We start from the raw sequence: 56,877 nt of genomic DNA, 5'->3' as shown, positions 1-56,877 counted from the left end.
ACGGACGCGGCCTGGCGCTGGTCGAGGCGCACGCTGACCTCTGGGGAACAGTCCTCCTGGGCGGTCGTTCCCTTCGATCGAAGGCTGTCTGGTTCTCGTTCCGTACGGATACGCAAGGCACTTCGCGACAGTCGCAATGAACAAGTGCCGTTGATCGCTGCCCTCACCTCCGTACCGGCCCCGCCGTGTCCAGTGCCGCTCCCGTCTGGTCCGCCAGGGTCACCGCGACCAGGCGGGCCTGGAGCGGCGGTACCGCGCCCGGGCCGGGGGTGAGCATGAAGCGGCCCAGGTAGTGGCCGTTGCCGTAGGCGCGCAGTTCGATCTCGCCCGCCGGCCAGCCGGCGGTGTCGACGTCCCACGCCCGCCTGCCCACGCTCACACTGCCGTCGGCGCACAGGCGCGGCGGCTGCCCGAGCAGGGTGCCGTACTCGAAGCGGCAGGCGGTGAGGCCCAGCAGCTCGGTGAGTTCACCGCGGACGTGGCCGACCACGGTCTCCGTCGAGCCCGCCGACTTCGCCAGGTCGGCCGTGCGGTGGATGCGGGACAGATGGGCCTCGTCCGTCACCGTGACGACCTCCAACCGTCGTGCGCGGGCGGCCAGTTGGGAGACGATCACGCCCACCGCCAGCAGCAGCACCGCCGTCGCCACATCACCCGACGCGGTGATGTCGAACGTCTCGTACGGCGGCGTCAGGAAGAAGTCGAACCAGGCCGCCGCCGACAACGCCGCGACCACGCCCGCCGTACGGCTGCCCAGCGCGGACACCGCGACCACGGCCACGACGAGCACGAGGGCGGCGTTCGCGTGCGGCAGGCTGGTACGGAACGGGACGAGGGCCAGGGACACCAGGAGCGGTGCGGTCAGGCCGGCCGTCAGGGCCCAGCGGTCCCGTGGCGCCCAGGCCGACGGCGCCGTCACATGCGGCCTCCATGCGCCGATCACAGCACTCATCACGCGCCTCCTACGCTCTGTGCACGCTCTCTTCGGTCGGTGCGGCACCCATCGTGTGTGCCGCGAACGGCAGTGAGACGACCATCGTCAGACCGCCGCCCGGGGTGTCCTCCGGGCTGAGGGTGCCGCTCATCGCCTCGGTCAGGCCGCGGGCGAGAGCCAGGCCGAGGCCGAGGCCGGTGGTGTTGTCGGTGTCGCCGAGCCGTTGGAAGGGTTCGAAGAGGCGGTCGCGGCCGTCGGCCGGGAGGCCGGGGCCCCGGTCCACCACCCGCAGTTCCACCCGGCCCGCCAGCGCGCTCGCGGTGACCAGCACCTTGCGGCCGGGCGGGGTGTGGCGGGCGGCGTTGCCGACCAGGTTGGCGATCACCCGCTCCAGCAGCGGCGGGTCGGCCAGCACCGCCGGGATCGCCTCGACGTCGGCCACCTCGACGTCCGGCACGTCCGCCAGTGCCATGGGCAGCACCTCCTCCAGGGAGGTGGCCCGCAGGTTCAGGGTGAGGGCGCCCGCCTCCAGGCGGCTGAGGTCGAGCAGGTTCTCCACCAGGCGGTTCAGCTTGGCCATCGACTCGTCGGCGGTGGACAGGAGTTCCTCGCGGTCCTCCGCCGTGAAGGTCACGTCGCGGCTGCGCAGCGAGGTGACGGCGGCCCAGCCGGCGGCGAGCGGGGTGCGCAGGTCGTGGCCGACGGCCCGCAGCAGCGCCGTACGCAGCCGGTCGGCGGCCTTCACCGGCTCCACCTCGGCCGCCGCCTGCGCCAGCCGGGCCCGCTCCACCGCCGAGCCCACGTGCGCGGCGAACGCCGCCAGCACCCGCCGCTCGGAGGAGGAGAGGGTACGGCCGTGCAGGGCGAGCCAGGCGCCGGGTCCGGCCGGCACCGCCGTCAACCCGGGTGCCGCGTCCGGGGGTTCGTCGACCAGGTCCGCCGAGTCCATGCCGAAGGTCTCGCGGGTGCGCTCCAGCAGGGCCGGGATGGTCGCCTCGCCGCGCACGATGCTGCCGGCCAGGGACGACATGGTCTCCGCCTCGGCCGTGGCCCGGGCGGAGCGGCGGGACAGCCGCAGGGAGCGGTCCACGACCGCGGCGACGGTGGCCGCCACGACCGCGAACACCGTCAGCGCCACCAGGGCGTTCGGATCGTCCAGCGTGAAGGCGCCGATCGGCGGGATGAACCAGTAGTTGAGCAGCAGGGACGCCGTGATCGAGGCGATCACCGCCGAGGTGACGCCGCCTATGCAGGCCACCCCGACCACCGTCAGCAGGAACAGCAGGGCCTCGGACGTCAGGTTCAGCGTCCCCCGGAGCTGGGCGAGCAGGGCCGTGATCAGGACCGGCAGCACCAGTCCGGCCACCGGGCCCGCGATCAGCCGGGCCGTCGAGAGCGTGCGGCGGCGCGACGGCAGCAGCGTGCCGAGGCCGGCCCGTTCGTGGGTGACGCGGTGCACGTCGATGTCCCCGGACAGCTCGGTGACCGTCTCGCCGGTGCCGGGTCCGGTCAGGAAGCGGGCCAGCCGGCCGCGCCTGCTGGTGCCGAGCACGAGCTGGGTGGCGTTCTCGGCCCGCGCGAACTCCACCAGGGCGGTGGCCACGTCGTCGCCGACGACCGAGTGGTAGCTGCCGCCCAGGTCCTCCACGAGCCGGCGCTGCCGGGCCAGGGAGGCGTGCGAGACCCCGCCGGCCGCGAGGCCGTCGCTGCGGGCCACGTGCACGGCGAGCAGGTCCCCGCCGGCCGACCGGTCCGCGATCCGCGCGGCCCGCCGGACCAGCGTGTCGCCCTCGGGCCCGCCGGTCAGCGCGACCACCACCCGCTCCCGGGTCTCCCACACCCGACCGATGCCGTGCTGCGTGCGGTACTCCTGCAGCGCCTCGTCGACCCGGTCGGCCGTCCACAGCAGCGCCAGCTGGCGCAGGGCCGTGAGATTGCCCGGCCGGAAGTAGTTGGCGAGGGCCGCGTCGATCTTCTCCGGGGCGTAGATGTTGCCGTGCGCCATGCGTCGGCGCAGCCCCTCGGGCGGCATGTCCACCAGCTCGATCTGCCAGGCCCGCCGCACCACCTCGTCCGGCACGGTCTCGTGCTGCGGCACCCCGGTGATCTTCTCGACCACGTCGTTCAGGGACTCCAGATGCTGGATGTTCAGCGCGGTGATCACGTCGACCCCGGAGTCGAGCAGAGCCTCGATGTCCTGCCAGCGCTTGGGGTTGCGGCCGGCGCCCGGGATGTTGCTGTGCGCGAACTCGTCCACGATCGCCACCTGCGGCCGCCGCCGGAGCACCGCGGCCAGGTCCATCTCCTCGAACTGCCCGCCCCGGTAGGAACAGGACGCCCGGGGCACGGCCTCCAGGCCGTCGAGCATGGCCTCGGTCTGCGGGCGCGCGTGGCACTCCGCGAACCCGATCACCACGTCCGCCCCGCGCGCGGCGCGGCGCCGTCCCTCGTCGAGCATGCGGTAGGTCTTGCCGACTCCCGGGGCCGCCCCGAGGTAGACCTTCAGCCGTCCGGGCCGTACGTCACTCATCGCCGCCGACGCGCTCCGCTCACTGATCCGACTGGTTCGACCGATTCGAAGGTTCTTCGTCCAAGGAAGCCGCGTCGCGGGTCGGCCCGCGCGCTCGTTAGCGCTTCCTTGGCGGGTGTCCCGGGGACCTTGACACTGTCTTGATGGGGCCCGGCCCGATAGGGTGAGGCCAGGTGTGCCGGGAAGTCTGGTCGGCCGGGGGCCGGAGCGGCTTCCGCAATCCCCTTCCGCATCCCCGGGGGACGGCATGCGCAGCGTCGGTACGGTTCTCGCCCTCGTGGTCCTCGCCACACTGGTCGCCACCTTCGCGCGCCGGTGGCGCATCCCCGCGCCCTCGCTGCTGGTGGTCGCCGGTCTCGCCGTGGCCCTGCTGCCGGGCACCCCGCAGATCGCGATCAGCCCCCGGATCATCGGCCTCGTCGTGCTGCCCCCGCTGCTGTACGCAAGCGCCGAGGACATGCCCTGGCGGGAGCTGCGCGCGGTGTGGAAGCCGGTCGGGATCCTCGCCATAGGGCTGGTCCTCGCCTCGGCGGCGGCCGTCGGCGCCGTCGCCGCGTACGTGACCCCGCTGTCCTGGCAGATGGCGTTCGTGCTGGGCGCGGTGCTGGCCAGCACCGACCCGGTGGCCGTCACCGCGCTGGGCCGCCGGCTCGCGCTGCCGCCGCGGGTGCAGGTCCTCGTGCAGGCGGAGAGCCTGTTCAACGACGCGACCTCGCTGGTGCTGGTCCGGGTGGCGGCGGGCATCGCCGTCGCCTCGGCCGCCGCCGACTGGGGCTCGGCGGGCGGCGAGTTCTTCGTGCTCGCGGGCGGCGGCACGGTGATCGGCGCGGCGGTGGCCGGTGTGATCACGCTGATCCGGCGGCGCACCGAGGACCCGGTCCTGGAAACGGTGATCGCGCTGGTCACCCCGTACGCCGCCTATCTCCTGGCCGAGGTCGCGCACACCTCCGGCGTGACGTCGTGCGTGGTCGCGGGCGTGGTCCTCGGCGGCCGCGGCGACCGCCTCACCAACGCCCGGATCAGGCTCCAGCTGCACGCCGTCTACGGCACGGTGGTGTTCCTGCTGGAGAGCGTGGTGTTCAGCCTGATAGGGCTGGCGCTGCCCGCGCAGGTGCGGGCGCTGGCCCACGGCGACCGGGCCTGGCCGCTGTACGCCCTCGCGGTCGCCGCCACCCTGATCGCCGTACGGCTGCTGTGGCTCGCGCCGCTGTCGGCGGTCGTGCAGCGCAAGGGCGGGATCAGCCGCATGAACTGGCGGATCCCGGTGGTGCTGACGTGGGCCGGCACCCGGGGCGTGATGCCGCTGGCCGCCGCGCTGTCCGTCCCGGTGGCCATGAAGGACGGTGCGCCGCTCGACGGCCGGCCGCTGGTCCTGGTCCTGACCACGTCGGTCGTGGTCGTGACCCTGGTCGTGCAGGGCTTCACCCTGGCCCCGGTCGTGCGCGCCTCCGGCATCGCCCTGGAGCCCGCCCACACCGCCCGCGAGGAGGCCAGGGCCCGCTCCCACCTGGCCCACGCCGGCCTGGCCCGGCTGGAGGAGCTGGCCGAGCTGGAGGTCGTCCCCGACGTCGTCCTGGACCGCCTGCGCCGCGGGCTCGCCGCGCGGCTCGAAGACGCCCGGGACCGGCTGGCCGAGAGCGACGGCACGGACGGCTCCGCCATCGAATCGGCCGACCTGGTCTACCGCCAGCTGCGGCGCGACCTGATAGCGGTGGAGACGACGGAACTGCAGCGGCTGTACGACGAGCACCGGATCAGCGACACGACGCGGCGGCGGCTGCAGCGGGCACTGGACCTGGAGGAGGCCCGGCTGACGGACGCGTAGGGCGCCGCGAGGGGGGCCGGTTCGTCGGGTGCGGGTACGTCGTGGTCGTTCGCGCAGTTCCCCGCGCCCCTGGGGGTTGCAGTCGCCCACGAACGCAGCCCCGAAACCGGCCCGACCGTCCGCGAACCCCCTCGCTGGCCCGGTCCGGGGCTGCGCTCGTCGCCGATCAGTCTGCGACCGGATCCGGCCGGCCTTGGCCATCGTTGACGGTCCCCTGACGGCTGCTCGGCGTTGTTTGACGGCGCGTTGACGGGGTCGGCGGCGAGGCCGTATGGGTGCCGCAAATTCCCTGCTGAGCAGGGCGGATCGGGTGGCGGGGGCGACTAGATTCGCTGCCCCTGTCACCCCCCTCCAGAAGGCACGAAGGTGTCCATGCTTCCCGCCGCCCCCGAGCAGGCCCCATCGGCACACCCCGAGCACGGAGGCCGGACGAGACCGGCGCGCGGGGCGCGGCGCCGGGCCCCGAGCGGGCTGTTCGAACCGGCCCAGCTCGTCCGCTCCTTCCCCGAGGCCCTGCACAAACTGCATCCCCGGGTCCTGGTGAAGAACCCGGTGCTCTTCGTCGTCTCCGTCGGCGCGGCCCTCACCACGCTGTCGGCGCTGCTGCACCCGGACGTCTTCACCTGGGTCATCAGCCTCTGGCTGTGGCTGACGGTCGTCTTCGCGAACCTCGCCGAGGCCGTCGCCGAGGGCCGCGGCAAGGCGCAGGCCCAGGCGCTGCGCCGGGCCCGCACGGACACGGTGGCGCTGCGGCTGGAGCACTGGAGCTACGGCATGAACCTCGCCACCGCCCGCACCGAGGCCGTCGCCGCCACCGACCTCAAGCCCCTGGACGTCGTACTCGTGGAGGCGGGCGAGCTGATCCCGGCCGACGGCGATGTCATCGACGGGGCCGCGGCCGTGGACGAGTCGGCGGTGACCGGCGAGTCCGCGCCGGTGATCCGGGAGGCGGGCGGCGACCGCAGCGGGGTCACGGGCGGTACGACGGTGCTGTCCGACCGGCTCCTGGTGCGGGTCAGCGCCCGCCCCGGGCACAGCTTCCTCGACCGGATGATCGCGCTGGTCGAGGGCGCCGCCCGGCAGAAGACCCCGAACGAGATAGCCCTCAACATCCTGCTGGCCTCGCTCACGATCATCTTCGTGCTGGTCGTCGTCGCCCTCCAGCCGATGGGTGACTACGCGGGCGCCGCCCAGTCCACCACCGTGCTGGTCGCCCTCCTCGTCACCCTCATCCCGACCACCATCGGCGCCCTGCTCTCCGCGATCGGCATCGCCGGCATGGACCGCCTGGTGCAGCGCAACGTGCTCGCCATGTCGGGCCGTGCGGTCGAGGCCGCCGGCGACGTGAACACCCTGCTGCTCGACAAGACCGGCACCATCACCCTCGGCAACCGCGAGGCCGCCGCCTTCATCCCGATGCCCGGTGTCCGGGAACAGCACCTCGCGGAGGCGGCCCAGCTGTCGTCGCTGGCCGACGAGACCCCGGAGGGCCGCTCGGTCGTCGTCCTCGCCAAGAACCGGCACGGCCTGCGCACGCCGGACCAGGACGCGCTGGCGAACGCGCACTGGGTCGCGTTCAGCGCGCAGACCCGGATGAGCGGGGTCGACCTGTGCTGGCCGGACGGCGCGGTGTGCGCCGTCCGCAAGGGCGCCGCCGGGCAGATCGTCGACTGGGTGCGCAGGTACGGCGGCCAGGTGCCGCCCGAGGCCCTGCGGTACTCCGACGCGGTGGCCGCCGGCGGCGGTACGCCCCTGCTGGTGGCCGTGCACGACTGGGACGGGCCGCGGGTGCTCGGCCTGATCCACCTCAAGGACGTCGTCAAGGACGGCATCCGCGAGCGCTTCGCCGAACTGCGCCGCATGGGCATCCGCACGGTGATGATCACCGGCGACAACCCGCTGACCGCCCGCGCCATCGCCCAGGAGGCGGGCGTGGACGACTACCTGGCCGAGGCCACCCCCGAGGACAAGCTCGCGCTGATCAGGCGCGAGCAGGAGGGCGGCAAGCTCGTCGCGATGACCGGTGACGGCACCAACGACGCCCCGGCCCTCGCCCAGGCGGACGTCGGCGTGGCGATGAACACCGGCACGTCGGCCGCCAAGGAGGCCGGCAACATGGTCGACCTCGACTCCAACCCGACCAAGCTCATCGAGATCGTCGAGATCGGCAAGCAACTCCTCATCACCCGCGGCGCGTTGACGACCTTCTCCATCACGAACGACGTGGCCAAGTACTTCGCCATCATCCCGGCGATGTTCGCGGGCACGTACCCGGGCCTGGGGTCCCTGAACGTGATGGGCCTGCACAGCCCGACCTCCGCGATCACCTCCGCGATCATCTTCAACGCGCTGATCATCATCGCGCTGATCCCGCTGGCCCTGCGCGGCGTGCGCTACACCCCCGCCTCCGCCCACGACCTGCTGCGCCGCAACCTGCTCGTCTACGGCCTCGGCGGACTCGTCCTGCCCTTCCTCGGCATCAAGCTCATCGACCTGGCCGTCTCCCAGGTGCCCGGCCTCGGCTGACCCGCGTCCGCCCGCCCGGCTGCCCCGTCAAGGACTCGTACGCGCACGTCAAGGCCCCGTCAGAGAAGGCGTTTCCGGCTTGCCCGGCCCGTGCGGCACGGCTTCCATGGAGGGCGTGAACAGCGCCTGGCCCCTGTCCGGCCGGCCGCCGGGTCCCGTTCGGCCGGCGCGTCGTACGCCGCGCTGAACGGAAGCGCCCGCGCCCGGCCGGCAGCGCGTCCCGCCGACGCCCGCCGTGCCGACGCCGCGTCCGCCGACGCCGCTTTCCGTGCCCCGAGGGGCGCCGTGACCGGCTCCGGCGCCCCTCGCTCCGTTTCACCGGGGGCGGGCGGCTTCACCGGGGGCGGGCGGCGCGTAAGGATCCCGTCAGGATCCGTCCCGCCCCCGTCAGGGGAACGTCAGCAGCGGTCGCCGGACCGCGCGGCCGTGCCTAGCGTCGGCGGTATGCGACGCAGCACAGCGGCCCGGACCGCCGGCGACCGCCACTGGCGTGGCAGCGCCCGGCTCGCGGTCGGCTGCGCCCTTCTCTTCGGCGCGCTCGCCTTCCTGGTCGACTGGGACGCCGGGACCCTGACCGGGGCGCGCGCCCTGCTCTGGACCGCCCTCGCGGCAGCGGTGGGCGTGGTGCTGCTGCCGCAGCGGGTGAGCGCGGGCCCCGGCTGGCTCGCGGTGCGCACCCCCTGGCGGCGGCACGTCGTCCGCACCGACGCGCTCACGGCCGTACGGCAGTACGACGGCGTCTCCTCCCACCTGGTCCTGCGGGACGTCCACGGCCACCGGCTGGAACTGGACCCCCGGATCCTCGCGGCGAACCCGCTGCTCTGGCACGAACTCGACACCGGCGTGCGCCGCTCCCTGGAGCGCGGCACGCTGCGTCAGGGAGCGGACGTCCTGGACCGGCTCGGGCACCGCATCGACGGCGAGGCTGCCGAGGGCGTGCTCCGCGCGTCGGGCCTGTCCTGACCCTCCCGGTCCGGCCCCCGTAGGCTTTCCTGGTAGCACGTGGGGAGCACCCTGCAGGAATGCCGTAGAGCCGTGAGAGAGGTCCCGTTGAGCTTCTGGTCGATCTATCAGCACGGTTTCGCGCGGGTCGCCGCCTGCACCGGCCACACCGTCATCGCCGACGCGCCCGCCAACGCCGCCTCCGTCCTGCGTCACGCGCGCCGGTGCGACGAGGAGGGTGTGGCCGTCGCCGTGTTCCCCGAGATGTGCCTGTCCGGGTACGCGATCGAGGACCTGCTGCTCCAGGACGCCCTGCTGGACGAGGTCGAGTCGGCGCTCGCCACGGTCGTCGCCGGGTCGGCCGAGCTACTGCCGGTGCTGGTGGTCGGCGCCCCACTGCGCCACCGCGGCCGGGTCTACAACTGCGCGGTGCTGGTCCACCGGGGCCGGATCCTCGGTGTCGTACCGAAGTCGTACCCGCCGAACTACCGCGAGTTCTACGAGCGCCGCCAGATCGCTGCGGGCGACGACGAGCGTGGCGGAACGATCCGCCTGGCCGGCGCCGACCTCCCCTTCGGCGTGGACCTGCTCTTCGCGGCCGACGACGTCCCGGGACTCGTCCTGCACACGGAGATCTGCGAGGACATGTGGGTGCCGGTGCCGCCGAGCGCCGAGGCGGCGCTGGCCGGCGCGACCGTGCTGCTCAACCTCTCCGGCAGCCCGATCACCGTCGGCCGCGCCGAGGACCGCAAGCTGCTGTGCCGCTCGGCCTCCGAGCGCTGCCACGCCGCGTACGTCTACGCGGCCGCCGGTCTCGGCGAGTCCACCACGGACCTGTCCTGGGACGGCCAGACCCTGATCTACGAGAACGGGGTGCTGCTGGCCGAGACCGAGCGGTTCCCGGCGGGCGAGCAGTACGCCGTCGCCGACGTCGACCTCGACCTGCTGCGCCAGGAGCGGCAGCGCACGGGCACCTTCGACGACAACCGCCGCACCCACGCCGCCCGCACCGCCGACTTCCGCACGGTGTCCTTCGAGCTCGCCCCGCCCGCCACCGCCGACCTGGGCCTGCGCCGCCGCCTGGAGCGCTTCCCGTTCGTGCCCGCCGACGCCGAGCGGCTCGCCCTGGACTGCTACGAGGCCTACAACATCCAGGTCGCGGGCCTCCAGCAGCGCCTCGCCGCGATCGGCGGGCCCAAGGTCGTCATCGGCGTCTCCGGCGGCCTGGACTCCACGCACGCGCTGATCGTCGCCGCCCGCGCGATGGACCGCGCCGGGCGGCCGCGCAGCGACATCCTGGCCTTCACCCTGCCCGGCTTCGCCACCAGCGACCACACCAGGGACAACGCCCACAAGCTGATGCGCGCCCTCGGCGTCACGGCGTCCGAGCTGGACATCTCGCCCACCGCACGGCTGATGCTGAAGGAGATGGGCCACCCCTTCGGCGCCGGCGAGCCGGTCTACGACGTCACCTTCGAGAACGTCCAGGCGGGCCTGCGCACCGACTACCTGTTCCGGCTGGCCAACCAGCGCGGCGGCATCGTCCTCGGCACCGGCGACCTCTCCGAGCTGGCGCTCGGCTGGTGCACGTACGGCGTCGGCGACCAGATGAGCCACTACAACGTCAACTCCGGCGTGCCCAAGACCCTGATCCAGCACCTCATCCGGTGGGTGATCAGCAGCGGCCAGTTCGACGACGAGACCGGCAAGATCCTCGCCGCGATCCTGGACACCGAGATCAGCCCCGAGCTGGTGCCGGGCGAGGAGCTGCAGTCCACCGAGTCGAAGATCGGCCCGTACGCCCTGCACGACTTCACCCTCTGGCACGTGCTGCGCTACGGCTTCCGTCCCTCGAAGATCGCCTTCCTGGCCTGGCACGCCTGGCACGACCAGGAGGCCGGCGCCTGGCCGCCCGGCTTCCCCGAGGCCGAGCGCCGCGCCTACGACCTCCCCGAGATCCACCGCTGGCTGGAGGTCTTCGTCCGCCGCTTCTTCGGCTTCTCCCAGTTCAAACGCTCCGCCATGCCGAACGGCCCGAAGGTCTCGGCCGGCGGCGCCCTCTCCCCGCGCGGCGACTGGCGCGCCCCGTCGGACGGCAACGCCCAGGCGTGGCTGCGGGACCTGGCACGCTTCGACCTGACGGGGGCGTAGGCGCCTCGCGCGCGTTCAGTTGTTCCACGTCTCGTCGTACGGGTCGTGCGGCACCGGCACCGGCTGCGCCGAGCTGACCTTCAGGAACGGGATCGGCCCGTTGTTGACCGGGTCCCGGCTCAGCCGGGGGCTGTAGGAGCCGGTCACCTCCAGCCAGGCGTCCGGCCGCAGCACCGGGGGCAACGTGCCGGTCAGCCCGATCTTGACCGGCTGGGCGTCCGCCGCACAGCAGTTGAGCGCCATCCGCACCAGATACGGCTGCCCCGAACCGTCCAGCGCGAGGAACCCGGTGACCTGGACCGTCCGCCCGCCCAGGGAACGGCCGTCGCCGTAGGCCGCGCGGGAGGCGTAGTCGACCACGGACATCTGCGCGGGCCCGCTGCCGCCGGGCAGCGGCCCGAGGCCGTACGGCTTCTGGAGCGCCGTCCCCGAGCGCAGCGCGCTGTACGAGCCGAGGGCGGGCGGCGCGATGAGGATGAGCGCGAGGAGAGGCAGCAACAGGAGCCAGGAGACCCGGGGTTCGGGGTGAGCATGGCCCTCGGGGTGTTCGCCGGTGTGCCCGTGCGGACGACGCCTCCTGCGCTCGTACCAGACCGTCGCCAGCGCCCCCACGATCAGCACCGCACCGGAGGCCAGCAGCAGCGGCTGCAGCCCCGCCTTGACGTACCGCAGATACAGACCGGTGCCGCCCGCGTGCAGCAGCGCGGCGCCGAGCAGGAACATGACGGCGGCCTGGGACTGGCGGTTCACAGCAGCACCACCCCGGTCACCACGGCACCCGCGACGGCCATCGCGAAGGTGGCGGGCGCGAAGCGCAGGGCGAAGCCGCGGCCGAAGGTGCCGGCCTGCATCGCGAACAGCTTGAGGTCGATCATCGGCCCCACCACGAGGAACACCAGCTTGGCCGTCAGGGAGAACTGGGTGAGGGAGGCCGCGACGAACGCGTCCGCCTCCGAGCAGATGGACAGCAGTACGGCGAGGACGGCGAGCGCGAGGATCGCGACCAGCGGGTTGGCGGCCGCCGTGCGCAGCCACTGTGCCGGGGCCACCGCCTTCAGGGTCGCGGCGGCCATCGCGCCGAGCACCAGGAACCCGCCCGCGTGCACGGTGTCGTGCCGGACCGAGTTCCAGAACGCCTCCCCCTTGGTCGCGCCCTCGTGCGCGCCGTGGGCCGGCGGGCGCAGCCAGTCGGTGCGGCCCAGCCGCTGCCACAGCCAGCCCATCACGCACGCCACCAGCAGACTCGCGGCGAACCGGCCGAGGACCATCTCGGGGTTGCGGGGAAAGGCCACGGCGGTGGCGGTCAGCACGATCGGGTTGATGGCCGGGGCGGAGAGCAGGAACGCGAGGGCGGCGGCCGGGGTGACACCCCGGCGCACCAGCGCGCCCGCCACCGGCACCGACGCGCACTCGCAGCCCGGCAGGATCGCGCCCGCGACCCCGGCCACCGGGACGGCGAGGGCGGGGCGGCGCGGCAGGGCGCGCGCAAAGAAGGACGGCGGGACGAACACCGCGAGCGCCGCCGAGAGCAGCACGCCGAGCACCAGGAAGGGCAGCGCCTGCATGGTCACCGCGACGAACACCGTCATCCAGCTCTGCATCAGCGGGGTGCCGAGGAGTCCGCGGATCGGGGACTGGGCGAGCACGGCGAGGAGCAGGGTCAGGACCAGTACCAGCGGGGAGCTGAGCCGGCGGCCCTCCTGACCCGACGGTGCGTCAACAGGGCCTGCCTCCGCACCGGGTGGGGCGTCTTCGGTGATGGCCACGTGCGGTTACCTCCGGCTGGTGTGCTCCCTCCCCCTCGGTACGCGCATGCTTGCGCAGGTGTTCACACCGTTGCTGGAACCACTCTTCTTCTTGGGGCACTCTTTTCCCTCGTGGTGAGCGTTCCGTATCAAGGAGGGCCGAGGGCCCCGCGTGCGCACATGGTGGTGTGCGGTGACGACGGTCTCGCGCACCGGCTGGCCGCCGAGTTGCGCGGGGTCTACGGCGAGCAGGTCACCCTGGTCGTGCCGCCGGACGAGCGCACCGCCCGCCCGCCGGTGGTGGGCCGGGCCCGGTCGGCGTCGGCGGCGCTGTTCGACCGCGTGGTGAGCGCGACGGTGGGCCGGGCGGGTGCCGCAGCCGGGGTCACGGCGCCGCCCGCCGCGAGCGCCTCCGGCGGTGCGGACGGGCAGGACGGGCAGGACGGGCCCCGGGTGCTGGAGGCCGTCGGGCTCAGCGAGGCGGTGCTCGCCGAGGCCGGGGTGGAGCGGGCCGCCGCGCTCGCCCTCGTCTTCGACGACGACGAGACCAACATCCGCGCCGCCCTGACCGCCCGCCGGCTCAACCCGCGGCTGCGCCTCGTCCTGCGGCTCTACAACCGCCGGCTGGGCCAGCACATCGAGGAACTCCTCGACCAGGCGGCCGCGTTGGCCACGGGCGACGGCGGGAACGAGAGCGGCACGGACGCCTCCACGACCGTGCTGTCGGACGCCGACACCGCCGCGCCCGCGCTCGCCGCGACCGCCGTCACGGGCACCAGCAAGGTCGTCCAGACCGAGGGCCTGCTGCTGCGGGCCGTGGAACGCCCGCTGTCCGCGGACGGGCGGCCCGCCGGCTCCGGGCTCTCCACGCTGGCCCTGCTGTCGGCGGGCGACCGGGCCGGCGGGGAGGGCCCGGACGGCAACGGGGAGCAGGAGACGCGGCTGCTGCCCGACGACGACGAGGTCGCCCGCGCGGGCGGGCGCACGGCGCTGGTGCTGGAGCAGGCGTCGGCGGCGGGCGGCCCGGCGGCGGCCACGGCCGGCGGCCGCGGGGCGAACGGGCGCGGGGTGGGCGGCGTACCGCCGCTCGCCTCGCTGTTCTCGCGCCGGCTGCGGTGGTCGCTGGCGGGCATGGTGGCCTGCGTGGTCGCGCTCGCCGTCGCGCTGTGGCTGGTCAGCGGGATCCAGCCGCTGCGCGCCTTCTACTACACCCTGCTCGATCTGTTCGCGATCGACGACCCCGCCAAGGAGGCCCCGCTCGGCCGCCAGATCCTCCAACTCCTCTCCGCGCTCGTCGGGTTGCTGCTCCTTCCGGTCCTGCTGGCGGCCGTCCTCGAAGCGCTGGGCACCTTCCGCACCGCCTCCGCCCTGCGCAAGCCGCCGCGCGGCCTCGGCGGGCACGTCGTCCTGCTCGGGCTGGGGAAGATCGGCACCCGGGTCATGACCCGGCTGCGCGAACTGAACGTCCCCGTCGTGTGCGTGGAGTCCGACCCGGAGGCACGCGGGCTCGCGACCGCGCGCCGGCTGCGGGTGCCGGTGGTCCTCGGCGACGTCACCCAGGAAGGCGTCCTGGAGGCCGCCAAGATCCACCGGGCGTACGCCCTCCTCGCCGTGACCAGCGCCGACACCACCAACCTGGAGGCCGTGCTGTACGCGCGCACCGTACGGCCCGATCTGCGGGTGGTGCTGCGGCTGTACGACGACGACTTCGCCACCGCCGTCTACCGCACCCTGCGGGCCGCGTACCCGCACGCGCTGACCCGGAGCCGGAGCGTCACGCACCTGGCCGCGCCCGCGTTCGCCGGGGCGATGCTCGGCCGGCAGGTGGTGGGCGCGATCCCCGTGGGGCGCAGGGTCCTGCTCTTCGCGTCCGTGGACGTGGCCGGCCATCCCCAGCTGGAGGGCCGCACCGTCCGCGAGGCCTTCCGGGCCGGCTCCTGGCGGGCCCTCGCCCTGGAGGGCCGCACCGACACGGCCCCGGACCATGTGCTGGAGAAGGGAGACCGTGTCGTCGTCGCGGCCACCCGCAGAGGCCTCGCGGAACTGCGCTGACCTGTACGGGGGTTACGCCTTGGGCAGGTGCCGCGCCGCGAAGTCCATCTCCAGCCGGACCTGCTTGATCCGCTCGTCCACGACCAGGGAGCCGTGGCCGGCTTCGTAGCGGTAGACCTCGTGGGTGGCGCCGCGGGCGTCCAGGCGCTTGACGTAGTTGTCGATCTGGCGGATCGGGCAGCGCGGGTCGTTGACCCCGGCCGAGATGTAGACCGGGGTCTTGACCGCGTCGACGTACGTCAGCGGGGAGGACGCCTCGAAGCGCTCCGGGACCTCCTCCGGGGTGCCGCCCAGCAGGGTGCGGTCCATGGCCTTCAGGGCCTCCATCTCGTCGTGGTACGCGGTGACGTAGTCCGCGACGGGCACGACCGCGATGCCCACCGTCCAGGCGTCGGGCTGGGTGCCGATGCCGAGCAGGGTGAGATAGCCGCCCCAGGAGCCGCCGGTGAGGACCAGGCGCCCGGGGTCGGCGAGACCGGAGGAGACCGCCCAGTCGCGGACCGCCGCCACGTCCTCCAGCTCGATCAGGCCGACCCGGTGCTTGAGGGCGTCGGTCCAGGCGCGGCCGTATCCCGTGGAGCCGCGGTAGTTGACCCGGACCACCGCGTACCCCTGGTCGACCCAGGCGGCCGGGCCCGCGGCGAAGGAGTCGCTGTCGTGCCAGGTCGGGCCGCCGTGCAGGTCGAAGACCGTGGGCAGGGGGCCCCTGGCGCCCGCGGGCCTCTGGATCAGGGCGTGGATGCGGCCGCCGGGGCCCTCCACCCAGGCGTCCTCCACCGCGACCGACGGCGGGCAGACCAGGCCGGGCGGGTCCAGCACGACCCCGCCGGACGTGGAGCGCACGGCCGGCGGCTCCTCGGCCGACGACCACAGGTACTCCACGCTGCCGTCGGGGCGGGCCGTGGCGCCCGACACCGTGCCGGGCGGGGTGGGGATGCGGGTCAGCTCGCGGCTGGCCAGGTCGAGGCGGAACAGCTCGCTGCGGGCCTCGAAGCCGTGCGCGACGAGCAGGGCCGAGCCGTCCGGGTACCACTCGGCGCTGACGTCGCCCGGCAGCTCCAGGGCGAGGTCGGTCTCCTCGCCCGTCGCCACGTCCCACACCAGGGGCTCCCAGCGGCCCCGGCGCTGATGGCCGATGAGCAGCCGGGTGTCGCCTTCGACGGGGGCGAAGCCGAGCACCTCCAGGCCCAGCTCCTCGGTGCCGCCCTTGGTGTCGTCCAGCTCGGCGACCGTCGTGCCGTCCGGGCGCAGCACGCGCAGCGCCGCGTGCATGGCGTCGCCGTGCTCGGTGTGCTCGACGGCGATCAGGGAACCGTCGTGCGAGAGGTCGCCGACGCCGGCCGACTCGCGGTGGCGGTAGATCTCGGCCGTGGGCTCGCCGGCGCGGGCGAGGTGGATCGTCGTGCCGTCCTCGTCCGTGGAGCGGCCGACCACCGCCGTGCGCCCGTCGCGGGCGAGGGCCAGCCCGGCCGGGTAGGAGGGGTCGAGGCCGGGGACCGCCGGCTCGGCCGCGCCGCCCGCGAAGGGCTGGCGGCGCCAGATGCCGAACTCGTCGCCGTCCTTGTCGTCGAACCACCAGATCCAGGTGCCGTCCGGGGAGAGCACGCCGTCCGTCGTGCCGTTCGGCCGGTCCGTCGCCTGGCGCTGCTCGCCCGTCGCGCGGTCCCAGGCATACAGCTCGTACGTCCCCGTCGCGTTCGACACGAACAGGGAGCGGTCCGGCGCGTCCTCCGCCCAGTCGGGCAGCGACACCCGCGGCGCCCGGAAGCGCTTCTCCCAGTCCGGCAGGTCGTGCATGGTGTTCTCGCTCATCGCCCCAGTCATGCGCCCATACTGCCTGGCCGCGCGGACAATTGTGTGGCGAGTGTCCGCAGCCTGTGGATAACTTTCGGCTCATGACCGCACAGAGCCCTTCCGTGTCCGTCCCGTCGAACTGGCGGGAGGACAATCGCGCTATGTGGGACGAAAGGGTCCCGGTCCATGTCGCGGGCCCGTACTACGACCTCGACGGCTTCCGCGCCCGCCCGGACGTCCTGCGGGACTTCGAGACGGCCGAGGTCGGCGACGTCACCGGCCGGTCCCTGCTGCACCTGCAGTGCCACATAGGCCTCGACACCCTCTCCTGGCTCCACCGCGGCGCCGCCCGCGTCGCCGGCCTGGACTTCTCCGCCCCGGCCGTGGAGGCCGCCCGCTCCCTCGCCGCCGACCTCGGGCACGGCCCCGAGCGCGCCTCCTTCGTCGCGGCCGACGTCTACGACGCGCGGCAGGCGGTGCCCGAGCCGTCGTACGACATCGTCTACACCGGGCTCGGCGCCCTGTGCTGGCTGCCGGACATCCGGCGCTGGGCGCAGACCGCCGCCTCGCTGGTCTCCCCCGGCGGCTTCCTCTACCTCGCCGAGTTCCACCCGATCACCGACACCCTGGACGACGCGACCGGCACCCGGATCGTGCGCGACTACTTCACCCGCGACGCCCAGGTGTGGGACGAGCCCGGCACCTACGCCGACCTGAGCGCCGAGACGGTCCACAACCGCAGCGTCCAGTGGACGCACCCGCTCGGCGACGTCGTCTCCGCGCTCGCCGCGACCGGACTGCGCGTCGAGTTCCTGCACGAGCACGACGTGTCGCTCTTCCCCCGCTTCGAGAACTTCGAGGTGAGGGACGGCTACCACCGCTTCCCGGCCGGCCACCCCCGTATCCCGCTGGCCTACTCGCTGAAAGCCGTCAAGGCCTGACGGGTGCCCCGCGGGCGGGCGCCGGGCCGGGGCGCCGTACCGTGGAGGGCGTGTACCGCTTTCTGCTGACACCCCGCTGGTGGGGCATCAACGTCTTCGTGCTGCTCGCCATCCCGTTCTGCATCTTCATGGGGTCGTGGCAGCTGAGCCGGTTCGAGGGGCGGGTGCACGACAGCCGCACCGCGGCCAAGCAGGCCGCCTCCGACCAGCGGGAGACCGCGAAGCCGCTGGACACGATGCTGCCCGTGAACCAGGCGACCTCCGGCCGCCGGGTCAGCGCGCACGGGCGGTACGGCACCCAGCTGCTGGTGCCCGGCCGGCAGCTCGACGACAGGAACGGCTTCTACGTCCTCACGCTGCTGCGCACCGACTCCGGCAAGGCCCTGCCGGTCGTGCGGGGCTGGCTGCCGGGCACGGCGGACGCGGCGAAGGCCCCGGCCCCGCCGGCCGGTGAGGTCACCGTCACCGGCGCGCTGCAGGCCTCCGAGACGCCCGGCGACAACGGGGTCAGCGCGGCCGGCGGACTCCCGTCGGGCCAGACGGCGGCGATCAGCTCGGCGTCACTGGTCAACCTGGTGCCGTACAAGCTGTACGACGCCTGGATCACCCTCGACACGGCCGACTCCGGCATGAAGCCCGTCCCCGCGACCGCCCCGGCGGGCAGCGGCCTGGACCTGAAGGCCTTCCAGAACCTCGGCTACACCGGCGAGTGGTTCGTCTTCGCGGGCTTCGTGGTCTTCATGTGGTTCCGCCTGCTGCGGCGCGAGGCGGAGGCGGTACGGGACGTCGCGCTGGGCCTGGTGCCGGAGGAGTCGCAGGACTCCCAGGAAGCGGATCCGGCGCCGGTGAGCGCTCCGTAAAAGGAGCCGCCGGGGTTACGACGCCGCCAGCACCCCGGTGTAGTACACGGTCCCCGCGCACGCCTGCGGCACCGTCGCCGAGGCCGTCGGCGAACCGCCCTGGGCGGTGTGCGTGACCACGACACTTCCCTGGGCCAGGCCTTCCTCCGTGCCCAGCTGGGTCGTCGTGCCCGACGTCGTACCGCCCGAGTCCGAGCCCGTGGTGCCGGAGGCGCCCGCGTCCGGGGTGGGGCTCGGGTCCGGCGACGGGCCACCGGTGGAACCGGTCGTCGAGCCGCCCGTGGTGGTGGAGCCGCCGGAGGTCGGGCAGGTCTGCGAGGGCACGAAGGCGAACTTCTCCTCGTACGCCGCGCCGGGCTGCAGCACCAGTGCGGAGACCTCCAGCGCCGGGTCGGGCAGCCCGGTCGCCGCGTCCCCGGCCACATGCCGGGCGGTGGCGATCTTGGCCGGGTCGGCCGCGCCCTGAGCGGCGGGGGTGACCTTGCCCGCGCCGCCGACGGTGCAGGCGGCGGGGGAGGTGTTGGTGACCTGGAACGTGCCGTAGACGACGCCCGCGGTGTCGGGCGCGGCGACACTGCCGGTCGCGGAGCCCAGCTGCGCGGCCCTGCACACCGGGACGCCGCTGGAGGAGAGCGTGGCGCTCGGGTCGGCGCCCGCGGAGCCGGTGGCGGCGCCGCCGCTCCTGCCCTTCTCGCCGGTCCTGCCGGGCTGTCTGCCGGGCGCGGCGCTCACGCCGCCCCCGTCCTTCCTCCCCGAGGTACCGCCGCCCGGGGCCCGGTCCTGCCCGGTGCCACCCTGGGCCTGGGAGGACTGGCCGGCCATGGCCGTGTCGGGCTGGGAGCCGCCGGAGTCCGAGACGTGCACGAGGGCCGGGATCGCGGTGCCGAAGAACAGGGCCGCGGCGGCCATCCCGACGACGGCCTGCCGCTTGCGGGCCCGCCGGGCCGGCACCGCGCGCCGCAGGTGCTCCAGCGAACCGGACCGCGGCTCGATGTCGTCGACGACGGAGTGCAGCATCCGCCGCAGCGCGAGCTCGTCGTCCCCGAGGCCGCCGAGCTCCGCTCCGAGGCCGTCGGGATCCGGGCCGAGCCCCTCGGCGTTCTTCTCGTCGGGGCCGTGGTTCACAGTTCCGTTCCCAGCATGCGATTGCTTGTGCTCGTCCTCGTCGTACCGCCTCATGCCGACCCTCGCTCGCTCATGCCGGTGCCTCCATGGCCACCCGCAGCGCGGCGATGCCCCGCGAACCGTACGCCTTCACCGAGCCCAGGGAGATCCCGAGGGTCTCGGCGACCTGCGCCTCGGTCATGTCCGCGAAGTAGCGCAGCACCAGGACCTCGCGCTGGCGGCGCTGGAGGCCCTTCATCGCCTTGATGAGGTCGCGGCGCTCCAGCTGGTCGTAGGCGCCCTCCTCCGCGCTGGCCATGTCGGGCATCGGCTTGGAGAGCAGCTTCAGGCCGAGGATGCGCCGGCGCAGCGTGGAGCGGGAGAGGTTGACGACCGTCTGGCGCAGGTAGGCGAGGGTCTTCTCCGGGTCGCGCACGCGTTTGCGGGCGGAGTGCACGCGGATGAAGGCCTCCTGTACGACGTCCTCGCAGGAGGCGGTGTCGTCGAGGAGCAGCGCGGCCAGGCCCAGCAGGGAGCGGTAGTGGGCGCGGTAGGTCTCGGTGAGGTGGTCGACGGTGGTCCCGGCGACCGCGTCCGCCGCGGCCCCCTCGGCTCCGGCTTCGTCTCGCTGACTGGGTATGCGGGCGGGCCGCGCGGCGGGCATGGGCGCGATCACCGGCATGCCGCCGGGCGTGCGGGGCCGGAGCGCCGCACGGGGCGGCCGGAGTGCCGCGGTGCCGCGGGCCGCACTGAGTTCGAGTACCTCTGCCACGCCTGTTGGACACGTCTCCCCCCGCCAGGGTTGTACGTGCCGGACGTCACATATGCGACAACCGACGGTGCTTCGAGAGCCGTCATGCGTCCCGCTCTTCCCCTATGTCCGATGTGGACCAGGCGTCCCCACGCCCGGTCCGTTCACGGCGTCCCCGCGCCCGAAGAGTGACCGCAAAGACGCTCCCCGCCCCGCGCACGGTTGCGGGGGCGGGGAGGGAAATCCTCTGTTGCCGTGATCCAGTGGATCAAGTGGTTTGGACCATGCTTCCGGCCACACTTCTTACGCGGATCCTATAAACCTCTTGCCGTCTTTCGGACGCGGTGGCCGGATCCCTACGCCGTTCTCCATGCCGTTCTCCATGCCGTTCCCTACGCCGTTCTCTCCGCGGCGACCAGTTCGGCGATCTGCGCGGCGTTCAGCGCGGCGCCCTTGCGGAGGTTGTCGCCGCAGACGAACAGCTCCAGCGCGGTCGGGTCGTCCAGGGCGCGCCGCACCCGCCCGACCCAGGTCGGATCGGTGCCGACGACGTCGGCCGGGGTCGGGAACTCACCGGCTTCCGGATCGTCGTAGAGGACGACCCCCGGCGCGGTCGCGAGGATCTCGCGGGCGCCGTCGACGGTGACCTCGCCCTGGAAGCGGGCGTGCACGGTCAGGGAGTGGGTGGTGACGACCGGCACCCGGACACAGGTCACGGCGACCGGCAGCTGTGGCAGCCCGAGGATCTTGCGGGCCTCGTCGCGGACCTTCATCTCCTCCGAGGACCAGCCGTCCTCCCGCAGCGACCCGGCCCACGGCACGACGTTCAGCGCGACCGGCTCCGGGAACGGCCCGGTCCGCTCGCCGACGGCCCGCCGCACGTCACCGGGTTTCGTCCCCAGCTCGGTGCCGGCCACCAGGGACATCTGGGCCCGCAGCGTGTCCACCCCGGCCTGCCCGGCGCCGCTCACCGCCTGGTACGACGACACCACCAGCTCGCGCAGCCCGAACTCGGCGTGCAGCGCGCCCAGGGCGACGATCATCGTCAGCGTCGTGCAGTTGGGGTTGGCGACGATCCCGCGCGGCCGCATCCGTACGCAGTGCGGGTTGACCTCGGGCACCACGAGCGGCACCTCCGGGTCGAGCCGGAAGGCCGCCGAGTTGTCGACGACGACCGCACCGCGCGCGACGGCGATCGGCGCCCACGCGGCGGCGACCTCGTCCGGCGTGTCGAACAGGGCGATGTCGACCCCGTCGAAGGCCTCTTCGCTCAGGCCCACCACCTCGACCTCCGCCCCGCGCACGGCCAGCTTGCGGCCGACCGAGCGCGGGGAGGCGATCAGGCGGATCTCGCCCCAGATGTCCGCCCGCTGGGACAGGATCTGGAGCATGACCGCGCCGACGGCCCCGGTCGCTCCCACGACCGCGAGCGTCGGCCTGCCGGTCGGTGCCATTACCGGCCCGTGCCTCCGTAGACGACGGCCTCGTCGGTCTCGGAGTCGAGCCCGAAGGCGGTGTGCACGGCGCGCACGGCCTCCGGCACGTCGTCGGCGCGCGTGACGACCGAGATACGGATCTCGGAGGTCGAGATCAGCTCGATGTTCACGCCGGCGTCGGACAGCGCCTCGAAGAAGGCGGCCGTGACGCCCGGGTTGGTCTTCATCCCGGCGCCGACCAGCGAGATCTTCCCGATCTGGTCGTCGTAGCGCAGCGAGTCGAAGCCGATGCCCGGCCGGTTCTTCTCCAGCGCGTCGATGGCCCTGCGGCCCTCGGTCTTCGGCAGCGTGAAGGAGATGTCCGTCAGGCCGGTCGCGGCGGCGGACACGTTCTGCACGACCATGTCGATGTTGATCTCGGCATCGGCGATGGTCCGGAAGATCGCGGCGGCCTCACCCGGCTTGTCCGGCACACCGACGACCGTGATCTTGGCCTCGGAGGTGTCGTGTGCGACACCGGAGATGATGGCCTGCTCCACCTTCTTGTCCCCTTGCTCGATCGGCTCGCTGCTGACCCACGTGCCCTGAAGCCCGCTGAAGCTGGACCGGACGTGGATCGGGATGTTGTAACGGCGGGCGTACTCCACACAGCGGTGGAGCAGCACCTTGGACCCGGAGGCGGCGAGCTCCAGCATGTCCTCGAAGGAGATCCAGTCGATCTTCTTCGCCTTCTTCACCACACGCGGGTCGGCGGTGAACACGCCGTCGACGTCGGTGTAGATCTCACAGACCTCGGCGTCGAGCGCGGCGGCCAGCGCCACGGCCGTCGTGTCGGACCCGCCGCGCCCCAGCGTGGTGATGTCCTTCTTGTCCTGGCTGACGCCCTGGAAGCCGGCGACGATCGCGATGTTGCCCTTGTCCAGCGAGTCGCGGATCCGGCCCGGCGTGACATCGATGATCCGGGCTTTGTTGTGGACCGAGTCGGTGATGACGCCGGCCTGGCTGCCGGTGAAGGACTGGGCCTCGTGGCCCAGGTTTTTGATCGCCATCGCCAGCAGGGCCATGGAGATCCGCTCTCCGGCGGTCAGCAGCATGTCGAACTCACGCCCGGCAGGCATCGGAGAAACCTGCTCGGCGAGATCGATCAGCTCGTCCGTCGTGTCGCCCATCGCGGAAACGACGACGACAACCTGGTTGCCGTTCTTCTTCGCTTCCACGATCCGCTTGGCGACGCGCTTGATGCCCTCGGCATCGGCTACGGAGGAGCCTCCGTACTTCTGCACGACAAGGCCCACGTGCGCTCCTCGCTCGGTTCGTTTGTGTCGGCTCAGTCTAACGAGCGCCCGAATTCCACCGCCCTGCTCCCGCATGGTGAGACGTCGGACGTCCGTGTTCCGCATCTGCCCAGACTCCGCCGCGCCACGCGGGAAAGTGCCCCGCGTCACAGCCGCAACCGCATTACCTTTCCACCACAAGGGGTGCCAGGGGGAGCACAGGGGGTGCGGCATGACGGAGATCCTGCTCGCGGCGACCGTCCTGCTCGGCGGCTGCGTCCAGTGGCTGACCGGCATGGGCTTCGCCCTGGTCGCCGTACCGGCGCTGGTGCTGCTGCTCGGCCCCGCCCAGGGCGTGGTCCTCGCGAACTGCGCCGCCGGCGCGATCAGCGTGGCCGGTCTGGCGGGCGGCCGGCTCCGCGTCCGCCTCACGGCGATGGTCCCCCTCTGCCTGGCGGCGGCCTGCACGGTCCCGGCGGGCGCCTGGCTGACCCGCCGACTCCCGCACCCCGTCCTGCTGCTGATGATGGGCACCCTGGTCACGGCGGCCGTCCTGCTGGTGATGCGCGGCGCCCGGGTCCCGGCCCTGCGCGGCAGCAAGGGGGCGGTGACGGCCGGCGCCCTGGGCGGCTTCATGAACGCGGCAGCGGGCGTGGGCGGCCCGCCGGTGTCCCTCTACGCCCTCAACGCGGGCTGGACGGTACGGGAGTTCGTGCCCAACGCCCAGTTCTACGGCGTGGCGGTCAACGCCTTCTCCATCGCCGCGAACGGCACCCCGCACCTGACCGCGCCCCAATGGCTCGTGACGGCCGCGGCGATGACCCTGGGCGCCCTGACCGGAGCCGCCCTCGCCCCCCGCATCCCCGAACGCCGGGCCCGCCACCTGGTCCTCCTGCTGGCCCTGGCGGGCGGCGCCACGACCATGGCCAAGGGCCTGTGGGGAGTGTGGCCCGGCGGTTAGGGTGCGGGCGTGCGCGTACTCCTGGTGGAAGACGACGAGACGACGGCCGCCCGACTGGCCGAAACCCTGCGGGCGCACGGCCACGAAGTGGTCCGGGACGACCCCCGGGCGATCCTGGTCGGCCCCGGCTCTCTGTCGGCGTGCGGCACCCTGCGAACCGGTACGACGCTCCCCCTGATCGCCCTCGTCGGCTCGGAGCACGATCGCGTGACGGCCCTGGAAAGGGGCGCGGACGACTACGTGTTCGCGCCGTTCGACGCGGCGCGGATCACCGAGCGCATTCGGGCGGTGGTACGAACACCGATCCGACCGGAGCCGGAAATCCCCCTGGACATCGGCCGGTTGGACCTGTCGACGGCGGAACGCACACTCCTGGCCCAGCTCCTCGGCCGACCCGACCAGGTGCTCACCCGCGCTCAGCTCACCCGGTTCCCGGACCTGGCGGACGCCTTGGACGCACACGTGACGACACTGCGCCGGAAACTGCCCGGGACACTCGCCCTGGAGCAAGTACGGGGCATCGGCTTCCGGCTGACGGCCGGTCGCCGAACTCCTGGCTCCCGGGTTCCCGGGTTCCCGGCCGGAGCTACTTCCCCCGCCGGATCCCCAGCGGAGCGCCGATCTCCTCCGCCATGACCCGGCCCGCCTCGAACTCCAGGGTCTCGTCGCCCATCGTGGCCTGGTCGGTGTCCAGGCCGTCGAGTTCTTCCAGGGGCTGGTTGAGGCGGACGTGGATGAGGACCGACTGGAGGGCGCGCAGGACGGCGGAGGCCGTGGCGCCCCAGTTGGAGAAGTAGGAGAACTGCCACCACCACAGGGCCTCGGTGGTGCGGCCCGCGCGGTAGTGGGCCATGCCGTGGCGCAGGTCGGTGATGACGTCGGCCAGGTCGTCGGAGATACGGGCCGGGACCGGGGCCTTGCGGGGCTCGTAGGGATCGAAGACCTCCGAGTACACGTCCACCGGCTCCAGCAGGCGGGCCAGGTTCTCGCGGAGTCCGTCGACGTCCGGCTCCGGGCCGAGGTCGGGCTCGTAGCGCTCGTCGGGGACGATGTCCTCGTGCGCGCCCAGCCGGCCGCCGGCCAGCAGCAGTTGGGAGACCTCCAGGAGGAGGAAGGGCACGGTCGAGCCCGGCTCGTCGCCTCTCGCCACCTCTGTGACGGCCACCAGGAAGCTCTCGACCTGGTCCGCGATCTGGACCACGAAGTCGTCCGGGTTCTGCGTCGAGTCGTGCAGTGTGGCGTCAGACATCTAGGAGTCGTCTCCCCTCGAAGGCGCGGCCGAGGGTCACCTCGTCCGCGTATTCCAGGTCGCCGCCCACCGGGAGGCCGCTGGCCAGGCGGGTGACCTTCAGGCCCATGGGCTTGATCATCCGGGCGAGGTAGGTCGCGGTGGCCTCGCCCTCCAGATTCGGGTCCGTCGCCAGGATCAGTTCCGTGACCGTCCCGTCGGCCAACCGCGCGAGAAGTTCTCGTATACGCAGGTCGTCGGGGCCCACACCCTCGATCGGGCTGATCGCGCCGCCGAGCACGTGGTAGCGGCCGCGGAACTCGCGGGTGCGCTCGATGGCGACGACGTCCTTCGGCTCCTCCACGACGCAGATGACCGACGGGTCGCGGCGCGGGTCACGGCAGATGTTGCACAGCTCCTCCTGTGCCACGTTGCCGCAGGTCGCGCAGAAGCGGACCTTCGCCTTCACCTCCAGCAGGGCCTGGGCGAGACGCTTCACGTCCGTCGGTTCCGCCTGGAGGATGTGGAAGGCGATCCGCTGCGCGCTCTTGGGACCGACGCCGGGCAGCCGCCCCAGCTCGTCGATGAGGTCCTGGACCACGCCTTCGTACACCGGACTGCCTTTCCTGGAGACCTTTCGGTACGTACCGTAGTTGGCCCGGGCTCAGAACGGCAGACCGGGGATGCCCGTGCCGCCGCCGAGTCCCTGGGCCAGCGGGCCGAGCTTCTGCTGCTGGAGCGACTGCGCGTTCTCGTTGGCCGCGTGCACGGCCGCCACGATCAGGTCGGCGAGGGTCTCCGTGTCCTCCGGGTCCACCGCCTTCGGGTCGATCTTCAGCGCGCGCAGCTCGCCCGCGCCGGTCACGGTGGCCCGCACCAGACCGCCGCCCGCCTGCCCGTCGACCTCCGTGTTCGCCAGTTCCTCCTGCGCCCGCTGCAGGTCCTGCTGCATCTTCTGGGCCTGCTGGAGCAACTGCTGCATGTTGGGCTGGCCACCACCGGGGATCACGATCAGCTCCTCTGCGCTCTTCTCGGATTTCTCCGCTGAGCATGAGCCTACGTGGTCCACACCGCCGCCGCCCCGCCACTCTTTCGAGTGAGAACCCCAGCAGCCCTATACCTGATCAAGGCCCTCTTCCGGGCGGAAAACCTGGGAAAGGCCCCTCTTCGCCACCCATTGGGCGGTAGGAAGGGTGCCGCGCGTCGGCAGAGATCGGCAGGAATTGTCACGCAGTGTAATCAACCGTGGTCAGTAGGGTCAGTAGGGAGTGCCGGGTGGGTCAGCCGGAGATGCAGCCCGAGCGTCCGCCTCAGGACGGGCGGGGCGAGGGCTCGGCCGGGCTGCGGCCGGGCGACCTGACCGGGCGGCCCTTTCCGCTCGGGGACTGGGGCGAGCCGGCCGAGCGGCTGGACGAGCTGTACCGGTGGGCGGAGCGCGGGGCCCTGCGGACGGCGGCCTGGTATCTGCGCGACCGGGTGTGGAAGCGGCGGGGCGCGCGCCTGCTGCGGGTCGGCGCGGCGGCGGGCGTGGCGGCCGGTGCGGCCCTGCCGCTGCTGGATCTGACCAGGGTGGCGCACGGGGTGGCCCCCTGGGGCTGCCTGGCGCTGCTCCTCGCGGTCGCGTGCGTCGGCGTCGACCGGTACTTCGGCGTGACCTCCGGCTGGATGCGGGACGTCGCCACGGCACAGGCGGTCGCGCGGCGGCTCCAGGCGTTCCAGTTCGACTGGGCCTCCGAGAGCATCCGGGAGGTGCTGGGCCCGGCGGAGGGCACGGCGGGCGAGGCGGCCGAGCGGTGCCTGGGCGTGCTGCGCCGGTTCTCGGAGGACGTCACCGAGCTGGTGCGCACGGAGACGACCGACTGGATGGTCGAGTTCCGCACCGGGTCCGCGCCGCTGGGCATCCAGACTGCGGCGTCGGTGCCGCCGAGGACGGAGCCGGGCGCCGCCGGCGGCCGCTTCCCCCTGCCCCCGGCGAACGGCTCCCGCCCGAACATGCCCAGGCAGCGCCCCCCGGAACCACGATGACCCGCTGACCGCCCACGGCACCCCCTGGGCGCAGAGTCTCATCCCCTCCGGTGTCCAGCACGGCACATGTCCATGGGTGCGGACGACGTCCTGTCCGGTCCCCCGGGTCAGATACGTCAGGAAGCTGGAGGCCAGGGAGTCGGCGGGCGGCTGGCCGTAGGTGTACGCGTACTCGATCTCCCGGTACGGGTACGCACTGCTCCCGTGCTCGATGGCGTCCGCCGACGAGGCGTTGCCGTCGAGGTCCAGCACGCGCACTCCCTTCGCGTCGTCGGCGAGGTTCAGCTCGCTGTAGCCGATCGCGCCGGGCAGCTGGGCGGCCTCGGCCAGCACCTGCTCGGTGGAGTCGAGCTCGCAGCGGGTCACCGGTGCCGTCGCATCGTCCTTGTGGACGCAGTCGACGGAGGAGTTCGCCATCTCGCCGCGCCCCAGGACACGGTCCTGGAAGACCTGCCGGGTACCGGAGTTGGCGTCCCGGCCGACCAGGCGCACGGGCAGCGAACGGCCGCCCAGCCGGCTCCAGTCGGTGATCTGCCCCTGGTACAGCCGCCGTACGTCCGCCGTCGACAGGTTCGTCAGGCCCACGTCCGCGTTCACCACGAGCGCGAAGACCGACAACGCGGTTCGGGACTGGTGTGGTCGTCGCGGTCGATGCCGAGCGAGCCGTCGTTCTCGATGCGGAGCAGCACGAGCGTCGCGTCGCTCATGTCCGGCGCCCCGTCGAAGTCGAGGAGCAGGAGACCGAGCCGTCGGTCGGCGCGGCCCGACCGGACGTCGTCCCCCATCGCGTTGTCCATCTGGACGCGGTAGCCGATGCTCCCCCACTGCCTTAAGGGCGTGGGAGGTGCCCCCAGCGGCGCGGCACCCGGCGCTCGTACATGACCATGCCCGCCGATGCGGCGATGCCCAGCAGCGCGGTGCCGACCGCGACGAGCGGACGCAGTCCCCGGAGTTCGCCGAACGTTCAACTGCCCCGGCGGAAACGGACGTTCCCTCACTGCTTGGTGTACGTCAGGCTCTCCCCGCCGCCCGCCTGCTGCCGCTTCAGCGCGTCGCCCGGCAGCAGCGTGATCTCGGTGGCGGCGCCCGGTGTGCAGGAGGAGGCGGGTTCGCCGGAGCTGACGGTGGACGGCCCGACCTCCAACGGACCGTTTCCGCTCGGCTGTTGGACGAGTTTGGCCTCGAAGACGCAGTGGTACGTCCCACCGCCGTCGGTCGGCCCGTCCGCGACCAGCGTCAGCACGGTGTCGCCCACCTGCCCCTGCCGGATGGTCAGCTCGCGGATGCTGACTCCGCCGGAGCTGTCGATGCTCGTCCGCCAGTCGCCCAGAAAGCCCGCCGGGACCGCCCCGTCCGAGGGCACGGAGGAGGAAGGGGAGGAGGAGGGTGCGGGGGTGCCGGAGCCGGACGAACCCGACGCCCCGCTGTCCGCGGCCGCCGACGTCACGCCCGGCGACGGGGTCCCGCCGCCCTTGGCCTGCCCGCCGCCGTTCATCAGCGCGTACACCGAGCCGCCCGCTCCCAGCGCCACGATCAGCGCGATCACGACGAGCAGCACGGTGGAGCGCCCGCTGCGCCGCTCCTCCTCCGGGGCGGACCCGGACCCGCCGCCGTACGCGTCGTAGGAGGGGTACGTCTGCTGCGGGTATCCGTAGCCGCCGGGGCCCTGGGGCTGGGGGTACGTGGGAGCCGGCTGGGAAGGCTGGGGGTACGGCGGCACCGGCTGCGGGTGCTGCTGCGCCTGCCCGTAGCCGAACTGCGCGGGCGCGGGCGGGGCCCCGGGCACCGGCGCCTGGCCCGCCACGACCGTGGGCAGCCGGTCGGCGCCCCCGCCGCCGGTCTCACCCCCGTCCCCCTCGTCGGAGGCGGCGGCGTGCTCGGGCGAGCCGCCGCGGCCCCCGCCGTCGGCGGCACCGTCCGCACCCGCCGGCGGCGAAGCCGGGGCGGCACCCGGGGGCAGAGCCGGGGCGGCGCCCTGGGTGGGCTCCTCCACCTCCAGCAACTGCACGGCGTGCCGGCCCAGTTGGGCGACCAGCACCCCGGGCAGCCAGGGGTCCCGGGACCGGCCCCCGGACACGGTGTCCTCCGCCCCGGTCCGCTCCAGGATCACGTCCAGCGACGGCCGGGCCGCCGGATCCTTGCGCAGGCATCCCCGCACCAGGTCGGCGATCCCTTCCGGCACCCCCGTGAGATCCGGCTCCTCCTGCGCGATCCGGAACATCAGCGCGTGCCCGCCGCTGCCCGCGGTCCCGAAGGGCAGGGCGCCGGTCGCCGCGTACGCCAGCACGGACCCCAGGCAGAAGACGTCGCACGCGGGGGTGATCGGGTCGCCCCGCACCTGCTCGGGCGCCATGAACCCGGGCGAGCCCACCAGCGCCCCGGTCCGGGTCAGGCCTTCCTCGCCGCCGCCCGGCGAGGCCGTCTCCAGCGCCCGGGCGATCCCGAAGTCGATGACGCGCGGCCCGTCGATGGTCACCAGCACGTTCGACGGTTTGAGGTCCCGGTGCACGATCCCCGCCGCGTGGATGTCCTTCAGCGCGTGCGCGAGCCCGGCCGCCAGGATCCGTACCGAGCGCTCGGGCAGCGCCCCGTGGTCGCGGCCGACGACCTGCTGCAGGCTGGGCCCGGCCACGTACCCGGTCGCCACCCAGGGCACGGCGGCCTCGGTGTCCGCGTCGAGCACGGGCGCGGTCCAGTACCCGCCGACCCGCCGCGCGGCCGCCACCTCCTGCCGGAAGCGGGCCCGGAACTCCTCCTCGCGGGCCAGCTCCTCGCGGACGAGTTTCACGGCGACGGTACGGCCCCGGTCCGACCGGGCCAGATACACGTGTCCCATCCCACCGGCACCCAGCCGCGCCAGCAGCCGGTACCCCCCGATGAGCTGCGGATCCCCGGGCCCCAGCTTCTCCATACCTCGCGCCGCCCTCCCCATACGCCCCTGATGGGCAACGGACCGAGAATAGTGCGGTCGCACAAGGAGTCGAGCAGGCCCGCCTCTACGGTTCCGTAACGGGCCGGGCGGCCTGTTCCGGAACCTCCGGGAGCCGCCGTTCGACAGTCTGTCGCGGAAACCCCCTGTCCACGGAACAAGACGCCGATAGGCCTTCCGCATCGCGGACATTTACGCTCGGCCGCATGACCCCTCAGCCCAACCCCGAAGCCGGCGCCGCAGTGAAGGCCGCGGACCGCGCGCACGTCTTCCACTCCTGGTCGGCCCAGGACCTCATCGACCCGCTCGCCGTCGCCGGCGCCGAAGGGTCGTACTTCTGGGACTACGACGGCAAGCGGTACCTGGACTTCACCAGCGGGCTCGTCTTCACGAACATCGGCTACCAGCACCCCGAGGTCGTCGCGGCGATCCAGGAGCAGGCGGCGAGGATGACCACCTTCGCGCCCGCGTTCGCCGTCGAGGCGCGCTCGGAGGCGGCCCGGCTGATCGCCGAGCGGACCCCGGGCGACCTGGACAAGATCTTCTTCACCAACGGCGGCGCCGACGCCGTCGAGCACGCGGTGCGCATGGCCCGCCTGCACACCGGCCGCCCGAAGGTGCTGTCGGCGTACCGCTCGTACCACGGCGGCACCCAGCAGGCGGTCAACATCACCGGTGACCCGCGGCGGTGGGCGAGCGACGGCGCCGCGGCCGGTGTCGTGCACTTCTGGGCGCCGTTCCTCTACCGCTCCCGCTTCTACGCCGAGAACGAGGAGCAGGAGACCGCGCGCGCCCTGGAGCACCTGGAGACGACGATCGCCTTCGAGGGCCCCGGGACCGTCGCCGCGATCATCCTGGAGACCGTCCCCGGCACGGCCGGGATCATGGTCCCGCCGCCCGGCTACCTCGCCGGTGTCCGCGAGATCTGCGACCGCCACGGCATCGTCTTCATTCTGGACGAGGTGATGGCGGGTTTCGGGCGCACCGGTGAGTGGTTCGCGGCCGACCTGTTCGGTGTCGTGCCCGACCTGATGACCTTCGCCAAGGGCGTGAACTCCGGTTACGTCCCGCTCGGCGGTGTCGCCATCTCCCAGAAGATCGCCGAGACCTTCGGCAAGCGCCCCTACCCCGGCGGCCTGACCTACTCCGGCCACCCGCTGGCCTGCGCCGCCGCCGTCGCCACGATCAACGTCATGGCGCGCGAGGGCGTCGTCGAGAACGCCAGGCGCCTCGGCGCCACGCTCCTCGGCCCCGCGCTCGCGGAGCTGGCCGAGCGCCACCCGAGCGTCGGCGAGGTCCGCGGCACCGGCATGTTCTGGGCGCTGGAGCTGGTGAAGAACCGCGAGACCCGTGAGCCGCTGGTGCCGTACAACGCGGCCGGCGAGGCGAACGCCCCCATGGCCGCCTTCGCGGCCGCCGCCAAGCAGCACGGCCTGTGGCCCTTCGTGAACATGAACCGCACCCATGTGGTCCCGCCGTGCAACGTCACCGAGGCCGAGCTGAAGGAGGGGCTGGCCGCCCTCGACGCCGCGCTGAGCGTGGCCGACGCGTACACGGTGTAACCGAACCGCGGCTGCCGCCGGGAAGGCTCGAACGCGTAAGGTGACGTGCTCGTACGTAAGCAGACGAGTACGAGTACGTCACCCACCGCGTGAGGAGAGTCCCGATCATGTCCGGCAACGCCGCTGTGACGCGCAGCACGCTGCGCCAGCAGATCGCGGACGCGCTCCGTGACGAGGTGCTCGCGGGACGGCTGCGACCGGGCCGGGCGTTCACGGTCAAGGAGATCGCCGACCAGTACGGCGTCTCCGCCACCCCCGTCCGCGAGGCGCTGGTCGACCTGTCCGCGCAGGGCATCCTGGAGGCCGACCAGCACCGCGGCTTCCGCGTGCCGGAGTACTCCGTCACCGACTACCGGAACATGATCGAGGCCCGCAGCCTGGTCACCGACGGCATGTTCCAGGCCCTCACCACCGGCCACCCCGCCTTCCGCACCCCGCCGGACGACCCCCGTACGACGGCCGCGCTCACCACCGTCCGCCGCCGCGGCGAGGAGGCCGCGCGGGCCGCGACAGCAGGCGACCTCACCATCCTCATCGGCTACGACCTGCGTTTCTGGCGCGAGCTGAGCGCCCTGTTCGGCAACCCGTACCTGGGCGACTTCCTGCACCGGCTGCGCGTGCAGTCCTGGGTCTGCGCGGTGCAGCACCTGCTGCGCCTGCCCGACCTGCGCGGGCGCCTGTGGGCCGGGCACACCGAGCTTGTCGACGCGCTGGCCCGCCGCGAGGCCGACACCGCCCGCCGGATCGTCGCCGCCTCCAACGCCCACTCCCTCGCCCTGCTGGAGCACCTGACCAACGGGTGATCGAGCAGTACCCTTCCCTGACCACCTTCTGTGTGCGAGTGATGCGTGCGAGGAGCCCTCTTTGGCCTGTGACCTGTGGCTGGTGCCGCTCGTGGATGTGTTGTGCCACACCCCGGACAATCCGTTCGCCGACGAACTCGCGCAGTACAACAAGGCACTGGCGGAGGCCGGCCTGCCGCCGGTGCCGGTGTACCAGTACATGCCGGGCCTGAACGGCGAGGTCGCCCCGGTGGCCGGGTTCGACTACGACGCCCTGCACTTCCTGCGCCGCGCCTACCTCCTCCAGGCGTGCGGCCTGCCGGTGACCCCGGTCGGCGAACTGGGCAGCGACTACGAGCAGTTGCTGGAGATGTTCGAGTCCACGGCCCAGCAGTCCCACCTGGTATGGCACTACGACCACGCGGGTGCGTACGTCCCCGTCGAATTCCCGCACCCGCTGTCCAACGAGGAACTCCTCGCGGGCGGCGGTCCGTTGGGCAGCTCGCAGAGCCTGCTGCGGGAGCTGGAGTACGTGGCCCCGTCGCTCGGCATCGACCCGGCCAACCCCCCGGCCGCCCCGGCGCCCCCCACGGCCCCCACGGAGCTGGAGGAACCGGCGGTCCCGGCGCCCTACGACCCGAGCCCCTTCGCCCGCGAACGGCACGTCTGGCTGGGCCTGCACGCGGCGGCGACCCGCTCCCTCGCCCAGGGCTCGATGATCGTCTTCAGCTGACCTGCGGCCTCGCCGGGAAACGGCGAGGCGGGCCACCGCCCGCAGGAGCAGTGACCCGCCCGCGCACCGCAGGGTGGGCTCGGTGGTCCGGACGACCGGCGGTCTAGAAGACCGGCGTCCCCGCCTGCGTCAGCTTCCAGTTGACCTTCGCGAAGTCAGCCGGGTCCAGCGCCTTCTTCGCCGTCACGTAGTCGATCATCAGCTGCCGGATCTCGTTGGTCGAGCTGTAGGCGATCGGCGCCGAGGCGATGTGCGGGTAGCCGGAACCGCCGTTCGCCCGGTAGTTGTTGACGGCCACGACGAAGACCTGGTCGGCGGCGACCGGGGCACCGTCGTAGGAGAGGTTCTTGATCCGGGACCCCTCGGGCTGCGCGATGTCGATCTCGTAGTCGACGCCGGCGGCCACGTCGTACATGTAGTCCCAGAAGCTGTTGGCGTTGGTCAGCGTCGCGGTGTCGACCTTCGTGCCGGCCGGGACCTGGTGGTAGTACTTCGCCGCGTACTCCAGGTAGTCCTTGAGCTGGGCGCCGGTCAGCTTCTTGCCGTACAGGGTGTTGTCGTAGATGTAGAGCCCGGCGATGTCCTTGATGGTGACGTTGCCCTTGGGGATGTCGGCGGTGCGGCTGAAGGGCGCGGCGACGGAGATCAGCGGGAGGGCGGCGTCGGCCGTCGAGAGGCCCGCCTTGACCGTGTCGGCCTGGACCTTCTGGATGAAGTCCATGATCGGCACGTCCTTCCAGCAGGACTCGGCCGCCGAGAGGTCCTCGGTGCAGGTGCCGACCGCCGTGTTGACGTACTTCACGACCAGCTCGTGGTCGGCCTGGAGGAGCTTCTTGATCTCCGGGTCCTCGTCCACCGTGTTGGGGTTGAGGGTCTGGGCCTTCTTGCCGACGACCTTCCAGCGGCCGTGCTCCAGCTCGACCTCGAAGTCGAAGACGCTGAGCCGGTAGCCCCAGCAGTACGGCTCGGAGAGGAGGACCTCCTCGCCGGTCTCCGCGTTCTTGACGGTGTACGACGGCACCTCGACGTGGGTGTGGCCGACCAGGATCGCGTCGATGCCGGGGACCTGCTCGGCGACGATGTTGGAGGCGTTCTCGACGTACGGCAGCGCGTCGCCGTACGAGGACGAGCCGTCCAGGCCCGAGTGGTCGGTCAGGAAGACCACGTCGCAGCCGAGCGCCCGCAGCCGGGGCACGTACTTCTTCGCCTGCTCCACCAGCCCGGGGAAGACCATCTTCCCGCTGACGTTGTCCTTGTCCCACAGGGCGATCCCGGGGTTGGTGAGCCCGAGGATGCCGACCTTGATGTCGGGGGCGCCGGGGACGCAGATCCGCTTCACGGTGTACGGGTGGAAGGCGGGCTTCAGCGTCTTCGCGTCCAGCGCGTTCGCGCCGAGCAGCGGGAAGCGGCACTGGCTCTCGAACTTGCGCAGCACCTCGATGCCGTAGTTGAACTCGTGGTTGCCGAGGGCGGCGGCGTCGTAGCGCATGTGGTTCATGGCCACGGCCATCGGGTGCCGGGGGCCCTTCTTGCCGTCGGTCCCGGTGATCGGGTCGACGCGCGCGAAATAGTAGGCGAGCGAGGTGCCCTGGATGATGTCACCGGCGTCGACGAGGAGGGTGCGGTGCTCGCCCTTGGCCTCGCGCTGCTGCTTGATAAGCGTGGCGACCCGCGCGACACCCACGGAGTTGCCCGCCTTGTCGCTGTAGGCCGCGTCCTTGTAGTAGTCCCAGTCGAAGACGTGGCTGTGCAGGTCGGTGGTGCCGAGGATCGAGAACGACCAGGTGCGCGGCGTGTGTTCGCGCTTCTGCTCGGCCGCCTGCGCGGGTGCGGCGGCGACGGTACCGGCCGCGGCGACGGCCGCTCCGGTGACGGCCGACTTCTTCACGAACTCCCGGCGGTTCATGGGGCTGACGGGCATTCAGGGCTCCTGGAGCGAGGAAGAGAGGAAGGAACGGGCGGAACGCGGCGGCAACTACCCGCGTAGATGCTTGCCTTGGACTCTTCCCCTGAGAACCACGAACAACCCAAGGGCCGGTCAAGGAACTTCATGTCCATGACGAGCCGGTGAAGGATACCTGAACAACAGCCTGATGAGACTGCCGTGTCCACAGGTGTGGCGCAGGGCGCGCTTCAGCGTGAGCGCAACGTCCGTCGTGCTGTACCGATGAGGTTCTGCGCGTCGACGCCATACACAGCGGACTCCCGGAGCGTGTTCCAGACCCGCAGGTAGGTAGCCAGGCTCTCGGCGTCGTCCAGCCACAGCTCTGCATGCCAGTCCTCGGCAATCACGAGCCTGTCGTCCAGGATCCAGAAACCGTTGGCTGTCGGGATCTTGAGCGAGGCACCGAGCGGAATGATCCCCAGCTCCACGGTGTCCATGCCGATGACGCCCGTGAGCCGATCAAGTTGGCCGGCAAGGACAGACGGAGGACAGATCAGAGCGTGTAGGGCCGCCTCCCACACCAGGGCGTGGAACTTCCGGCGTGCCTCGTACAACCACTCCTGGCGCCGCATGCGGGCGCGGACGGCAGCATCCGTGTCGTGGACCGAGCCCTGAAGGTCCGCATACCGCAGGAAGATGTGCCGTGCGTAGTCGGCCGTCTGCAGCATGCCGGGGACGACAGACTCCTCCCAGGCATAGATGGCCTGGGACCGCCCGACCTCAAGGTTCCAACTGTCCTGCACGGGCCGGTGCCCGGCGGCCAGTTGCCGGCGCCAGGAGCGGATGCGGGACTCGAAGCCCTTGAGCCGGGCGTCCAGTTCACCGAAGACATCCGGCTGGCCGACACCTCCGGCCCAGGCCCGCAGGTCCTCGCTGGTGGCGGTCTGCCGACCGTTCTCCAGCTTGTAGATCTTGGAGTGTGGCCAGTCGAGTCGCTGAGCTAGTTGCGTGCCGGTGAGCCGTCCTCCCGGGGCCGCCAGCCGGAGTTCCCTCAAGCGCAGCCCGAGGGCCTCCCTGGCCTGCTGGAAGTCTGTGCTCACTGGTTCCGCTCGCTAGTGGTCGGCGCCGAGGAGCGCCGCGAACTCGTCGTACGGGACGGACCCGTGCACCGCTGCGTCGCGGACCTGGCAGTACCGCAAGACCTCGGCAGGCTCCGTGGTGATCTCGACGTCATGGAAGGCGTCCTCGTCATCGAAGCGCAGCACGGCCACCAGCCGACTGTCGAAGATCCAGAAGTCTTCCGCGGGCAGCCGGAGCCGCTCCGCGTCCTCGCGCCACAGGTTCCGCACGTCCTCACCCGTGGCCGCGTTGCACTTCGCATAGTCGAGCAGGAACAACTGTCCCTCGGTCGGTGGGTTGTCGACGACGCGCACCCGTCCCACGTACTTGCCGCAGGCCGTCTGCCGACGGATGTTCGCGCACCACTCGCTGTCGAGGTCGCACGGGGCCGTGCCGGTGGCAAGGAACTCCGCGTACCCAGGATCCTCCCGGTCTGACGCGTAGCCCCGCCGTGTCTCCAGGTGCCAAGCCGAGTGCTCGAAAGTCTCAAAGAGCCGCCCGAACTCCTCCAGGTCGATCAGCTTGGACACGCGGGTGACCTCCTTGGGCCCGTGATTGACGAGGAGTTCACGCGGCACGATCACTGCGGCATCCCCGGGGCCGAAGTGCCGGAGCTGGACGATGTCCTCGGAGTCGGTGAGCGGTGTTCCTTGAATGATGATCTCACTGGAGTCGAGATCCTCGTGAACGGCGGGGCAGCCACCGTTCTTGCTGTCGGTGCCGTTGAAGCGCAGTCGTCGTGCCACGGTCGTCTCCCATGGAGTGGGGCCCTGTCGCCATCAGCATCACCGGCGCTGACGCGCCCACACCACAGCGTGCACCCCCTCGCGTGAGACCACACGAGAACATTCAGCCAGGCCAAGAGAACATTCGAGAACATCGCATCGCGGCTAGTAACTCCCCGTCCTTACCGTCCTGTCCATGGTCACAGCATGCGACGATGTTGATCCCTTCACAGCCGTGGAGTTCCTACGGCCGGCTCTCTCAGGCACGCAACGTGCCGCCTCATGCTCCCCGGAGTGCGCTCTCGCGCTCCGCCCCGGTTACGAGGTCCTGCACGCACAGTGCCGTCAGACGGAGGACGTTCCTCTGCCCTACGCCACCGGACTCCTGCTCGTGCACCACTGCACCTGCCCGTGCCACGCCTACAACCGCCAGGGCACCACCCGGGTCGCCCGTTCCAGCCAGATCACCCAGCAGCTCTCGCTGGGGCGGGATCCGCAAGGAGCTCGCACCGCACGTCCAGACCTGGACAGGCTGGCAGACGGGGCGGGCTTGAACCGGTACGGCACGACCTGTCTCCGAAGGAGTAGTCCATGACCGTCACGCTCGACCGACCTACGAGCACCCGCACACGGGACCCGAAGAATCTCCTCAACGCCGTCCAGCCCCACATCACGCACCTGACGCTCAATGTCCTGGACAACGGCATGACCCTCTGGGACCGTGAGATCGCCCTGCTGCTGCGCGACCACACGATGGTCCGCGACATGGCCGAACGCATCCTCGGCAACGCCGTCATGTACACCATCGGCTGCATGGAACACCCCGAGGTCCACCTGGGTGTCGGCAAGCTCGTCGACATCGGCGTTCACCAGCTCATCCTCGACACGCCGGTGTGGTGGGCCCTCTGCCACGCGTACAACGAGGGCCGCTACAAGCACCACGCCCCGTTCATCGAACGCCGCCGCGACGGCCTGTGCCTGCGCACGGCCGACTTCCTGAAGTCCATAGGCTTCGGCGTCGACGAGGAGCTGTGGGCGATCGACGGCACGGACTGCTCGCCGTGCGACAACAAGGTCCCCGACAGCCACTGAACGGTCCTACCCTGGCCCCTGTCCTCGGTCCCCCCGGAGGACAGGGGCCAGCCCTTTCGAAGAGGAATCGCCTTGCCCGCACAACACGACATCGCCATCGAGACGGAGCTGTGGGACACCTATGCCGCCTCCGCCTTCAAAGGCGACGCGGAGCCGAGCTTCTGCTGGACCCAGTACGCCGGACACGGACCCGGCCCAGAACTGCTCGGCGACCCGCGCTCCGTCCTGGAGATCGGCTGCGGCACCGGCCGCGCCCTCGCCCACCTCGCTCAGCGCGGCATCGCTGCCAGGGGCGTTGATCTGTCTCCCGTCATGGTCAAGAAGACCACCACGAAGTGGGCCAGCGCTGGCGCGGAGTTCGTGTGCTCCGAGGTCCTGGAGTACCTGAGCGATCACCAGGACGCGTACGACGCCGTCTACTCGATCTTCGGAGCCGCCTGGTTCACCGACCCGAGCCGCCTCTTCCCTCTTGTCCGTCAGCGGCTCAACTCCGGCGGCGTCTTCGTCTTCTCGCAGCCCCCAGCCATCCCCGGCGCGTACGGGCCTCAGGGCATGTACAAAGGAGGCTTCGCCGGCAAAGCGATGTTCACCTACCGCTACAGCTACCGTCCGGCCGTGTGGGAGCGCCTACTCACGCGAGCCGGCTTCACCATGGCCCACGCTCAGGTTCTCAGCGCTCCTCATCCTGGGTACATCGGGACGCTCCTCGTCCGTGCGGTCGCCCCGTGACTGGCGGTGTTGTAGTCATGTGCAGGTCTCCCGGGGCGGTTCCTTGGTCGAGGGTACGGGCGCGCGCTGCCTGCCTCGCGCCCGCATCGTTGTGTCGCCTGCTGCTCGCTCGGGCTACCCACTTCCAGTCGGACACAGCCCGGTCGTGTGGGCGACCCGCCCCTGTTCGGCGTGCCGCCCGCACTCGGGAAGTCCGGCCATCCGGCCCTACGGCCAGTGGACTCCCTGGCTGCCCACCGCGGGCTTGCGGCAGTCGGGCCGCTTCGTCTCCGGCACGATCAGCGTGGCGGTCTCGTCGTCGAGCGCGTAGCAGAGCTGGGCGTGGAGGACCTCGGCCTCGGCAGGCGTGAGGCGCAGCGCGAGGTCGGTTTCGAACCCGCCGTCCCTGCTGAGCCAGAGGTCGATGGTCAGGGCTCCGTCCTCACCTCGCCGTACCGGCTTGCTGGGGACGCGGCTGATCCGCATCCGGGGCGCACTCATCCGGCCGCCGCTCCCAGAGGAGCGACCGGCGTGCCGATGCGGTGGCCGTGGATCACCCAGGGGCCGATGTCGATCCCGTCGAGCGCGAGGACGAGAGCGGCCCGGCGCTCCTGCTGCCGTTCTCGCCGTTCATGGGCGAGGAGGTAAGGGCGGATCAGAGGGCCGGGGCCGTCGAGCAGGGCCGGGGTTTCGGCGTGGGCTTGGGCTCGGGCCCTGGCTGGGAGGGTGGCGAGCAGGCCGGGTGGGGTGGTGCGGCGGATGAGCAGGCGCAGGCCGGAGAAGGTGCGGGGGAAGGCGGTTGTGGGTGCGGGGGCCTGGTGGTTCCGCCGTCGGCGCCGACCGGTGGCGGGAACCAGGAGGGCCAGAACCAGGGCAAGTGTTCGTTCCAGGGCAAGCCGGATAGGCTTGGGCATGCGGACGCTCCTTCGGAAAGCGTTGGCCATGCCCCGGGGTGGTAGGACACCGCCGGGGCATTGTGCGTCAGGCGGTAATTACACAACTACCGCGTGCAGCCAGACTAGCGCCAACCGTGATGCCTCATCAACGTTGATGCGCACTTCCGTGGGACGAACCTCGGTGCCTTCGCGGTGGTTCACACCAGGTCGTCGAATTCTCCCGCCTTGGCGCCTGCCACGAAAGCCGCGAGCTTGGCGCGCGTGGTCCTGACGACGACGCCGGGCTCGTCGCTCTCCCGCACCAGCACCTGGCCGTCAACCACGGCCACCTCGATGCAGTTGCCCGACTGCTCCGAGTACGACGACTTACGCCACTGGATGTCCATCTCGTTCACGCTCTCACAGCTCATGCAGCACCTTGTGGATGAAGTCGCGAGAAGGTCCCGGCTCCAGGGATCGCTGCTCCATGCGGTCAAGTACAGCGCGGTAGTTGGTCAGATGCGTCTCCGAGTCCAGGAATGTGATCCCGTTCGGCACGTCGATCTGCACGGTGTCGAGTTGCCGGACGGGGCCGCTGGCGTACATCGTCGAACTGCCCGCGCTCGGGAAACCGCCCGCAGAGAAGGGCACCACGCGGAGAGTCACCGCTTCTCGCTCCGACTGCTCCAGCATGTGCTCCAACTGCCGCCGTACGACGGCTTGGTCGCCGAACAGCATGCGCAGCGCGGCCTCGTGGAGGAGGAAGGAACAGGCTGGCGGATCGGACCGGTCGAGCACTGCGCGGCGTCGTAGGCGGAAGCCGACCTGGAGATCCAGAGCTTCCGTCGACATCGGCGGTACGGCCTCACAGAACACGGCGCGGGCGTAGTCCTCGTGCTGCAGGAGGCCGGGCAGATGCGTGATCTGTACATGCCGAAGGCCGACGGCGTGATGCTCCAGCTCGGCCAGGTCGAGCATGTAGGAGGCGATGGAATCCCTGAATTCATCCCACCAGTTGGAGCCGGCCCGCTCCCTGGCCATGTTCGCGAGCGCATCGACGTAGGCCCGATCGGGGCAGGAGTAGTTGCCAGCCCACACTCTGATCCGGTCCGCGCTCACACCGAACCGCGCGGACTCGACGTTGCTGATCGCCGTCTTGTCCACACGGTGCAGCCCGGCAGCCTCGGTGAGGGAGAGACCGACATGCTCACGCATCCGCCGAAGCTCCATACCGAGCCGGCGCTGCCTGACAGTGGGCGGCTTCCTGACAGGCACGGAAAATCTCCTTGACCTAAACCGCCGAGTTGCAGATGGCCGGTGTGGCTCACCACACCGGCCATCACATCAGATTCTCCCCGCCCTGAGGGAAGGAACCGGATCAACGGGTCACAGGAACGAGTTGATCTCGATCGTCTCGTCCCGGCCCGGGCCCACGCCGATCGCGGAGATCGGGGCGCCGGACATCTCCTCCAGCGCCTTGACGTAGTTCTGGGCGTTCTTCGGCAGGTCCGCGAAGGACTTGGCCTTGGTGATGTCCTCGCTCCAGCCCGGCAGCGTCTCGTAGACCGGCTTCGCGTGGTGGAAGTCCGTCTGTGAGTAGGGCAGTTCCTCGACGCGCTTGCCGTCGATCTCGTACGCCACGCAGACCGGGATCTCCTCCCAGCCGGTCAGCACGTCCAGCTTGGTGAGGAAGAAGTCGGTCAGGCCGTTCACGCGGGTCGCGTAGCGGGCGATGACGGCGTCGAACCAGCCGCAGCGGCGGTCACGGCCGGTGGTGACGCCCCGCTCGCCGCCGATGCGGCGCAGCGCCTCGCCGTCCTCGTCGAACAGCTCGGTCGGGAACGGGCCGGCGCCGACGCGGGTCGTGTACGCCTTCAGGATGCCGATGACCCGGCTGATCTTCGTCGGGCCCACACCGGCGCCGGTGCAGGCACCGCCGGCGGTCGGGTTGGAGGAGGTGACGAAGGGGTACGTGCCGTGGTCGATGTCGAGGAGGGTGCCCTGACCGCCCTCGAACAGCACGACCTTGTCGTCCTCCAGCGCCTGGTTCAGGACCAGGACGGTGTCGGTGACGTACGGCTTGATCTGCTCGGCGTAGCCCAGCAGCTCCTCGACGACCTGGTCCACGGCGATCGCGCGCCGGTTGTAGAGCTTGGTCAGGAGCTGGTTCTTGACGTCGAGCGCCGCCTCGACCTTCTGGGTCAGGATCGACTCGTCGTACAGGTCCTGGACCCGGATGCCCACGCGGTTGATCTTGTCGGCGTAGGTCGGGCCGATGCCGCGACCGGTGGTGCCGATCCTGCGCTTGCCGAGGAAGCGTTCCGTCACCTTGTCGACGGTCACGTTGTACGGCGTGATGATGTGCGCGTTACCGCTGATCAGGAGCTTGGACGTGTCGACGCCACGCTCGTTCAGACCGCTCAGCTCGGAGAGCAGGACCGACGGGTCGACGACGACACCGTTGCCGATGACCGGCGTACAGCCGGGGGAGAGGATTCCGGAAGGGAGGAGGTGGAGCGCGTACTTCTGGTCGCCCACGACGACCGTGTGGCCGGCGTTGTTGCCGCCCTGGTAGCGCACTACATAGTCCACCGAGCCACCGAGCAGGTCGGTCGCCTTCCCCTTGCCTTCGTCACCCCACTGAGCACCGAGCAGCACAAGTGCGGGCACGCGCGTACACCCCTTCCGGGCGGGGCATGTCCAAGGTCGGGGGCGTGGGCGTAAGGTTCACCGCCGCGTGCCACAGCGACCGCCGTTGGTCGCACAACCGTCGGACCGGATGCCCCGGAATAGACGAAGCCCCTGGCGCAATAGCGCAAGGGGCTCTTGCACAAAGATGCTACCCGAGGAAGCGAGGCAGGACCGAGGTGGCGACTTTCGCGATGTCCGACCAGCTGCTGGTGATCATCGATCCGGCGGCACGGCAGACGGACGGCGAGTCCGTTCGCATCGCGAAAGACGTGCTCAGCGCGGGTGCGGCGGCGAAAGTGTGCCTCCCGGACGGCCCGGAGGAATTCGCCCGGGCGCTGGGCCGAAGGGGTTCGCGCCGGCCGGTGGTCATCGGCGACGACCACGCTCTGCTACGGGCGGTCACGTTGCTGCATCGGGAGCGCGAACTGGCCGGATGCGGTCTGTCGGTGGTGCCGGTCGGCGGGGCCGGAGAAACGTCTCTCACCCAGTCGCTGGGCGTGCCCGGCGGCGCGGTGGCGGCGGCCCGGACGGTCCTGGACGGCACGGAACGGCGGCTGGACCTGTTGGTCGACGACAGCGACGGGGTCGTCCTGACCGGGCTGGCGATCCCGCCGGCCCGGCGCGTCCCCGCGCCCACGCCCGCGCCGGTGGCGCCGGCCGCCGGCCGCTGGTACCGCACCCTGCTGGCCCGCACCCTGCCCGCCCGTCCGCCCCGGCTCCCGGCCGTCCCCGCGCCCGGCCCCACCCGGCTGCGCGTGCAGCTCGACGGCGAGACGCTGGTGGACCTGGACGAGCCGCTGGAGTCCCTGACGGTGACTCCCGGGGCGCCCGGCACACCCGGGGCGGCCGGCGCCGGCACGGCCGAGGTGGAGCTGCGCCCCCTGTCGGTGGGCGCCGAGGCGAGCCCGCTGCGGGCCTGCGGCCGCACGGTGGCGGTCACGGGCCCGGACTTCCGCTACCGGGCCGACGGAGCCGTCTCGGGCCCCGTACGCAGGCGTACCTGGCGGGTGGCGGAGGCGGCCTGGGGGCTGGTGCTGCCGTCCTGAGGGACTCCAACGAGCACCCCTAAAGGTCTGGTGACAAATATTTAACCCGGCCGACCCCTTCCCGTGCCCCCTGCTCGTCCACCATCCTGCTGCATCAGGACCCACCAGGACACCCAGGACACACGGACCGGACACGGAGGGGGCCACCCGATGGCAGTGGACGAGGGCGTTGCCCCGGCGGCGGACACGGACGGCTCGGATGCGGTACACCGGCTGAAACCCAACGCCGTCGGGCTGCTGGGAGTCGTCTTCATGGCCGTGGCGACCGCCGCGCCGATCACCGCGATGACCGGGAACGTGCCCTTCATGGTGTCGTCCGGCAACGGGATCGGGGCGCCCGCGAGCTATCTCGTCGCAATGGTCGTCCTGGCAATCTTTTCCGTCGGTTTCACCTCGATGGCGAAGCACATCACGTCCACGGGCGCCTTCTACGGGTTCATCTCGTACGGGCTCGGGCGGACCGTCGGGCTCGCCTCCGGGATGCTCGCGACCTTCGCGTACGTCGTCTTCGAGCCCGCGCTCATCGGGATCTTCTCGACCTTCGCGACGACGACCCTGAAGGACCAGACCGGCGTACACGTGCCCTGGTGGACCTTCGCCGTGCTGATGCTCGCGATCAACGCGACCGGCACCTGGTTCGGGGTCAGCGTCGCCGAGAAACTGCTGGTGGTGCTGCTGGCGACCGAGGTGACCGTACTGGCCGCCATGGCGGTGTCGGTCGCCCTCCACGGCGGCGGCCCGCACGGGTTCGCCTTCGCGCCGGTCGACCCGGTCAACGCCTTCAAGGGCACGTCCGCCGGGCTCGGGCTGTTCTTCGCCTTCTGGTCCTGGGTCGGCTTCGAGTCGACCGCGATGTACGGCGAGGAGTCCCGCGACCCGAAGAAGATCATCCCCAAGGCCACGATGGTCAGCGTCCTGGGCGTCGGTGTCTTCTACGTCCTCGTCTCCTGGATGGCCATCTCCGGCAACGGCGAGACCGAGGCCGTGAAGGCGGCGTCGTCCGCCAACCCGCTCTCGATGTTCTTCAACCCCACCGAGCGCTACGTCGGGCACTGGGCGGTCGACGTCATGCAGTGGCTGATGATCACCGGCTCGCTGGCCTGCGGCATGGCCTTCCACAACTGCGCCGCCCGCTATCTCTACGCCCTGGGGCGCGAGGGCGTCCTGCCGTCGCTCAAGCGCACCATCGGCCGCACCCACGCCCGGCACGGCTCGCCGCACATCGCCGGGCTGGTGCAGACGGCGGTCACCGCGGTGCTGCTCGGCGCGTTCTGGGCCGCGGGCAAGGACCCGTACACCGGCACGTACGTCCTGCTCGCCATCCTCGGCACCATGGCGATCCTCGTCGTGCAGGCCGTGTGCTCCTTCGCGGTGCTGGCCTACTTCCGCTCCCACCACCCCGAGAGCCGCCACTGGTTCCGCACCTTCACCGCGCCGCTGCTCGGCGGCATCGCGATGCTCGGCGTCGTCGTGCTCCTCGTGTCCAACATGAGCGCGGCAGCCGGGCCCGAGTCCGGCTCGCTGGTGCTGAAGGCGACGCCATGGCTGGTGGCCCTGGTCGCGGCGACGGGCGTGGGATGTGCGCAGTACCTCAGGCGGCGGGCGCCCGAGCGGTACGCGCTGCTGGGGCGGACGGTGCTGGAGGAGACGAAGGAGCGCTGAGGGCGCTCAGTCCCCGAACCTCTCCTCCCGGTACACCCGCCAGCGCTCCATCATCAGGGCCACGTCCTGCTCGATGAACTCGAAGAAGGCCAGCGTCTGCGCGAGCCGGCGCCCCGAGGGGGTGTCGGCTCCGAGGCTGGCGACGCCCTCGCGCAGGGCGTCCTCCCAGCGCTTGATGATCGCCTCGCGGCTGGTGAGCGCCTCGTACCACTGGTCGCTGTGCACCCGGTAGCGCTCCCGGCGCGAGCCGGGCTCCCGCTCCCTCGACACCATGTGCACCTGGGCGAGATAGCGCACGGCACCGGAGACGCCGGCGGGGCTGATCTGCAGTTGCTCGCTCAGCTCGGCCGAGGTCAGGGTGCCGGTGTCGGAGGCGAGCAGGGCCGCGAAGACGCGGGAGGGCATGCGCTGCATCCCGGCCTCGACCAGCTGCGCCGCGAACCGCTCCACGAACCGCGAGACCGCCTCGGGGTCCCGCGCGCTCTCCGTCTCCGTCCCGCTCCCTGGCTCCGTCATGTCTCTCACCCTATCCGGCGTTCATGCGCTTCCTTAACTTCACAAATTTCTGAAAGAAGCGTACGTTCTGAAGCATGACCAAGGCAATCACGGTCTCCGGACTCCACAAGTCCTTCGGCCGCACCCACGCGCTGGACGGCCTCGACCTGGACGTCGAGGCCGGTGAGGTGCACGGCTTCCTCGGCCCCAACGGCGCCGGCAAGTCGACCGCCATCCGCGTCCTGCTCGGACTGCTGCGCGCCGACGCGGGCGCCGCCCAGGTGCTGGGCCGCGACCCCTGGCGGGACGCGGTCGAGGTGCACCGCCGCATCGCGTACGTCCCCGGCGACGTCACCCTGTGGCGCAACCTCTCGGGCGGCGAGGTCATCGACCTCTACGGCCGGCTGCGCGGAGGACTCGACCAGCGGCGCAGGGCGGAGCTGATCCGGCGCTTCGAGCTGGACCCCACCAAGAAGGGCCGCACCTACTCCAAGGGCAACCGGCAGAAGGTCGCCCTGGTCGCCGCCTTCGCCTCCGACGTCGACCTGCTGATCCTGGACGAGCCGACCTCGGGCCTGGACCCGCTGATGGAGGAGGTCTTCCAGGCCTGCGTGGAGGAGGAACGCGACAAGGGCCGCACGGTCCTCCTCTCCTCGCACATCCTCAGCGAGGTGGAGGAGCTGTGCGACCGGGTCAGCATCATCCGCAAGGGGCGCACGGTGGAGAGCGGCTCGCTCGCCGACCTGCGCCACCTCACCCGCACCAGCGTCAGCGCCGAACTCGCGGGCCCGCCCAACGGCCTGGCCCACCTGCCGGGCGTGCACGACCTCGACGTCCAGGGCCGCCGGGTGCGGCTCCAGGTCGACACCGACCACCTCGACGCCGTACTGCGCTCGTTGAGCGCCACGGGGGTGCGCTCGCTGACCTCGACCCCGCCGACGCTGGAGGAGCTGTTCCTGCGGCACTACGCGCAGGAACCGGCGCAGACCGAGGGGGCGCCGGCATGATCCGCCAACTGGCCGGTACCGGCACCCTGTTGAGGTTCGCGCTGCGCCGCGACCGCGTCCTGCTGCCGGTCTGGGTCGCGGTGAACGCCCTGATGGTCCTCTCCATGCCGAACACCCTCAAGACCCTCTACGCCACCGCCGCCCAACGCGCCGACCTCCGGCACCAGATGGCCGGCAACGCCTCGCTGCGCGCCATGACCGGCCCGGTCTTCGACGACTCGCTCGGCGCGCTGACCGCCTGGCGCGTCGGGGTCTACGCGGGCGCGCTCGCCGCCGTCATGAGCCTCCTCGTCGTCCTCCGGCACACCCGGGACGAGGAGGAGAGCGGGCGGCAGGAACTGATCTCCGCCGGCATGGTCGGGCGCCGGGCTCCCCTGACGGCGGCCCTGCTGGCGGCCGCCGTCGCGAACACGGCCCTGTGCGTCCTGATCGTGGCCGGACTCGCCGGGCAGGGCACGGCCGGCGCCCTGGCCCTCGGGCTCGGGGTGGCGGGCGCGGGCATGGTCTTCGCCACGGCGGCGGCGATCGCCGCCCAGCTGACCGAGAGCGCCCGGCTGGCCCGCGGGCTGACGGCGGCCGTGCTCGGCGCGGCCTTCGTGCTGCGCGCGGCGGGCGACGCGGCCTCCTCCGCCGGCTCGTCCGTCCTCACCTGGCTGTCCCCGCTGGGCTGGCTGGAGAACCTGCGCGCCTTCGCGGCCGAACGCTGGTGGGTGCTGCTGCTGTTCGTGGCGGCGACGGCCCTGCAGGCACTGGTGGCCTACGCGTTGGCGGGCCGCCGGGACATCGGCATGAGCTTCCTGCCGACCCGGCCCGGACCGGCGACGGGCCGGCTCGGCACGGCCGGCGCCCTGGCCTGGCGGCTGCAGCGCGGCAGCGTGCTCGGCTGGTCGACCGGCTTCTTCCTCGCCGGAGTCGTCTACGGCGGGCTGACGGACGGCGCGGCGAAGCTCGTCGGCGACAACGCGCAGGCCCGGGAGATCTTCCAGCGCATGGGCGGCCGGTCGGGGCTGACGGACGCCTTCCTCGCCGCAATGGTCGGCATGCTCGGCCTGGTCGCCGCGCTCTACGTCGTCTCCTCCGTGCTGCGGCTGAACGGCGAGGAGAACTCCGGCCGCGCCGAACCGGTCCTGGCCGGCGCGGTGGGCCGGCTGCGCTGGGCCGCCGGCCACCTGCTGATCGCCTTCGGCGGCTCGGCCCTGATCATGCTGCTCGCCGGCCTGGGCTTCGCCGTCGGCTACGGCAGGCAGATCGGCCCGGTGCTGGGCGCGTGCCTGCTCCAGGTCGCCGCCGTCTGGGTGATCGGTGGCCTCGCCGTGCTGCTCCACGGCGTCCTGCCACGGGGCGCGACGGCCGCCTGGGGCGTGGCGGGCGCGGCCCTGCTGATCGGCTGGATCGGCCCGGCGCTGAACGTCCCCCGCGCCGTCCTGGACCTCTCCCCCTTCGGCCACCTGCCGAAGCTCCCCGGCGGACACCTGGACTGGACTCCCGTGGGCGCCCTGCTGGCCCTGGCGGCCCTGCTGGTGGCGGGCGGCCTGGCGGGCCTGCGCCGCCGCGACCTGGCCGGCTGAGGCGTCGGTCTCAACCGACCACCACGGACAGCTCCTTGAGCCCCCGCATGACGAAGTTGGGCCTGCGCTCCGGTTCCGCCGCCAGGGCCAGGGCGGGAGCCCGCTCCAGCAGGGCCCGCATCGAAGCACCCAGCTCGATCCGGGCCAGGGGCGCGCCGATGCAGTAGTGGATGCCCGCGCTGAAGGAGATGTGCGGGTTGTCCGCACGGGTCAGGTCCAGGCGGCCGGGGTCGGTGAAGACCGCCGGGTCATGGTTGGCGGAGCCGAAGAGCATCGCGATCTCCGCACCCCTCGGGATCGTCGTACCGCCGATCTCGATGTCGTCCAGCACCCAGCGCTCGAAGAGCTGGAGCGGGGTGTCGTAGCGCAGCAGTTCCTCGATCGCGGACGGGATCAGGGAGTGGTCGCCGCGGAGCGCGGCGAGCTGGCCGGGGTTCCGGAACAGCGCGAACCAGCCGTTGACCGTCGCGTTGACCGTGGCCTCGTGCCCCGCGTTGAGCAGCAGCACGGCCGTGGAGATCATCTCCTGCTCGGTCAGCCGGTCGCCCTCGTCGTGAGCGGCGATCAGCCCGGAGATCAGGTCCTCCCCCGGCTCCTTGCGGCGCGCCGCGATCAGCTCGCGCAGGTACTCCGAGAACTCCACGGACGCCCGGACGGCCCGGGCCGCGGTCTCCTGCGACGGGTTCAGCTCGTACATCCCGCAGATGTCCGCCGACCAGGGCCGCAGCGACGCCCGGTCCGCCTCCGGAATGCCCAGCATCTCGGCGATGACGGCGACGGGCAGCGGCTCGGCCACCTCCGCGAGCAGATCCCCGCCGCCCTCCCGGACCAGCCCGGCCACCAACTCGTCCGCGAGCCGGTGCACATACGGTGCCAGCCGCTCGACCGTCCTCGGTGTGAACGCCTTCGACACCAGGCGCCGGATCCGCGTGTGGTCCGGCGGCTCCAGATCGAGCATGCCGTGATCGTTGAGCGTGTGGAACGGCTCCTGCTCGGGCGGGGGCGCGCCGCGCCCGAAGTCCTCGTGCGAGAACCGGTGCTGGTACGTCCGCCCGAGCCGCCGGTCCCTGAGCAGCGCCGAGACGTCCGCGTGGCGCGGGACCAGCCACTGGTCGGTCGCCTCGTACCGGATCACCCGGCCCCGCGCCCGCAACTCGGCATAGGCCGGGTACGGGTCGGTGAGGAACGCCGGGTCCCAGGGATCGAAGGTCACATCACTAGCGCCAGCCATGCGCGGACGCTAACCCGCCGGGCGGGCCCGTGACCAGGGGGTCCGGCGGGACGATCCGGGACGGTCAGCCCCGCGCCCCGTCCTGGGCGTCGTAGTAGTCCCTCCCGCCCACGAGGACCGACGTGACGTACAGCGGCAGACCGTCGGCGTCCCGGGGCACCTCCTGGGAGGTCTGCCGGGTGAAACCCAGCGACACACCGGGGATCACCGGGTACTCGCGCGCCGACGTGTCGACCGGCCGGCCCCGCGCGGCGGCACGCCGGAAGAGCTCCTCGGCGGGGGTGCCGAACACGTCGTCCCCGTCCAGCAGGACCCGCGTCCGGGACGTCCGGCCCTCGCCGGGCCACCACAGCTCGACCGCCGTGACCGCGGGACCGCCCTCCAGGAGGGCCTGCACCCCCACCCCGTCCACGGACCAGGAGACACGCGCCGAACTCCGCCGCCGGACCACCCTGGGCTCACCCCAGCCGAACCCCGCCGCGACGGCCTCGTCGAGCGTCATACCCAGCCGCAGCGGGGCGACTCCGCGCGGCGGGTCGAGTGTCAGATCCATCCTGCCTCCTGTGTCCCGCCGGATCGGCCGGATCGCTTGGTTCGTTCGGATCGGCCGGATCTCTCAAATCCGCTCCGCGACCAGGACACAGTCGTAGTACAGCGGGTCCCCGTCCTCATCCACCGGGTGCTCCTGGCTGCTCTGGTTCGCAAGGATCACGTTCAGCTCCGAAAGGGCGTCGAAGCCGAGGTCGTTCTCCTCGATGGTGTGGCCCCGTTGCGCGAGCCGGTCGCAGAGGTCCGTGCTCGGGGTGCGGAAGACGTCCAGCCCGTCGAGCAGGACCGCCACATCGGCGTCCTCGTTCCGGAACCGGTACAGCTCCACACCGCCCAGCGTGCCCTTGGTGAACCCGAGCACGACGCTCAGCTGGAACTGGTCGTGCACGAGCCAGATCTGCCTGCCCCGGGTCCTCGTCACTGGAGACGGTCCGGAAAGCGCCCCACTCCTCCACCGCAGCGCGCGCTTCCCCGACTGACATGCCGAGCCGGAACGGCCCGGCGCCGGCGTGCGGGCGGATCCCGACGTCCATCTGTGCTCCTCTGCACTCCTCGCTCGTCGCCCACGGTGCTCGCAGACCTGTTCGCGACCCGTCCGGCACCGCGTCAGGCCGGTGTGACCAAACGTGCCTCGTACGCGAACACCGCTGCCTGGGTGCGGTCCCTCAGACCCAGTTTCACCAGGATGCGGCTCACATGGGTCTTGATCGTCGACTCCGCCACGACCAGCCGCTCGGCGATCTCGGCGTTCGACAGGCCCTGGGCGATCAGGACCAGGACCTCCGTCTCGCGTTCGGTCAGCTCGCCGTAGGTCGCCTGGGCCGCCGGGATCAGGCGCGGGGGCTCCGAGAGGCGGGAGAACTCCGTGATCAGGCGTCTGGTGACCGAGGGGGCGAGCAGGGACTCGCCCGCGGCCACCACCCGGACGCCGTCCGCCAGTTGCCGGGCCGAGGCGTCCTTGAGGAGGAAGCCCGAGGCACCCGCGCGCAGGGCCTGGTACACGTACTCGTCGAGGTCGAACGTCGTCAGGACCAGCACCTTCGCCGCCGCGTCCGCCGCGACGATCTCCCGGGTCGCCTCGATGCCGTTCAGCTCCGGCATCCGGATGTCCATCAGGACGACGTCCGGGGCCAGTTCGCGGACCCGGTCCACCGCCTCCCTCCCGTTGACGACCTCGCCGACGACCTCGATGTCCGGCATCGCGTTCAGCAGGACCGAGAAGCCCTCGCGGACCATCATCTGGTCGTCCGCGATCAGTACGCGGATGGTCATGCGTCCCCTTCGCTCGCGGCGGACGGCACCGGCAGGAACACCGTCACCTCGTAGCCCCCGTCGTCCGTCGGGCCCGCCGTCATCTCGCCGTTCAGCATCGAGACCCGCTCCCGCATCCCCGTCACCCCGTGCCCGGCACCGATCGAAGGGGGCGGGCGAAGCCCTCGTTCAGGGGTGGTGGCCGGGTGGCGGGCGGGATTGATCAGGTGGGGTGCGGGCGGCGGGGCGTTGACGATGCGCAGGCCCAGGCCACCGAGAACGTAGCCTATTTCCACCCGGGCCTCCGCTCCCGGGGCGTGCCGCAGCGTGTTGCTCAGGGCCTCCTGCACGATGCGGTACGCCGACAGCTCCACGCCCTGCGGGAGTTCGCGGGCCGCGCCCGTCACCGCCTTGTCCACCGTCAGACCGGCCTCCCGCACATTGGCCAGCAGCCCGTCCAGATCCGCGAGCGTGGGCTGCGGGGCTTCCGGCGCCTCGTAGTCCTCCGCGCGGACGACGCCCAGGACCCGGCGCAGCTCAGTCAGGGCCGCGACCGCGTTCTCCCGGATGGTGACGAACGCCTTCTCCAGCTCGGGCGGCGGATTCTCCACCCGGTACGGCGCCGCCTCCGCCTGGATCGCGACCACCGACATGTGGTGGGCGACCACGTCGTGCAGCTCGCGGGCGATCGTCGTGCGCTCCTCCAGCAGCGTGCGGCGTGAGCGCTCGTGCGCCGTCACCGTCTGCTGCGCGGTCATCTCCTGCTCGGCCTCCTTACGTATGTGCCGGACCGTGACGATCAGCAGGATCAGCGCCGACAGGAACAGCATCGGGGCGGTGTCCGAGCCGAAGCCGTCCTCGCCGAAGCTCGTGTCGCAGAAGAAGCCGAACACCGCGGTCAGCGTCCACATCCAGGCCGCCGTGCGCGGGCGGGTGCGCAGCGCGACGACGGTCAGCACCAGCAGGTGGGAGAGGAAACTGGCGGGCGCCCACGGCCAGCTGCCCGACCCCCGGGCGATCACGGACGTGACGACGGTGCCCGCGAGGGACACCCAGAACGCCCCCACCGGACGGACCAGGGTCAGCAGCACCGGCACCAGCGCGCAGAGCCCGCACAGCAGGGCCAGCAACGGCGCTTCCTCGTCCGTCATGGCGACGAACAGGGCCACCGCACCGCCGAAGGCCACCAGCAGGTGCCGGGACCAGGCGCCGTACTCCCGCATCCGGCCCGGCAGGCGCCGGGTGAGCGGGCCGGCCTCGCCCAGCCGGGGCAGCGGGTCGTATCGGAAGGCGTCCTGGAACAGATCCTGCCGCAGACCGCGCAGGGCGTTCGCGGCCAGCTGCCTCTCGGGGCTGTGCTGCCGGCCGGCCCGGCCCGGCGTCGTCTGCGTGTGCGTCGTCTCGGTCACGTACAGAACGGTAGGCCGAGGTCATGGTCGCGGTCGTCCCCTTGGAGAGGGGTCCTGCGAGGTCCCTCTCAGGTACTACGGGTCGCCCCTCCCGGGCGGACCAGGCCCGACTCGAAGGCGAAGACCGCCGCCTGCGTGCGGTCGCGCAGGCCCAGCTTCACCAGGATCCGGCCGACGTGTGTCTTCACGGTCTGCTCGGCCACGACCAGCCGCTCGGCGATCTCCGCGTTCGACAGACCCTGTGCGATCAGCGCCAGCACCTCCGTCTCCCGTTCCGTCAGATCGCCGATGCGCTGCTTGAGCGGGACCCGGTTCCTGCCGTCCATGCGGGAGAACTCCGCGATGAGCCGCCGGGTGATGCCGGGCGCGAGCAGGGCGTCGCCCGCGGCCACCACCCGCACCGCCTCGGCCAGCTTGTCCGCCGAGGCGTCCTTGAGCAGAAAGCCGGAGGCGCCGGCCCGCAGCGCCTCGTACACGTACTCGTCCAGGTCGAACGTGGTCAGCACCAGCACCTTGACGGCGGGGTGCTCGACGGTGATCCGCTGGGTCGCCTCCAGGCCGCCCAGCTCGGGCATCCGGATGTCCATCAGCACGACGTCCGGGGCCAGTTCGGCAGTCCGGGCGATCGCGTCCAGCCCGTCCACCGCCTGCCCGATCACCTCGATGTCGGGCTGGGTGTTGAGCAGCACGGTGAAACCCTGCCGGACCATCTCCTGGTCGTCGGCGATGAGTACACGGATGGTGCCGGCACCGCTCGTCATGGGGACTGTTCTCCTGTCGGGGGCTCGGGGCTGTGCGGGTCGGGATCGGGGTCGGGGTCGGGGCCGGACGCTGAGGGGCGGGCCGGGGTCGTCGGCTCCGGGGTGCCCTCGCGCGGCAGGAACGCCGTCACGCGGAAGCCGCCGTACCGGTCGCCCGTCGCGACGACGTGTCCGCCCAGCATCGCCGCCCGCTCCCGCATCCCGAGCAGACCGTGACCGCTGCCGGGGGACGGCGGGGCCGGGCGGGTGGGGCGGGAGTTGATGACGTCCAGGCATATCCCGTGCGGGTAGTGGAGGACCTCCACGGTGACCGAGGCGCCCGGGGCGTGCCGCAGGACGTTGCTCAGGGCCTCCTGGACGATCCGGTACGCCGACAGCTCCACGCCGGGCGGATAGCCTCGCGGCTCGCCCTCCGTCTTCATGACGACCTCCAGACCGGCCGCCCGGGTGTTCTCGATCAGCGCGTCCAGCCGGGCGAGGTTCGGCTGCGGGGCGTCGGGGGCCGGGCCGGTGCCGGGGGCGGACAGCCGGTAGGTGTCGTCCAGGGCCTCCGGGTCGTCCGGGCCCGCCGAGCGCAGGACACCGAGCACACGGCGCAGCTCCGTCAGCGCCTCCAGGGCGTTGTTGCGGATGCCCGCCAGGTTCTCCTTCAGCTCCTCGGAGGGGTTCTCCACCAGGTGGGGGGCGACCTGGGCCTGGATCGAGATCACCGACATGTGGTGGGCGACCACGTCGTGCAGCTCGCGCGCGATACGGCTGCGCTCCTCCAGCAGCGCGCGGCGGGCCCGCTCCTCGGCGGTGATCGTCGTCTGCTGGGCCAGCTCCGCCCGGGCCTCGCTGCGGCTGCGCAGGGCGGTGCCGATCAGGACCGCGACGGCGAAGAGGGCAACGGCCACGACTCCGGTCGGGGAATATCTCTGGGCCCCGATCGGGGCCTCCGCCACCCACGTCACCACGAGGGTGGTGCCGAACGCGGCGAGCGTGCCGCGCAGGCGGGTGCGCAGGGCGAGGAGGGCCAGCACGACCATCTGGGCCAGCATGACGGGCGCCGGCCAGGGCCAGCCGACGTCGGCGGACGCGTCCGTCGCGAGATGCGGGCGGGCGAGAAGGGCGGTGAGGAAAGCGGCGGCCAGGGACGCGGCCCAGGCGGGGGCGGGACGCCAGATCGCCAGGACGACGGCGGCTCCCTGGACGAGGCCGAGGAGCCAGCCGACGGCGGTCAGCCGGTACTCGTCCGACAGCTGTTCCCCGCCGCCCAGGCCGATCCCCAGCGCGGCGTAGGCGACGAACAGGTAGACGAGCAGGCGGAGCCAGCGGTGCCGGGCGAAGGGGGGTGAGTGGGGGGAGGGGTTCTCGCCCAGCCAGGCGCGCAGGCGGCGGCGCCGGCTGGGGGTGGGCGTCGTGGGTTCGGCCGTGGTGGGTTCGGGTGCGGGGCGGCGCGGTCGGTCGTTCTCGTCGTCGGCGGCCGCGGGTTTCACGAGGTCAACATTAGGCATTGCGTGGAGTCTTTGCTGGGGGCAGGTGGCGGCGGACCACGTGCGACGTGCGGTTGCGGGGGCGGCGCGGGCCGTGTTCGTGGTGCCGGAAGGCCGTCCAGCACAGGGCCAGGACCAGAGCGAAGACGGGGAGCCAGGCGAGGCGGTACATCACCCAGTCCGGCGAGTCCGGTGCGGTGTGCAGACCGGGCAGGCGGCCCGCGGTGAGACCCGTCGCGGTCGTGGTCATCATGGCCGTCTGGTGCCACAGGTAGATCGTCATCGCCGAGAGGTTGACGAGGGCCGTCGCCGCCCAGAGCAGCGGGCGCGTCATCGCGCGGCGCAGCCGGTCGCGCAGGAGCAGGGCCAGGCCGCACTGGGCGAGGCCGAAGGAGACGGCCGCGAGCGTCGGCGGGTCGAGGTTGGAGATCCTCGCGCCGGGGACGCCGACCATCGACGCCGGGTAGCCGGCGAGGCCGACGAGCAACGCGGTGGCCGTCGTACCGCCGAGGAACAGGACCCAGGCCGCGCGGCGGGTGTCCAGCTCGCCCCGGGTCCAGGCGGCGCCCAGCGTGTACGGCACGAGCCAGCCCGCCGGCAGGTTCAGCCAGGCGAGCCAGGAGGGGCCGAGGTGCAGGCCGAAGCGGAGCAGGTCGACGTGCAGCACGACGGCCAGCGGCCAGAGGGGGTTGAGGCGGGTGAGGAGCGGGGTGGCGGCCGTCAGGGCGGCGAAGACCAGCAGGAACCACAGCGGCGACAGGGCCAGTTTGACCAGGGCCTCGATCGTGGCCGGCGGGGTGCCGGTGAGGAGGAGGGCCGTGGCGGCCACCGCCCACAGGCACAGCAGCGCGGCCACCGGGCGCAGCAGGCGGGCCAGTCGGGCGCGCAGCCAGGCGCCGTAACTCTCGCCCCGCGCCTGGGCCGAGGCGAGGCTGCGCGTGGCCACATGACCGCCGACCAGGAAGAACACGGCCAGGGTCTGGAACAGCCAGGAGACCGGGGCCAGCCACGGCATGTGCTGGAGCGGGCTGGTGGTGTGCAGGCCGCCGTCCCTCGCCACCAGCGCGGTCACCAGCCAGTGGCCCAGGACGACGCCGAGGATCGCGAAGGCCCGCAGGGCGTCGACCGCACGGTCCCGGTCGGCCGGGGTGGCGGAGTCGACCTGGTGGGCGCCGCGGCGAAGAGCGCGGAGGGGGTGCGGGACGTGCGGGGGGTGAAGGAGGTGGCGCCGAGAGGGGTGGACGGGGTCGTCGACGGGGTGGAGTACGGCTGGCTCAGGCACGGGTCACCTCCGAGGTCTCGCCGAGGGTGATCCGGGCCAGGTTGGCGAGGGAGGCCGAGCCCGGGGTGAAGTAGCCGCTGTGCTGGACGTCGCCGGCGTCGAAGACCCGGGCGCCGAAGGCGCGGGAGACCGGGTCGGTGCCGAAGCCGATGGTGGTGCCGAACAGGTGGGCGCTGGTGTGCGGGACGTGTGCGATCCAGTCGTCGCCGCCCCGGGCCGCCCAGACACGCGCGCGGGTGTGCAGGGCGGCGGCGGAGCCCGCTCCGGTGCCGGGGCTGCCGACCAGGGCGATGTCGTCGGCGTCCAGACCTGGGGCGGCCCGGCCGCAGACGACCGAGCCGTAGGAGTGGCAGAGCAGGGAGAGGCGGGCGTGCGGCCCGGTCGCGGCGCGCAGGTCGTGTACGAACGTGCGCAGGTGGGGGGCGGCTTCGTCGGCTCGGGTGGTCGTGGTGACGGTGGTGCTGACCGTGGCCGGGGTCGCGTAGCCGAGCCAGGCGACGACGGCGACGCGGGTGCCGTGGGAGGCGCGGTGGGTGAGGTCCGTGTACAGCGCCGCGGCGGCCTTGTGGAAGCGGGCGTAGGTGTCCAGGGAGGTGTCCGAGCCGGGGACCAGGACCGCGACGTGGTCGGCGCGGGGGAGGTCGCCGAGGACCTCGGTGGCCCGGCCCGTGCCCCGGCCGTCGAAGGCCAGGAGGTTGCGGGAGGCCAGAGTGCGGTCGGCGGCGGCGCGGTCGGTGTCACCGTGCGCCGCCGCCATGGCGGCCGCCGCGGAGGCGTCGGCTCGGTTGGCCTCGTACGTCTTCTGGAGCGTGGTCGCCGTGAGCGGGGGCAGCGCGGAGGGGCGGGGGGCCGGGATCCCGGGGTGGGTGGTCGCGGCGGAGAGGGGGGCGGCGATGGCCGTGGTGAGGAGGGCGGCGAGGCACGCGCGCCGCCAGTGCCTGCGGTGTCTCGGCGGGAACAG

Annotated in this window: 51 protein-coding genes and 1 pseudogene (1 of these 52 only partly in view); 20 read left to right on the top strand and 32 right to left on the bottom strand. The window is 72.1% G+C overall.

Annotation, left to right across the window (positions count from 1 at the left end):
• A protein-coding gene (locus tag BIV25_RS47245) for an ATP-binding protein (RefSeq protein ID WP_079176771.1) crosses the window boundary here: on the top strand, positions 1–140 show its 3' portion. The gene continues 370 nt to the left of window position 1, outside the view; only the last 140 of its 510 coding nucleotides appear in the window; its start codon lies beyond the left edge, outside the window; the stop codon is at positions 138–140.
• Positions 141–163: 23 nt separating this feature from the next.
• On the opposite strand, the gene BIV25_RS20855 is transcribed toward BIV25_RS47245, so the two are convergent.
• Positions 164–952 (bottom strand): DUF4118 domain-containing protein, encoded by a 789-nt coding sequence (locus BIV25_RS20855; RefSeq protein WP_071373881.1) that lies wholly within the window; start codon positions 950–952, stop codon positions 164–166.
• A 10-nt stretch (positions 953–962) separates the two neighbouring features.
• On the bottom strand, positions 963–3,464 hold the full coding sequence (locus BIV25_RS20850; RefSeq protein ID WP_071373880.1) for an ATP-binding protein: 2,502 nt from the start codon (positions 3,462–3,464) through the stop codon (positions 963–965).
• 247 nt (positions 3,465–3,711) lie between these two features.
• Between BIV25_RS20850 and BIV25_RS20845 the strand changes: the two genes are divergently transcribed.
• The 4 genes from BIV25_RS20845 to BIV25_RS20830 all read left to right on the top strand — a co-directional run bounded on the left by BIV25_RS20845 (position 3,712) and on the right by BIV25_RS20830 (position 10,908).
• Positions 3,712–5,289: a Na+/H+ antiporter gene (locus BIV25_RS20845; RefSeq protein WP_071373879.1), complete on the top strand. Its 1,578-nt coding sequence runs from the start codon at positions 3,712–3,714 to the stop codon at positions 5,287–5,289.
• Positions 5,290–5,661: 372 nt separating this feature from the next.
• Positions 5,662–7,815 (top strand): potassium-transporting ATPase subunit KdpB, encoded by a 2,154-nt coding sequence (gene kdpB / locus BIV25_RS20840; protein WP_071373878.1) that lies wholly within the window; start codon positions 5,662–5,664, stop codon positions 7,813–7,815.
• A 444-nt stretch (positions 7,816–8,259) separates the two neighbouring features.
• Positions 8,260–8,778, top strand: a complete 519-nt coding sequence (locus BIV25_RS20835) for a hypothetical protein (protein ID WP_071373877.1) — start codon at positions 8,260–8,262, stop codon at positions 8,776–8,778.
• Positions 8,779–8,865: 87 nt separating this feature from the next.
• Positions 8,866–10,908, top strand: a complete 2,043-nt coding sequence (locus BIV25_RS20830; protein ID WP_071373876.1) for an NAD(+) synthase — start codon at positions 8,866–8,868, stop codon at positions 10,906–10,908.
• Between the two features lie 15 nt (positions 10,909–10,923).
• Here BIV25_RS20830 and BIV25_RS20825 read toward each other — a convergent pair whose 3' ends face one another.
• Together BIV25_RS20825 and BIV25_RS20820 are read right to left on the bottom strand one after the other, a co-directional pair.
• A complete protein-coding gene (locus tag BIV25_RS20825) occupies positions 10,924–11,658 on the bottom strand; it encodes a TIGR03943 family protein (protein WP_071373875.1) in 735 nt (244 codons plus the stop codon).
• Positions 11,655–12,674, bottom strand: coding sequence for a permease (locus tag BIV25_RS20820; RefSeq protein WP_071373874.1), 1,020 nt, complete (start codon positions 12,672–12,674; stop codon positions 11,655–11,657). The genes BIV25_RS20825 and BIV25_RS20820 overlap by 4 nt, the downstream gene beginning before the upstream one ends.
• Before the next feature lie 159 nt (positions 12,675–12,833).
• Here BIV25_RS20820 and BIV25_RS20815 point away from each other — a divergent pair, with 159 nt between their 5' ends.
• The gene (locus tag BIV25_RS20815; protein WP_071373873.1) at positions 12,834–14,705 is read left to right on the top strand and encodes an NAD-binding protein; all 1,872 of its coding nucleotides are present in this window, start codon (positions 12,834–12,836) and stop codon (positions 14,703–14,705) included.
• 12 nt (positions 14,706–14,717) lie between these two features.
• Here BIV25_RS20815 and BIV25_RS20810 read toward each other — a convergent pair whose 3' ends face one another.
• Entirely contained in the window at positions 14,718–16,517 is a 1,800-nt protein-coding gene (locus BIV25_RS20810) for a prolyl oligopeptidase family serine peptidase (protein WP_177235351.1), read from the bottom strand.
• Positions 16,518–16,660: 143 nt separating this feature from the next.
• Here BIV25_RS20810 and BIV25_RS20805 point away from each other — a divergent pair, with 143 nt between their 5' ends.
• Complete coding sequence (locus BIV25_RS20805) at positions 16,661–17,440, top strand: bifunctional 2-polyprenyl-6-hydroxyphenol methylase/3-demethylubiquinol 3-O-methyltransferase UbiG (protein WP_071373871.1); 780 nt, start codon at positions 16,661–16,663, stop codon at positions 17,438–17,440.
• Positions 17,441–17,490: 50 nt separating this feature from the next.
• Positions 17,491–18,300 (top strand): SURF1 family protein, encoded by an 810-nt coding sequence (locus tag BIV25_RS20800; RefSeq protein WP_177235350.1) that lies wholly within the window; start codon positions 17,491–17,493, stop codon positions 18,298–18,300.
• Between the two features lie 15 nt (positions 18,301–18,315).
• On the opposite strand, the gene BIV25_RS20795 is transcribed toward BIV25_RS20800, so the two are convergent.
• From BIV25_RS20795 to BIV25_RS20780, 4 genes are all read right to left on the bottom strand, one after another.
• Complete coding sequence (locus BIV25_RS20795) at positions 18,316–19,425, bottom strand: hypothetical protein (protein ID WP_071373869.1); 1,110 nt, start codon at positions 19,423–19,425, stop codon at positions 18,316–18,318.
• A gap of 70 nt (positions 19,426–19,495) precedes the next feature.
• On the bottom strand, positions 19,496–20,176 hold the full coding sequence (locus tag BIV25_RS20790; protein ID WP_079176770.1) for a SigE family RNA polymerase sigma factor: 681 nt from the start codon (positions 20,174–20,176) through the stop codon (positions 19,496–19,498).
• Positions 20,177–20,547: 371 nt separating this feature from the next.
• Positions 20,548–21,609 carry an aspartate-semialdehyde dehydrogenase gene (locus BIV25_RS20785; protein ID WP_071373868.1) on the bottom strand — a complete coding sequence of 354 codons (1,062 nt, stop codon included), beginning with the start codon at positions 21,607–21,609 and terminating at the stop codon, positions 20,548–20,550.
• The gene (locus BIV25_RS20780; RefSeq protein ID WP_071373867.1) at positions 21,609–22,886 is read right to left on the bottom strand and encodes an aspartate kinase; all 1,278 of its coding nucleotides are present in this window, start codon (positions 22,884–22,886) and stop codon (positions 21,609–21,611) included. Before BIV25_RS20780 ends, BIV25_RS20785 begins: the two co-directional genes overlap by 1 nt.
• 211 nt (positions 22,887–23,097) lie before the next feature.
• Between BIV25_RS20780 and BIV25_RS20775 the strand changes: the two genes are divergently transcribed.
• Together BIV25_RS20775 and BIV25_RS20770 are read left to right on the top strand one after the other, a co-directional pair.
• Positions 23,098–23,826 (top strand): sulfite exporter TauE/SafE family protein, encoded by a 729-nt coding sequence (locus tag BIV25_RS20775; protein ID WP_107486213.1) that lies wholly within the window; start codon positions 23,098–23,100, stop codon positions 23,824–23,826.
• Positions 23,827–23,835: 9 nt separating this feature from the next.
• Positions 23,836–24,462 (top strand): response regulator transcription factor, encoded by a 627-nt coding sequence (locus BIV25_RS20770; protein WP_071373866.1) that lies wholly within the window; start codon positions 23,836–23,838, stop codon positions 24,460–24,462.
• Here the strand turns inward: BIV25_RS20770 and BIV25_RS20765 are convergent.
• The 3 genes from BIV25_RS20765 to BIV25_RS20755 are packed head-to-tail and all read right to left on the bottom strand — an operon-like array spanning position 24,413 to position 26,063.
• Positions 24,413–25,075 carry a DUF5063 domain-containing protein gene (locus BIV25_RS20765; protein WP_071373865.1) on the bottom strand — a complete coding sequence of 221 codons (663 nt, stop codon included), beginning with the start codon at positions 25,073–25,075 and terminating at the stop codon, positions 24,413–24,415. The two genes, BIV25_RS20770 and BIV25_RS20765, sit on opposite strands and share 50 nt — an antisense overlap.
• Positions 25,068–25,667, bottom strand: a complete 600-nt coding sequence (gene recR / locus BIV25_RS20760; protein WP_031164801.1) for a recombination mediator RecR — start codon at positions 25,665–25,667, stop codon at positions 25,068–25,070. The genes BIV25_RS20765 and recR overlap by 8 nt, the downstream gene beginning before the upstream one ends.
• A 51-nt stretch (positions 25,668–25,718) precedes the next feature.
• A complete protein-coding gene (locus BIV25_RS20755; RefSeq protein ID WP_071373864.1) occupies positions 25,719–26,063 on the bottom strand; it encodes a YbaB/EbfC family nucleoid-associated protein in 345 nt (114 codons plus the stop codon).
• Between the two features lie 266 nt (positions 26,064–26,329).
• Here BIV25_RS20755 and BIV25_RS20750 point away from each other — a divergent pair, with 266 nt between their 5' ends.
• Positions 26,330–27,079, top strand: a complete 750-nt coding sequence (locus BIV25_RS20750; RefSeq protein WP_071373863.1) for an SLATT domain-containing protein — start codon at positions 26,330–26,332, stop codon at positions 27,077–27,079.
• A 27-nt stretch (positions 27,080–27,106) separates the two neighbouring features.
• Here the strand turns inward: BIV25_RS20750 and BIV25_RS47240 are convergent.
• Together BIV25_RS47240 and BIV25_RS20740 are read right to left on the bottom strand one after the other, a co-directional pair.
• Positions 27,107–28,022, bottom strand: a pseudogene (locus BIV25_RS47240) (substrate-binding domain-containing protein); the annotation flags it as partial.
• A gap of 51 nt (positions 28,023–28,073) precedes the next feature.
• A complete protein-coding gene (locus BIV25_RS20740) occupies positions 28,074–29,990 on the bottom strand; it encodes a serine/threonine-protein kinase (RefSeq protein WP_071373861.1) in 1,917 nt (638 codons plus the stop codon).
• A gap of 224 nt (positions 29,991–30,214) precedes the next feature.
• Here BIV25_RS20740 and BIV25_RS20735 point away from each other — a divergent pair, with 224 nt between their 5' ends.
• The 3 genes from BIV25_RS20735 (at position 30,215) to BIV25_RS20725 (ending at position 33,085) form a co-directional block, all read left to right on the top strand.
• Complete coding sequence (locus BIV25_RS20735; RefSeq protein WP_071373860.1) at positions 30,215–31,570, top strand: aspartate aminotransferase family protein; 1,356 nt, start codon at positions 30,215–30,217, stop codon at positions 31,568–31,570.
• Between the two features lie 107 nt (positions 31,571–31,677).
• Positions 31,678–32,373 (top strand): GntR family transcriptional regulator, encoded by a 696-nt coding sequence (locus BIV25_RS20730; RefSeq protein ID WP_071373859.1) that lies wholly within the window; start codon positions 31,678–31,680, stop codon positions 32,371–32,373.
• A gap of 61 nt (positions 32,374–32,434) precedes the next feature.
• Positions 32,435–33,085 (top strand): hypothetical protein, encoded by a 651-nt coding sequence (locus BIV25_RS20725; RefSeq protein WP_071373858.1) that lies wholly within the window; start codon positions 32,435–32,437, stop codon positions 33,083–33,085.
• 103 nt (positions 33,086–33,188) lie between these two features.
• On the opposite strand, the gene BIV25_RS20720 is transcribed toward BIV25_RS20725, so the two are convergent.
• The 3 genes from BIV25_RS20720 to BIV25_RS20710 form a co-directional block, all read right to left on the bottom strand.
• Positions 33,189–35,006 carry a bifunctional UDP-sugar hydrolase/5'-nucleotidase gene (locus BIV25_RS20720; protein ID WP_071373857.1) on the bottom strand — a complete coding sequence of 606 codons (1,818 nt, stop codon included), beginning with the start codon at positions 35,004–35,006 and terminating at the stop codon, positions 33,189–33,191.
• 212 nt (positions 35,007–35,218) lie between these two features.
• Entirely contained in the window at positions 35,219–36,070 is an 852-nt protein-coding gene (locus tag BIV25_RS20715; RefSeq protein WP_071373856.1) for a helix-turn-helix transcriptional regulator, read from the bottom strand.
• 12 nt (positions 36,071–36,082) lie between these two features.
• The gene (locus BIV25_RS20710) at positions 36,083–36,835 is read right to left on the bottom strand and encodes a DUF6879 family protein (protein ID WP_071373855.1); all 753 of its coding nucleotides are present in this window, start codon (positions 36,833–36,835) and stop codon (positions 36,083–36,085) included.
• A 570-nt stretch (positions 36,836–37,405) separates the two neighbouring features.
• On the opposite strand from BIV25_RS20710, the gene BIV25_RS20705 reads away from it, so the two are divergent.
• Both BIV25_RS20705 and BIV25_RS20700 read left to right on the top strand, forming a co-directional pair.
• The gene (locus BIV25_RS20705) at positions 37,406–37,906 is read left to right on the top strand and encodes a hypothetical protein (RefSeq protein ID WP_071373854.1); all 501 of its coding nucleotides are present in this window, start codon (positions 37,406–37,408) and stop codon (positions 37,904–37,906) included.
• Between the two features lie 72 nt (positions 37,907–37,978).
• On the top strand, positions 37,979–38,635 hold the full coding sequence (locus BIV25_RS20700) for a bifunctional 2-polyprenyl-6-hydroxyphenol methylase/3-demethylubiquinol 3-O-methyltransferase UbiG (protein ID WP_071373853.1): 657 nt from the start codon (positions 37,979–37,981) through the stop codon (positions 38,633–38,635).
• 207 nt (positions 38,636–38,842) lie between these two features.
• Here BIV25_RS20700 and BIV25_RS20695 read toward each other — a convergent pair whose 3' ends face one another.
• The 5 genes from BIV25_RS20695 to BIV25_RS20675 form a co-directional block, all read right to left on the bottom strand.
• Positions 38,843–39,115: a hypothetical protein gene (locus BIV25_RS20695; protein ID WP_143076668.1), complete on the bottom strand. Its 273-nt coding sequence runs from the start codon at positions 39,113–39,115 to the stop codon at positions 38,843–38,845.
• On the bottom strand, positions 39,112–39,528 hold the full coding sequence (locus BIV25_RS52945; protein ID WP_071373851.1) for a hypothetical protein: 417 nt from the start codon (positions 39,526–39,528) through the stop codon (positions 39,112–39,114). Before BIV25_RS52945 ends, BIV25_RS20695 begins: the two co-directional genes overlap by 4 nt.
• A 179-nt stretch (positions 39,529–39,707) precedes the next feature.
• Positions 39,708–39,920 carry a DUF397 domain-containing protein gene (locus tag BIV25_RS20685; protein WP_371273048.1) on the bottom strand — a complete coding sequence of 71 codons (213 nt, stop codon included), beginning with the start codon at positions 39,918–39,920 and terminating at the stop codon, positions 39,708–39,710.
• Complete coding sequence (locus BIV25_RS20680) at positions 39,910–40,764, bottom strand: Scr1 family TA system antitoxin-like transcriptional regulator (RefSeq protein ID WP_071373850.1); 855 nt, start codon at positions 40,762–40,764, stop codon at positions 39,910–39,912. The genes BIV25_RS20685 and BIV25_RS20680 overlap by 11 nt, the downstream gene beginning before the upstream one ends.
• A gap of 111 nt (positions 40,765–40,875) precedes the next feature.
• Positions 40,876–42,159, bottom strand: coding sequence for an adenylosuccinate synthase (locus tag BIV25_RS20675; RefSeq protein WP_071373849.1), 1,284 nt, complete (start codon positions 42,157–42,159; stop codon positions 40,876–40,878).
• 212 nt (positions 42,160–42,371) lie between these two features.
• Between BIV25_RS20675 and BIV25_RS20670 the strand changes: the two genes are divergently transcribed.
• Both BIV25_RS20670 and BIV25_RS20665 read left to right on the top strand, forming a co-directional pair.
• The gene (locus BIV25_RS20670; protein WP_177235349.1) at positions 42,372–43,226 is read left to right on the top strand and encodes a diacylglycerol kinase; all 855 of its coding nucleotides are present in this window, start codon (positions 42,372–42,374) and stop codon (positions 43,224–43,226) included.
• 150 nt (positions 43,227–43,376) lie between these two features.
• Positions 43,377–44,888 (top strand): APC family permease, encoded by a 1,512-nt coding sequence (locus BIV25_RS20665; RefSeq protein ID WP_071373847.1) that lies wholly within the window; start codon positions 43,377–43,379, stop codon positions 44,886–44,888.
• Between the two features lie 6 nt (positions 44,889–44,894).
• Here BIV25_RS20665 and BIV25_RS20660 read toward each other — a convergent pair whose 3' ends face one another.
• Entirely contained in the window at positions 44,895–45,404 is a 510-nt protein-coding gene (locus BIV25_RS20660; protein WP_071373846.1) for a GbsR/MarR family transcriptional regulator, read from the bottom strand.
• A gap of 74 nt (positions 45,405–45,478) precedes the next feature.
• On the opposite strand from BIV25_RS20660, the gene BIV25_RS20655 reads away from it, so the two are divergent.
• Both BIV25_RS20655 and BIV25_RS20650 read left to right on the top strand, forming a co-directional pair.
• Positions 45,479–46,390, top strand: a complete 912-nt coding sequence (locus BIV25_RS20655) for an ABC transporter ATP-binding protein (RefSeq protein ID WP_071373845.1) — start codon at positions 45,479–45,481, stop codon at positions 46,388–46,390.
• Positions 46,387–47,958, top strand: a complete 1,572-nt coding sequence (locus tag BIV25_RS20650) for an ABC transporter permease (protein WP_071373844.1) — start codon at positions 46,387–46,389, stop codon at positions 47,956–47,958. The genes BIV25_RS20655 and BIV25_RS20650 overlap by 4 nt, the downstream gene beginning before the upstream one ends.
• Positions 47,959–47,968: 10 nt before the next feature.
• Here BIV25_RS20650 and BIV25_RS20645 read toward each other — a convergent pair whose 3' ends face one another.
• The 9 genes from BIV25_RS20645 to BIV25_RS20605 form a co-directional block, all read right to left on the bottom strand.
• Positions 47,969–49,189 carry a cytochrome P450 gene (locus BIV25_RS20645; RefSeq protein WP_071373843.1) on the bottom strand — a complete coding sequence of 407 codons (1,221 nt, stop codon included), beginning with the start codon at positions 49,187–49,189 and terminating at the stop codon, positions 47,969–47,971.
• A gap of 64 nt (positions 49,190–49,253) precedes the next feature.
• Positions 49,254–49,742, bottom strand: coding sequence for a hypothetical protein (locus tag BIV25_RS20640; protein ID WP_071373842.1), 489 nt, complete (start codon positions 49,740–49,742; stop codon positions 49,254–49,256).
• A gap of 63 nt (positions 49,743–49,805) precedes the next feature.
• Positions 49,806–50,159: a hypothetical protein gene (locus tag BIV25_RS20635; protein WP_256255946.1), complete on the bottom strand. Its 354-nt coding sequence runs from the start codon at positions 50,157–50,159 to the stop codon at positions 49,806–49,808.
• A 185-nt stretch (positions 50,160–50,344) separates the two neighbouring features.
• Entirely contained in the window at positions 50,345–51,010 is a 666-nt protein-coding gene (locus BIV25_RS20630; protein ID WP_071373841.1) for a response regulator transcription factor, read from the bottom strand.
• Positions 51,007–52,398 carry a sensor histidine kinase gene (locus tag BIV25_RS20625; RefSeq protein ID WP_071373840.1) on the bottom strand — a complete coding sequence of 464 codons (1,392 nt, stop codon included), beginning with the start codon at positions 52,396–52,398 and terminating at the stop codon, positions 51,007–51,009. The genes BIV25_RS20630 and BIV25_RS20625 overlap by 4 nt, the downstream gene beginning before the upstream one ends.
• Before the next feature lie 68 nt (positions 52,399–52,466).
• A complete protein-coding gene (locus BIV25_RS20620; protein WP_071373839.1) occupies positions 52,467–53,159 on the bottom strand; it encodes a response regulator transcription factor in 693 nt (230 codons plus the stop codon).
• Positions 53,156–54,655, bottom strand: coding sequence for a sensor histidine kinase (locus tag BIV25_RS20615; protein ID WP_079176769.1), 1,500 nt, complete (start codon positions 54,653–54,655; stop codon positions 53,156–53,158). Before BIV25_RS20615 ends, BIV25_RS20620 begins: the two co-directional genes overlap by 4 nt.
• Positions 54,648–55,916, bottom strand: a complete 1,269-nt coding sequence (locus tag BIV25_RS20610) for an acyltransferase (protein ID WP_079176768.1) — start codon at positions 55,914–55,916, stop codon at positions 54,648–54,650. The genes BIV25_RS20615 and BIV25_RS20610 overlap by 8 nt, the downstream gene beginning before the upstream one ends.
• Positions 55,909–56,877 carry an alpha/beta hydrolase gene (locus tag BIV25_RS20605; protein ID WP_071373838.1) on the bottom strand — a complete coding sequence of 323 codons (969 nt, stop codon included), beginning with the start codon at positions 56,875–56,877 and terminating at the stop codon, positions 55,909–55,911. Before BIV25_RS20605 ends, BIV25_RS20610 begins: the two co-directional genes overlap by 8 nt.

The organism is Streptomyces sp. MUSC 14, from assembly GCF_001866675.1.
Classification (GTDB): domain Bacteria; phylum Actinomycetota; class Actinomycetes; order Streptomycetales; family Streptomycetaceae; genus Streptomyces.
This window is presented reverse-complemented; position numbering and strand designations above follow the sequence as displayed.

Coding starts and splice junctions, on each gene's coding strand:
- BIV25_RS20855 (WP_071373881.1), bottom strand. CDS start 952: ATGAGTGCTGTGATCGGCGCATGGAGGCCGCATGTGACGGCGCCGTCG.
- BIV25_RS20850 (WP_071373880.1), bottom strand. CDS start 3,464: ATGAGTGACGTACGGCCCGGACGGCTGAAGGTCTACCTCGGGGCGGCC.
- BIV25_RS20845 (WP_071373879.1), top strand. CDS start 3,712: ATGCGCAGCGTCGGTACGGTTCTCGCCCTCGTGGTCCTCGCCACACTG.
- kdpB (WP_071373878.1), top strand. CDS start 5,662: ATGCTTCCCGCCGCCCCCGAGCAGGCCCCATCGGCACACCCCGAGCAC.
- BIV25_RS20835 (WP_071373877.1), top strand. CDS start 8,260: ATGCGACGCAGCACAGCGGCCCGGACCGCCGGCGACCGCCACTGGCGT.
- BIV25_RS20815 (WP_071373873.1), top strand. CDS start 12,834: ATGGTGGTGTGCGGTGACGACGGTCTCGCGCACCGGCTGGCCGCCGAG.
- BIV25_RS20810 (WP_177235351.1), bottom strand. CDS start 16,517: ATGAGCGAGAACACCATGCACGACCTGCCGGACTGGGAGAAGCGCTTC.
- BIV25_RS20805 (WP_071373871.1), top strand. CDS start 16,661: ATGTGGGACGAAAGGGTCCCGGTCCATGTCGCGGGCCCGTACTACGAC.
- BIV25_RS20785 (WP_071373868.1), bottom strand. CDS start 21,609: ATGGCACCGACCGGCAGGCCGACGCTCGCGGTCGTGGGAGCGACCGGG.
- BIV25_RS20775 (WP_107486213.1), top strand. CDS start 23,098: ATGACGGAGATCCTGCTCGCGGCGACCGTCCTGCTCGGCGGCTGCGTC.
- BIV25_RS20765 (WP_071373865.1), bottom strand. CDS start 25,075: ATGTCTGACGCCACACTGCACGACTCGACGCAGAACCCGGACGACTTC.
- BIV25_RS20740 (WP_071373861.1), bottom strand. CDS start 29,990: ATGGAGAAGCTGGGGCCCGGGGATCCGCAGCTCATCGGGGGGTACCGG.
- BIV25_RS20735 (WP_071373860.1), top strand. CDS start 30,215: ATGACCCCTCAGCCCAACCCCGAAGCCGGCGCCGCAGTGAAGGCCGCG.
- BIV25_RS20730 (WP_071373859.1), top strand. CDS start 31,678: ATGTCCGGCAACGCCGCTGTGACGCGCAGCACGCTGCGCCAGCAGATC.
- BIV25_RS20720 (WP_071373857.1), bottom strand. CDS start 35,006: ATGCCCGTCAGCCCCATGAACCGCCGGGAGTTCGTGAAGAAGTCGGCC.
- BIV25_RS20705 (WP_071373854.1), top strand. CDS start 37,406: ATGACCGTCACGCTCGACCGACCTACGAGCACCCGCACACGGGACCCG.
- BIV25_RS20695 (WP_143076668.1), bottom strand. CDS start 39,115: ATGAGTGCGCCCCGGATGCGGATCAGCCGCGTCCCCAGCAAGCCGGTA.
- BIV25_RS52945 (WP_071373851.1), bottom strand. CDS start 39,528: ATGCCCAAGCCTATCCGGCTTGCCCTGGAACGAACACTTGCCCTGGTT.
- BIV25_RS20685 (WP_371273048.1), bottom strand. CDS start 39,920: ATGAGCTGTGAGAGCGTGAACGAGATGGACATCCAGTGGCGTAAGTCG.
- BIV25_RS20670 (WP_177235349.1), top strand. CDS start 42,372: ATGTCCGACCAGCTGCTGGTGATCATCGATCCGGCGGCACGGCAGACG.
- BIV25_RS20665 (WP_071373847.1), top strand. CDS start 43,377: ATGGCAGTGGACGAGGGCGTTGCCCCGGCGGCGGACACGGACGGCTCG.
- BIV25_RS20660 (WP_071373846.1), bottom strand. CDS start 45,404: ATGACGGAGCCAGGGAGCGGGACGGAGACGGAGAGCGCGCGGGACCCC.
- BIV25_RS20655 (WP_071373845.1), top strand. CDS start 45,479: ATGACCAAGGCAATCACGGTCTCCGGACTCCACAAGTCCTTCGGCCGC.
- BIV25_RS20650 (WP_071373844.1), top strand. CDS start 46,387: ATGATCCGCCAACTGGCCGGTACCGGCACCCTGTTGAGGTTCGCGCTG.
- BIV25_RS20645 (WP_071373843.1), bottom strand. CDS start 49,189: ATGGCTGGCGCTAGTGATGTGACCTTCGATCCCTGGGACCCGGCGTTC.
- BIV25_RS20640 (WP_071373842.1), bottom strand. CDS start 49,742: ATGGATCTGACACTCGACCCGCCGCGCGGAGTCGCCCCGCTGCGGCTG.
- BIV25_RS20630 (WP_071373841.1), bottom strand. CDS start 51,010: ATGACCATCCGCGTACTGATCGCGGACGACCAGATGATGGTCCGCGAG.
- BIV25_RS20620 (WP_071373839.1), bottom strand. CDS start 53,159: ATGACGAGCGGTGCCGGCACCATCCGTGTACTCATCGCCGACGACCAG.
- BIV25_RS20615 (WP_079176769.1), bottom strand. CDS start 54,655: ATGCCTAATGTTGACCTCGTGAAACCCGCGGCCGCCGACGACGAGAAC.